The organism is Parafrankia colletiae (genome assembly GCF_001854655.1).
Classification (GTDB): Bacteria; Actinomycetota; Actinomycetes; order Frankiales; family Frankiaceae; genus Parafrankia; species Parafrankia colletiae.
In genome coordinates this window covers 1-57,671 of sequence record NZ_MBLM01000148.1, presented here as the reverse complement: position 1 = coordinate 57,671, position 57,671 = coordinate 1, and the positions used below count along the sequence as shown (strand labels likewise).

The 57,671-nt window shown below is 70.9% G+C and carries 46 protein-coding genes and 1 pseudogene (1 of these 47 running past the window's edge); 32 read left to right on the top strand and 15 right to left on the bottom strand.

Annotated features, from left to right (window positions below):
- Together CC117_RS26560 and CC117_RS26555 are read right to left on the bottom strand one after the other, a co-directional pair.
- On the bottom strand, window positions 1-624 hold the 5' portion of the coding sequence (locus tag CC117_RS26560) for an intradiol ring-cleavage dioxygenase (RefSeq protein ID WP_071088852.1). It extends 393 nt beyond the left edge of the window; only the first 624 of its 1,017 coding nucleotides appear in the window; it begins with the start codon at window positions 622-624; its stop codon lies beyond the left edge, outside the window.
- Window positions 625-832: 208 nt separating this feature from the next.
- Window positions 833-1,618: a hypothetical protein gene (locus CC117_RS26555; RefSeq protein WP_321572645.1), complete on the bottom strand. Its 786-nt coding sequence runs from the start codon at window positions 1,616-1,618 to the stop codon at window positions 833-835.
- Window positions 1,619-2,088: 470 nt separating this feature from the next.
- Between CC117_RS26555 and CC117_RS26550 the strand changes: the two genes are divergently transcribed.
- On the top strand, window positions 2,089-2,520 hold the full coding sequence (locus tag CC117_RS26550; RefSeq protein WP_241830449.1) for a hypothetical protein: 432 nt from the start codon (window positions 2,089-2,091) through the stop codon (window positions 2,518-2,520).
- Window positions 2,521-2,617: 97 nt separating this feature from the next.
- Here CC117_RS26550 and CC117_RS26545 read toward each other — a convergent pair whose 3' ends face one another.
- Window positions 2,618-2,947 (bottom strand): winged helix-turn-helix transcriptional regulator, encoded by a 330-nt coding sequence (locus tag CC117_RS26545; protein WP_084132843.1) that lies wholly within the window; start codon window positions 2,945-2,947, stop codon window positions 2,618-2,620.
- A 342-nt stretch (window positions 2,948-3,289) separates the two neighbouring features.
- On the opposite strand from CC117_RS26545, the gene CC117_RS26540 reads away from it, so the two are divergent.
- The 3 genes from CC117_RS26540 to CC117_RS26525 all read left to right on the top strand — a co-directional run bounded on the left by CC117_RS26540 (window position 3,290) and on the right by CC117_RS26525 (window position 6,511).
- Complete coding sequence (locus CC117_RS26540) at window positions 3,290-4,384, top strand: LLM class flavin-dependent oxidoreductase (RefSeq protein WP_071088846.1); 1,095 nt, start codon at window positions 3,290-3,292, stop codon at window positions 4,382-4,384.
- 693 nt (window positions 4,385-5,077) lie between these two features.
- Window positions 5,078-5,740, top strand: a complete 663-nt coding sequence (locus CC117_RS26530) for an alpha/beta hydrolase (protein ID WP_071088842.1) — start codon at window positions 5,078-5,080, stop codon at window positions 5,738-5,740.
- A gap of 141 nt (window positions 5,741-5,881) precedes the next feature.
- On the top strand, window positions 5,882-6,511 hold the full coding sequence (locus CC117_RS26525) for a lactate utilization protein (RefSeq protein ID WP_071088840.1): 630 nt from the start codon (window positions 5,882-5,884) through the stop codon (window positions 6,509-6,511).
- A gap of 290 nt (window positions 6,512-6,801) precedes the next feature.
- Here the strand turns inward: CC117_RS26525 and CC117_RS26520 are convergent, their stop codons facing one another.
- Window positions 6,802-8,292 (bottom strand): MFS transporter, encoded by a 1,491-nt coding sequence (locus CC117_RS26520; RefSeq protein WP_071088838.1) that lies wholly within the window; start codon window positions 8,290-8,292, stop codon window positions 6,802-6,804.
- A gap of 507 nt (window positions 8,293-8,799) precedes the next feature.
- Here CC117_RS26520 and CC117_RS26515 point away from each other — a divergent pair.
- Window positions 8,800-10,698: a TerD family protein gene (locus CC117_RS26515; RefSeq protein ID WP_071088878.1), complete on the top strand. Its 1,899-nt coding sequence runs from the start codon at window positions 8,800-8,802 to the stop codon at window positions 10,696-10,698.
- Window positions 10,699-10,825: 127 nt separating this feature from the next.
- Window positions 10,826-11,827 (top strand): aldo/keto reductase, encoded by a 1,002-nt coding sequence (locus CC117_RS26510; RefSeq protein ID WP_071088836.1) that lies wholly within the window; start codon window positions 10,826-10,828, stop codon window positions 11,825-11,827.
- 26 nt (window positions 11,828-11,853) lie between these two features.
- Here CC117_RS26510 and CC117_RS26505 read toward each other — a convergent pair whose 3' ends face one another.
- On the bottom strand, window positions 11,854-12,513 hold the full coding sequence (locus tag CC117_RS26505; RefSeq protein WP_071088876.1) for a TetR/AcrR family transcriptional regulator: 660 nt from the start codon (window positions 12,511-12,513) through the stop codon (window positions 11,854-11,856).
- A gap of 97 nt (window positions 12,514-12,610) precedes the next feature.
- Here CC117_RS26505 and CC117_RS26500 point away from each other — a divergent pair, with 97 nt between their 5' ends.
- Window positions 12,611-13,630 (top strand): NAD-dependent epimerase/dehydratase family protein, encoded by a 1,020-nt coding sequence (locus tag CC117_RS26500; RefSeq protein ID WP_071088834.1) that lies wholly within the window; start codon window positions 12,611-12,613, stop codon window positions 13,628-13,630.
- 104 nt (window positions 13,631-13,734) lie between these two features.
- Here the strand turns inward: CC117_RS26500 and CC117_RS26495 are convergent, their stop codons facing one another.
- Genes CC117_RS26495 through CC117_RS26485 form a run of 3 tightly spaced genes read right to left on the bottom strand, consistent with a single transcriptional unit; the run spans window position 13,735 to window position 17,640 of the window.
- Window positions 13,735-14,310, bottom strand: coding sequence for a hypothetical protein (locus CC117_RS26495; protein ID WP_071088833.1), 576 nt, complete (start codon window positions 14,308-14,310; stop codon window positions 13,735-13,737).
- Between the two features lie 17 nt (window positions 14,311-14,327).
- A complete protein-coding gene (locus CC117_RS26490) occupies window positions 14,328-16,901 on the bottom strand; it encodes a hypothetical protein (RefSeq protein ID WP_241830448.1) in 2,574 nt (857 codons plus the stop codon).
- A gap of 19 nt (window positions 16,902-16,920) precedes the next feature.
- Complete coding sequence (locus tag CC117_RS26485) at window positions 16,921-17,640, bottom strand: HAD family hydrolase (RefSeq protein ID WP_084132834.1); 720 nt, start codon at window positions 17,638-17,640, stop codon at window positions 16,921-16,923.
- A 176-nt stretch (window positions 17,641-17,816) separates the two neighbouring features.
- On the opposite strand from CC117_RS26485, the gene CC117_RS26480 reads away from it, so the two are divergent.
- Complete coding sequence (locus tag CC117_RS26480) at window positions 17,817-18,155, top strand: hypothetical protein (RefSeq protein ID WP_071088829.1); 339 nt, start codon at window positions 17,817-17,819, stop codon at window positions 18,153-18,155.
- 62 nt (window positions 18,156-18,217) lie between these two features.
- On the opposite strand, the gene CC117_RS26475 is transcribed toward CC117_RS26480, so the two are convergent.
- Window positions 18,218-18,838 carry a TetR family transcriptional regulator gene (locus CC117_RS26475; RefSeq protein ID WP_241830447.1) on the bottom strand — a complete coding sequence of 207 codons (621 nt, stop codon included), beginning with the start codon at window positions 18,836-18,838 and terminating at the stop codon, window positions 18,218-18,220.
- Between the two features lie 891 nt (window positions 18,839-19,729).
- Here CC117_RS26475 and CC117_RS26470 point away from each other — a divergent pair.
- From CC117_RS26470 to CC117_RS26435, 8 genes are all read left to right on the top strand, one after another.
- Window positions 19,730-21,319, top strand: a complete 1,590-nt coding sequence (locus CC117_RS26470; protein ID WP_084132833.1) for an ABC transporter substrate-binding protein — start codon at window positions 19,730-19,732, stop codon at window positions 21,317-21,319.
- Window positions 21,316-22,425 (top strand): ABC transporter ATP-binding protein, encoded by a 1,110-nt coding sequence (locus tag CC117_RS26465; protein WP_071088826.1) that lies wholly within the window; start codon window positions 21,316-21,318, stop codon window positions 22,423-22,425. The genes CC117_RS26470 and CC117_RS26465 overlap by 4 nt, the downstream gene beginning before the upstream one ends.
- Window positions 22,426-23,493: an ATP-binding cassette domain-containing protein gene (locus CC117_RS26460; RefSeq protein WP_071088825.1), complete on the top strand. Its 1,068-nt coding sequence runs from the start codon at window positions 22,426-22,428 to the stop codon at window positions 23,491-23,493.
- The gene (locus tag CC117_RS26455; protein WP_071088823.1) at window positions 23,490-24,446 is read left to right on the top strand and encodes an ABC transporter permease; all 957 of its coding nucleotides are present in this window, start codon (window positions 23,490-23,492) and stop codon (window positions 24,444-24,446) included. Before CC117_RS26460 ends, CC117_RS26455 begins: the two co-directional genes overlap by 4 nt.
- The gene (locus CC117_RS26450) at window positions 24,433-25,575 is read left to right on the top strand and encodes an ABC transporter permease (RefSeq protein ID WP_084132831.1); all 1,143 of its coding nucleotides are present in this window, start codon (window positions 24,433-24,435) and stop codon (window positions 25,573-25,575) included. The genes CC117_RS26455 and CC117_RS26450 overlap by 14 nt, the downstream gene beginning before the upstream one ends.
- 78 nt (window positions 25,576-25,653) lie before the next feature.
- Window positions 25,654-26,964: an LLM class flavin-dependent oxidoreductase gene (locus tag CC117_RS26445; protein WP_071088821.1), complete on the top strand. Its 1,311-nt coding sequence runs from the start codon at window positions 25,654-25,656 to the stop codon at window positions 26,962-26,964.
- Window positions 26,961-28,112 carry an LLM class flavin-dependent oxidoreductase gene (locus tag CC117_RS26440; RefSeq protein ID WP_071088819.1) on the top strand — a complete coding sequence of 384 codons (1,152 nt, stop codon included), beginning with the start codon at window positions 26,961-26,963 and terminating at the stop codon, window positions 28,110-28,112. The genes CC117_RS26445 and CC117_RS26440 overlap by 4 nt, the downstream gene beginning before the upstream one ends.
- A complete protein-coding gene (locus CC117_RS26435) occupies window positions 28,105-29,130 on the top strand; it encodes a sulfurtransferase (RefSeq protein WP_084132829.1) in 1,026 nt (341 codons plus the stop codon). Before CC117_RS26440 ends, CC117_RS26435 begins: the two co-directional genes overlap by 8 nt.
- 38 nt (window positions 29,131-29,168) lie before the next feature.
- On the opposite strand, the gene CC117_RS26430 is transcribed toward CC117_RS26435, so the two are convergent.
- A complete protein-coding gene (locus tag CC117_RS26430; RefSeq protein WP_084132827.1) occupies window positions 29,169-29,762 on the bottom strand; it encodes a GNAT family N-acetyltransferase in 594 nt (197 codons plus the stop codon).
- A gap of 120 nt (window positions 29,763-29,882) precedes the next feature.
- On the opposite strand from CC117_RS26430, the gene CC117_RS26425 reads away from it, so the two are divergent.
- From CC117_RS26425 to CC117_RS26415, 3 genes are all read left to right on the top strand, one after another.
- On the top strand, window positions 29,883-30,350 hold the full coding sequence (locus CC117_RS26425) for a helix-turn-helix transcriptional regulator (RefSeq protein WP_071088817.1): 468 nt from the start codon (window positions 29,883-29,885) through the stop codon (window positions 30,348-30,350).
- Between the two features lie 5 nt (window positions 30,351-30,355).
- Window positions 30,356-30,766, top strand: coding sequence for a VOC family protein (locus CC117_RS26420; RefSeq protein ID WP_026311247.1), 411 nt, complete (start codon window positions 30,356-30,358; stop codon window positions 30,764-30,766).
- A 118-nt stretch (window positions 30,767-30,884) separates the two neighbouring features.
- Window positions 30,885-33,302, top strand: coding sequence for an ATP-binding cassette domain-containing protein (locus CC117_RS26415; RefSeq protein WP_071088814.1), 2,418 nt, complete (start codon window positions 30,885-30,887; stop codon window positions 33,300-33,302).
- Between the two features lie 45 nt (window positions 33,303-33,347).
- Here CC117_RS26415 and CC117_RS26410 read toward each other — a convergent pair.
- Together CC117_RS26410 and CC117_RS26405 are read right to left on the bottom strand one after the other, a co-directional pair.
- Window positions 33,348-33,946: pseudogene (locus CC117_RS26410) on the bottom strand (class I SAM-dependent DNA methyltransferase).
- Window positions 33,947-34,073: 127 nt separating this feature from the next.
- Window positions 34,074-34,685, bottom strand: a complete 612-nt coding sequence (locus CC117_RS26405; RefSeq protein ID WP_131803139.1) for a hypothetical protein — start codon at window positions 34,683-34,685, stop codon at window positions 34,074-34,076.
- A 251-nt stretch (window positions 34,686-34,936) separates the two neighbouring features.
- Between CC117_RS26405 and CC117_RS26400 the strand changes: the two genes are divergently transcribed.
- Window positions 34,937-37,483, top strand: a complete 2,547-nt coding sequence (locus tag CC117_RS26400; RefSeq protein ID WP_071088810.1) for a sensor histidine kinase — start codon at window positions 34,937-34,939, stop codon at window positions 37,481-37,483.
- 19 nt (window positions 37,484-37,502) lie between these two features.
- On the opposite strand, the gene CC117_RS26395 is transcribed toward CC117_RS26400, so the two are convergent.
- Window positions 37,503-38,708, bottom strand: coding sequence for an amidohydrolase family protein (locus CC117_RS26395; RefSeq protein WP_084132825.1), 1,206 nt, complete (start codon window positions 38,706-38,708; stop codon window positions 37,503-37,505).
- Between the two features lie 861 nt (window positions 38,709-39,569).
- Here CC117_RS26395 and CC117_RS26390 point away from each other — a divergent pair.
- Window positions 39,570-40,340, top strand: a complete 771-nt coding sequence (locus CC117_RS26390) for a thioesterase II family protein (protein WP_071088808.1) — start codon at window positions 39,570-39,572, stop codon at window positions 40,338-40,340.
- Between the two features lie 96 nt (window positions 40,341-40,436).
- Here CC117_RS26390 and CC117_RS26385 read toward each other — a convergent pair whose 3' ends face one another.
- On the bottom strand, window positions 40,437-42,356 hold the full coding sequence (locus CC117_RS26385) for an NAD-binding protein (protein ID WP_071088806.1): 1,920 nt from the start codon (window positions 42,354-42,356) through the stop codon (window positions 40,437-40,439).
- Between the two features lie 249 nt (window positions 42,357-42,605).
- Here CC117_RS26385 and CC117_RS26380 point away from each other — a divergent pair, with 249 nt between their 5' ends.
- From CC117_RS26380 to CC117_RS26370, 3 genes are all read left to right on the top strand, one after another.
- Window positions 42,606-43,517 (top strand): oxygenase MpaB family protein, encoded by a 912-nt coding sequence (locus tag CC117_RS26380; protein ID WP_071088804.1) that lies wholly within the window; start codon window positions 42,606-42,608, stop codon window positions 43,515-43,517.
- 310 nt (window positions 43,518-43,827) lie between these two features.
- On the top strand, window positions 43,828-44,079 hold the full coding sequence (locus tag CC117_RS26375) for a hypothetical protein (protein ID WP_018638348.1): 252 nt from the start codon (window positions 43,828-43,830) through the stop codon (window positions 44,077-44,079).
- Between the two features lie 253 nt (window positions 44,080-44,332).
- Window positions 44,333-44,770, top strand: coding sequence for an SsgA family sporulation/cell division regulator (locus CC117_RS26370; protein WP_071088802.1), 438 nt, complete (start codon window positions 44,333-44,335; stop codon window positions 44,768-44,770).
- Between the two features lie 985 nt (window positions 44,771-45,755).
- Here the strand turns inward: CC117_RS26370 and CC117_RS26365 are convergent.
- Window positions 45,756-47,297: a helix-turn-helix domain-containing protein gene (locus CC117_RS26365; protein WP_071088800.1), complete on the bottom strand. Its 1,542-nt coding sequence runs from the start codon at window positions 47,295-47,297 to the stop codon at window positions 45,756-45,758.
- Between the two features lie 2 nt (window positions 47,298-47,299).
- Here CC117_RS26365 and CC117_RS26360 point away from each other — a divergent pair, with 2 nt between their 5' ends.
- From CC117_RS26360 to CC117_RS26330, 8 genes are all read left to right on the top strand, one after another.
- Complete coding sequence (locus CC117_RS26360) at window positions 47,300-49,330, top strand: siderophore-interacting protein (protein ID WP_241830444.1); 2,031 nt, start codon at window positions 47,300-47,302, stop codon at window positions 49,328-49,330.
- A 123-nt stretch (window positions 49,331-49,453) separates the two neighbouring features.
- Window positions 49,454-49,615 (top strand): hypothetical protein, encoded by a 162-nt coding sequence (locus tag CC117_RS37615; RefSeq protein ID WP_157905458.1) that lies wholly within the window; start codon window positions 49,454-49,456, stop codon window positions 49,613-49,615.
- Between the two features lie 212 nt (window positions 49,616-49,827).
- Window positions 49,828-50,682, top strand: a complete 855-nt coding sequence (locus CC117_RS26355; RefSeq protein ID WP_241830443.1) for an ABC transporter substrate-binding protein — start codon at window positions 49,828-49,830, stop codon at window positions 50,680-50,682.
- Window positions 50,679-51,722 (top strand): FecCD family ABC transporter permease, encoded by a 1,044-nt coding sequence (locus tag CC117_RS26350; RefSeq protein ID WP_084132823.1) that lies wholly within the window; start codon window positions 50,679-50,681, stop codon window positions 51,720-51,722. The genes CC117_RS26355 and CC117_RS26350 overlap by 4 nt, the downstream gene beginning before the upstream one ends.
- A 68-nt stretch (window positions 51,723-51,790) precedes the next feature.
- Entirely contained in the window at window positions 51,791-52,828 is a 1,038-nt protein-coding gene (locus CC117_RS26345) for a FecCD family ABC transporter permease (RefSeq protein WP_241830441.1), read from the top strand.
- Window positions 52,829-52,848: 20 nt separating this feature from the next.
- A complete protein-coding gene (locus CC117_RS26340) occupies window positions 52,849-53,709 on the top strand; it encodes an ABC transporter ATP-binding protein (RefSeq protein ID WP_071088859.1) in 861 nt (286 codons plus the stop codon).
- On the top strand, window positions 53,709-55,463 hold the full coding sequence (locus CC117_RS26335; RefSeq protein ID WP_071088793.1) for an ABC transporter transmembrane domain-containing protein: 1,755 nt from the start codon (window positions 53,709-53,711) through the stop codon (window positions 55,461-55,463). The genes CC117_RS26340 and CC117_RS26335 overlap by 1 nt, the downstream gene beginning before the upstream one ends.
- Window positions 55,460-57,199, top strand: a complete 1,740-nt coding sequence (locus CC117_RS26330; RefSeq protein ID WP_071088791.1) for an ABC transporter ATP-binding protein — start codon at window positions 55,460-55,462, stop codon at window positions 57,197-57,199. The genes CC117_RS26335 and CC117_RS26330 overlap by 4 nt, the downstream gene beginning before the upstream one ends.
- The last annotated feature ends 472 nt before the right edge of the window (window positions 57,200-57,671 follow it).

The following is a 57,671-nucleotide window of genomic DNA, read 5'->3' as shown; positions in this document are numbered from 1 at the left end:
GATGTGCGGCCAGCGTCCGGAGTAGCAGGCCGGGAAGATGCTGGTGAACCGGACCGTGCCGGCGCCGTCGGAGACCTGGACACCGCGCAGGTAGTTCTGGTCGGCGACGCCCTCGGAGTACATCGAGTAACGGCCCTCGCGGTCGCAGTGCCACACGTACACGGCCACCCCGGCGAAGGGGACACCGGCGTTGGCGAGGTCGGTGACCGTCAGTTCCAGCGTCATGGGTACGCCCTCGGCGGTGCCGGTAGCGCCGCCGAAGCTGGAGCGGATGTCGCTGCGGACGACACCGCTCTGTTCGAGGACGTCCGGCCCGTTCGACCCGTCACCGGGGTAGGGGCCGGCGGTCTCCTCCGGGATCTCCCCGGCAGCCGTACCCGCCGTTGTACCGGCCGATGCGGAGGCCGTGGCGCCGGAGGATCCCGAGGATTCGGCCTGGCCCGGCGTGCAGGCGGCGAGGCCTGCCGCCGCGGCACCCACGCCGAAGAAGGCGAGCATGCGCCGCCGGCTCACCATCGTTCCGACGTCGAAGGCCAGCCCCTGGTCGACGATCTCCTCCTCGGGGCGGGCCAGCGAACGGCCCTCGTAGGTCGGTGTCCGGCTCGACCGGTGACGGTTCGCCATGTCTTCTCCCTCGGCGCGCGGCTGATCCTGCACCGCCACACTGCTCGAGCCGCCCCTGCGGGTGCTGTGCTTCACCTGTGTTCTAGCTGTGAGAGCAGGTCCTGGCCGCCCATGTCGTGTTCGGACCACCCCACCATGCCCAAGATCACTGCCATCGATCGTTCTGGTGCCCGTTCCTGGATGAGGCGGAGTCCGGCGGAGGACGTCATTACTGGTTGGTCAGTTTGTCCGCGATCTGGTCGATGAGGCCCTGCTCGACGGCCGGCGGCGGAACGTCCTGGATGTTGTGGACCTCGAGCTCGACAGYGACCTGGCCGACGTAGAAGTAGACGGMGTCGAAGACGTAGCCGTAGGTGCCGTAATCGTCCGTGATGCCCATCGAGGTGCGGACGAGCGCGGTGGCTCCCGGCGGCGGGGACGGTGTCTCGACCGCGACGATCTCGTAGGTGAAACCGCTCGCGTCCTCGCCTGCCAGCTGCTCCTCCAGCGCGCCGCGGTAGCAGTCGGCGAAACGAGGGCTCGTCACGATCTCGGCGTTCTCGCTGATCTGCTCCGCCGGTAGGATCTTGGCCCGGCTGATCGCCTGGAAGTCGGATTCCTCGATGTTGGTGAACGTGTCACCCGTCGTCTCGTCCGACGGCGGGGGCGGGTCGTAGCCGGGGACGCCGACGCACGCCGCGATCTCGGCGCGCATCGCGCTGCTGCCGCTGTCCGGGTCGTCGGCGCCGCCCGAGCTCTCGAAGCCCGCCGTCTCCGGACCGGCCGTGAGCACGTAGTCTCCCGCGCGCAGGTCTCTCGCCGGAGTGTCGATGGCCTGGGCGGGGGCGCCGGTGGGCGTGGTTGCGGCCAGCGGTGTCGCCACTGGTGTCGCTACCGGTGTCGTGGCCGAGACGACTGCGAGACTGCCCTCCTGGCATCCCGCGGCCATGACCGCCAACACCGACGCGACGATGCCCCCGGACACCGCCCGGAGCACGCTCCGGTCTCGCCGCATGCCGCCCATTCCTACCTCCGCAAGATTCACCCAGGCCGTTCCGTGAACGGTCGTGAAATTTGTTGCCGACGAGCAAAACGATGCCGGAGAAAAACGGATCAGCGTTCATTCTCGGATGTCGTTCGTGGGACACGTGGGAGCACGAAGAGCCCTGACCATAATTCGGCGGGCTGCCTTCCGATAAATCTTCGCGTTGCCCCCCTTGACAGGTGGGTGTCCGTGTCGTGGTGCGGCTGGCTCGGGTTGGTCGGTGCACTCGCGTTGATGGCGGAGGGGTGGGGGCGCCGTGATCGACGAGGGCGGACGGCCTGCTTCGCTCCCGTGGTGTCGCGCAGCGAGGCGAGCGCATCACTTTCGGTATGTCGCCGGTCTGGACTGGCGCTGTTCGTTAGGTGACACGTACGCGTGCACATCCGGCGAACGGTGCAATCTGTGTCGACCCCTCCTCAGGAAAGGCAAGGATGAAGATCATGGCCAGGCGGCGGCAGGTACCTTTCGTCAACGGAGCACTCGCGGTCGTGCTCACCTCGGTCGCGGTGGCCGGCCTCTCGGCCTGCGGCTCCAAAAGCGACGCGGACAGGTTCGCGGAGAGGCTGAGCTCCCACGGCTACGGCACGGTCGACGTCTCGGCGGACCGGGAGAAGAAGAACGGGAAGACCCGTCTCGTCGCCTACGACGCGCACATCATCGTGAACACCGACGCGGACCCGCAGACCTGCGACGTCGAGCTCGAGAACGACGTGCGTTCCTCCGGCAAGGGACTCGTCGACTACTTCGACGTCGACGAGATACGCGACGCCCGCGGCGCCCAGCACGAGGTCGAGAACGACCGCACCTGGCCGGACAGCCCGACGCTCACCACGCTGCGGGCCGAACTGGCCGAGCACGCCGTCGACTGCTGACGCCACACCCGGACCGGTCCGCCGCCGCCGCGTCCTGCCCGCTGCGGACCAGGGCGGGCGGGACCAGGCGCGGCGAGTGCGGCGGGTCCGGGGCTGCTCAGAGCTGTGACTGCGGCCGGGTCCGGGCGTCGTAGCGGCGGCGGGCCTCGTCGATGTCGTCGGCGTTGCTGGCCGCCCAGGCGATCAGCGAGGAGACAGTGGCGAGCAGGGTGCGGCCCAGGCCGGTCAGCTCGTAGTCGACCCGGGGCGGGATCTGCGCGTAGACAGTGCGGCTGACCAGCCCGTCGCGCTCCAGGGTGCGCAGGGTGGAGGTGAGCATCCGCTGGTTGATGCCTGGTACCGCGCGCCGGACCTCGGAGAAGCGCCGCGGGCCCGCGCTCAGCTCGGAGACGACCGCCAGGGACCACTTGTCACCCACCCGGTCCATGATCGTTCGGACCCGGCAGTCGGTTTCGCCCTGTGGTTCCCAGGCACGGGCGGGCTCCTCGTCGGACTCCGGAAGCTGCTGCAGTGCCCTCGGTTCCAGCACGTGTTCGGTCACGACGACCTCCGTTCAGTGGTTGACGGCGGTCCTGCTCCCGCAAATACTACTTTTCGTGTCGGTGAAGTGGAGATTCAGCCGGCGGCTCGCCGTCGACCTGTCGCGGGGCAGCAGTGCGCTCTGTTCGTGACCGGTGACCCGGCCCGGTTCCCGAGCGGCGACCTGGCCTGCCCGGGGTGACCCGGCCCGCCCAGAAGGATTCGCCTCGAGCCCCGCGGAGCCACAGCTGTGTCCCTCACCTTCCACTGGTTCCTGCCCACCTCCGGAGACGCGCGTGACGTGGTCGCCGGCGGGCACGGCGCGCCGGCCGTCGCCACCACCCGGGGGCGGCCGCCGACACTGGAGTACCTCGGGCAGATCGCCCGTGCGGCCGAGCAGCTCGGCTTCGTCGGCGCGCTGACCCCCACCGGTTCGTGGTGCGAGGACGCCTGGCTCACCACCGCGATGCTGGTCGAGACCACGCGGCGGCTGAAGTTTCTGGTCGCGGTGCGGCCCGGGTTCGTCTCGCCGACGCTCACGGCACAGATGGCCTCCACCTACCAGCGGCTCTCGGGCGGGCGGCTGCTGCTCAACGTCGTCACCGGCGGCGAGGCGGACGAGCAGGAGTCCTACGGCGACTTCCTGAACAAGGAGGAGCGTTACGCTCGCTGCGACGAGTACCTGACCGTTCTGTCGGAGCTGTGGCAGGGCCGGACGGTGGACCGCGACGGGCGTTTCGTGCGGCTGCGCGGGGCGAAGCTGTCGCGGCTGCCGGACCCGCCGCCCGAGATCTACTTCGGCGGCTCGTCGCCGCCCGCGATCGCCGTCGCCGCCCGCCACGCCGACGTCTACCTCACCTGGGGGGAGCCGCCGGACGCGGTGGCGGCGAAGTTCGCCGAGGTACGCGCGGCGGCCGAAGTGCTGGGACGTCGACCGCGGTTCGGCCTGCGCGCCCACGTCATCAGCCGCGACAGCGCCGACGAGGCCTGGGCAGCCGCCGACCGGCTGATTTCCGGGCTCGACCCGGCGGCCATCGCGACGGCGCAGGCGCGGCTCGCCCACAGCGACTCCGAAGGACAGCGCCGGATGCTGGCGCTGCACAACGGCTCGGCCGAGAAGCTGGAGATCCACCCGAACCTGTGGGCGGGCGTCGGGCTGATTCGCGGCGGTGCCGGAACGGCCTTCGTCGGCAGCCACGAGGAGGTGGCGGACCTGATCGGGACCTACCGGCAGGCCGGCGTCAGCGAGTTCGTGCTGTCCGGCTATCCGCATCTGGAGGAGGCGTACTGGTTCGGAGAGGGCGTGCTCCCGATCCTGCGCGCCCGCGGGCAGTGGGAACCGTGAGAGGGCTGTTGCCGCGGTGTTACCGGCACGCAGGCCGCAGTGCTGTAAGCAGGCCAGCGCCGCTTTTCGGTCATTGTGACAAAGCGAATTTCCGGGACTCGCGAACCTGTGCCTTCGGAACTGTTGACATCGGCTCCGGCGGAGACGAAAGTCTTGGTATGCCGTGGCTGGGTTCGGCGACATTCAGGATTATGCGTGCGACGCGCCTCGTGACCCGCTGTCACATCGATTTCCTGCTGGTTTCCTCGGCGGCCTGTACGCGCTCACCCACGGGCTGAGAGCTCCGCTCGCCCGTCGAGGTGCGCTCGGCGCACCCGGTCTCCTTCCTCGTGTTCCGGCCGTCGTTGCCGGGCGAACCGTGAGGGCCGGCCCGGTCGGTCTGGTCGGCGCTGCCGTGCGTGCCGTCAGTGCGGCTGCCGGCCGGTCCGGGGTGTGTCGCCCTGTTCGCCGGCGCTCCCGCTGTCGCCGGCGCTCCCACTGACGTTGGCGCTTTCGCTGACGTTGGCGGTCTCAGCGCCGCCGTCGGTCGTGTCGCCGCTGCCGGCAGTGCCATCGCTGCCGGCCTCACTGTCGTTGCCGGACTGTCGTTGCCGGTCCCGGCACAGCCGTCCTGCTGTCAGCCCCCGCAACAGCACCTTCCCCACTGAACGCCGCGTGCCTGAACGTCGGCGTTCCCGTCCTCAGGAGCAGCAGATGCCCCCTCTGACCCACACCCGCCCCACACCTCTCAGCCCCCATCGCCAGGTGCGGGCCTACATCGGCCGCGCCGCCACCCGGTTCTGGCCGGCCGCGGACGGGGCCGCAGCGCCCCGGGCATCGATCGTGATGATGCCCGGCCGCGGTGAGGACGCCGCGGTCTTCGAGCGGACCGCCGTCCGCCTGGCGGTCGACGGCTACGACGTCACCTACCTCGCGGCGGGACTTGCCACGGGGGAACATGTCACCGTCGCGCTCGCCGAGGCGCGGCGRCCGGACGTGCCTTTCGTCCTGTTCGGTTCGGACACCGGAGCGCTGCGGGCGCTGTCGCTGGCAGGATCGCCCGCCCTGCGGCCGGATGCCCTCGTCCTGCTCGGTCTGCCGCTGCTGCACCGTCCGTTCGCCGGCGAGATGCCGGCGGAGCTGCCGCCGAGGGCGTTGCCCGACCTGCCCACCCTGCTCATCCACGGCGAGCGGGACGAGGTGAGCCCGCACCACATGGCGCGGATGATCACCAGGACGGTGCGGACCGCGCAGCTGGAGACGGTGCCGGGTGGGCACGGGGTGCTGGACGGGCCGGGGGTGCGCCTGGTCGCGGCCCTCACCGTCCTGTTCGTCGAGTCGCTGCGCCAGGGTGGCGTCGCACCGAAATCGCGCTGACCGCGTTGGTTACCTCCAGTTAACCAGGGCAGAAAAAGGTGCCTCCTTCCGTGGCTCCCGGGCCGCGGCAAGAATCCTGGATGAGCCCGCCGACCGAGGAGGACTGCCCCTTCGGAAGGCGCTTATCCGGAAAGGACGGAAATGACAGTCGAAGCGCTTCCGCTTGACGAGACCTTTGGTAACGCGGCCGGGGAGGCCAGCATCGAGCGCGCCGTCACCGCGCTGCGGGGGAATGGTTTCGAGGTCCACGTGGTGGACACTGCGGAGCAGGCCCGCGAGCTGGTGGGCAGGCTGGTGCCGACCGACCAGCCGGTCTTCACCGCGTCCAGCGAGACCCTGCGCCTGTCCGGCATCACCGCCGACATCGACGAATCCGGGAAGTACCAGTCGGTGCGGGCCGCTGCGCCGCCCCCGAGCGCCGATGTCTACGCCACGATCCGCCTCGGCGCGACGCCGGACGTCGTCCTCGGCAGCGTCCACGCGGTGACGGAGGCTGGCCACCTCGTCATCGGTTCCGCCAGCGGCAGCCAGTTCGCGCCGTACGCCTCCGGCGCACGTCGCGCGATCTGGGTGGTGGGTGCCCAGAAGGTCGTTCCCGACCTGGACACGGCGCTGCGCCGCGTCCGCACCTACAGCCTGCCCCGTGAGAACCAGCGACTGTCCGACCTCTACGGCCAGTCGTCGTTCATCGGCCGGTTCCTGATCCTCGAGCGTGAGGCGTTCCCGGACCGCGGGGTCGTCGTCCTCGTCCGGGAGTCCATCGGCTTCTGACCCGGCCGCGGGAGCACCAGCCGCCGGGCATCACCACGCAGCACAACGCCCAGAAAGGTCATTCGACGGGTAGTGCCCGTCGATGGCTGAAACACCGGATGGTACCCGGCCGAGTCGGCTGTCGGGCCGGGTACCACCGGGGCGTTCTCCGTCGCCACCCCCCGGATCCTCCGAGTACCGTGAGGGTCACAGCAGCCTCGGGGGATCGGGATGGGAATGCCGGCCTGGAGGGTTTTCCTCAGTCATACCAGCGAGCTGCGGGAACTCCCCGCCGACCGGTCGGACCGGCCCTAGACCGCCCCGGCCTTGACCTCCGCTGCGGCCGGCGCCGTCACGGCGGCCGGGACGGGTGCGCCGGTGGCGGCCAGGGCTGTCAGCGAAGCCGGCGACGTCTCCGCGTCCGCACGCCGGGGGAGGACGAGGGAGCCGAGGAAGGCGACACCGACCGAGGCCAGGCCCACGAGGACCGTGGCGAGCAGGCCGGCGTCCGGCCCGTTCCGGGCGCTCTCGGCGAAGAACAGGGCACCGACGCCGGAGACACCCAGCGCGGAGGCGAACTGCTGGGTCGTGGTGAGAACACCGCTCACCGTGCCGCTGATATCGGGCGGCGCGGCCGCCATGACACTCGCCGCCAGCGCGGGAATCACCAGCCCGTTGCCGGCACCCGCGAGCATCAGCAGTGGAGTCAGCTCGTAGGCGGAGATGTTGACACCCTCCACCGCGGTCACCGCGGCCATGCCGCACAGCGACAGTGCGGTGACCAGTGTGCCTGCGGTCAGCACCCGTGGTCCGTGCACGGCGACGAGCCGGCGGGCCCCCAGCGACGAGAGCGCGAACACCACGCCGAGCGGCGCGAACATCAGCCCGGCGTTCAGCGGCGAGCGGTGCTGCCCCACCTGCAGGAAGATCGTCAGCGCCAGCAGGAAACCGCCGAAGAAGAGGAAGTAGCCCGCGCTCATCACCATGCCTCCGAGCACCGGCCGGGAGCGCACCACCGCCGGCGGGATGATCGGGTGCCCGCCGCGGCGGGCCAGCCGCGCCTCCCAGCCGGCGAACCCGCCCAGCACGAGGACGCCGCCGGTGAGCGCCAGCCAGGTCCACAGCGGCCAGCCCTCGTCCCGGCCGAGGGTGAGCGGGATCAGCACCAGCCCGATACCCAGCGTCAGGGCGCCGAGACCGACCAGGTCGAGCCGCTCCGGGCGCGCCGCCCGCGACTCGGCGACCAGACGCCGCGCGCCGATCAGCGCCACCAGCCCGACCGGAACGTTGACCAGGAAGATCGGGCGCCAGCCGAGGCCGAAGACGTCCAGGTCGAGCAGCACCCCGCCGAGGACCTGCCCACAGACCCCGCCGAGCCCGATCGTGACACCGAAGAACGCGAAGGCCCGCGGTCGCTCGGCGGGCGGGAACGTCACGCTGATCAGCGCGAGGACCTGGGGGACCATCGCCGCCGCACCCGCGCCCTGCAACAGGCGGCCGGCGATCAGCACCCCCTCGTTCGGCGCGAGTCCACACAGCGCTGACGCGGCGGTGAACAGGGTCATGCCGACGAGGTACATCCGGCGGCGGCCGAAACGGTCACCCAGCCGCCCCGCGGTGACCAGCCCGGCGGCGTAGGTGAACGAGTAGCCTCCGACGATCAGTTCGAGGCCGGCGTTGGATGCCCCCAGGTCCGTCCCGATGCTCGGCGCCGCCACGTTGACGACGAACACATCGAACAGGCTCATGAAGCTGGCGATCAGAATCACCGGCAGCGCCCGCCACCGTCGTGGATCAGGCATTGTCGGGTCGGCTGGTGGCGTCACCGGGCCCCTTCCCCTGAGAGCTCGCCGGCCCGGCAACCCCGCTGGCTGACAGCCGTCGGGGACGCTCGCTGTCTGCCAGCTTGGAAGTCATCGGTCACAGCGAAGTCCGAACAGGGGGCCGGCATTCCCGCACCTGGTCCCACCGCCCCGGATACTGGTGCGCGGGTGGGCTCCGGGATCTTGCGGCCTGGGATAGCTGGCCGGTCTGGGTCCGCGTTGATGCAGGTCAGCAGCCTTCGGCGCATCCGCGAACGGGCTGGGGCAGGCACRGATCCCACCTCGGGTGACCCCGGCCACACAGGTACACTGCGGGCGATTTGTGTGATCCGTGTGGTAGTCATGTGAACTGTGACGGGTTGTATCCCTCACAGTTGTGACGTGTGCCCGCTGCCCGTCCCGCCCGCATCGAACCTCAGCAGCTCGGACCTCACCAGTACAGGTCGGCACTCCGCCCGCTTTGCGGCCCCCTTCGCGGTCGTGGACGTGGAGACGTCCGGGCTCGCGGCGGCGCGGGATCGAATCCTGTCGATCGCCGTCATCCAGGTCGGTGCGGACGGTGCTRTGGAGGCGGAGTGGTCGACGCTGCTCGACCCGGGATGCGATCCCGGTCCGGTGCACATCCACGGCCTCACCCGGGAGCGGCTCGCGGGAAACCCACGTTTCCCGGACATCGTTGACCGGCTGCATGCCCAGCTGGCGGGACGGGTGCTGGTCGCGCACAACGCGTCCTTCGACTGGCAGTTCCTGGCGGCGGAGGCCGCTCGGGCTGCCTGGGACCTACCGGTCGAGCGGCGGATGTGTTCCTGTGTGCTGGCCCGCCGTCTCGACCTGCCACTGCCCGACTTCCGGCTGGCGACGGTCGCCGACTTCTGGTCGGTCCCCTTCGAACGGCAGCATGACGCGCTGTGTGACKCCCGGGTCGTCGCGAAGATCCTGCCGCACATGCTGGCTCTCGCCGTCGAGCAGGACGTGGAGCTGCCCATCGCGACCGGCGGCCGGGTGCCGGTGCTCCGTTCGGCCCAGGCGCCCAGGGCCCGTTGTGCGTTCCTGAACCCGGGCCAGCTCACCGCCGCCGGACTCGTACAGGGAATGCGCGTGGCTCTCACCGGCGAGACAGGCACCCCGCGGGCCACCCTGGAACGGCTCCTCACCGAGGCCGGACTGGCCGTCGCGGATGCTGTCAGCCGCCGCACCAGCGTCCTGGTTGCCAACGACAGCGCCGCTGGCAGCGGCAAGGCCAAGGCCGCCGCCGACCACGGCATCCCGGTGATCGACGAGGCGACCCTCCTCCGCCTGCTCGCAGGTGTCACGGCGGGAACGCCCCGCGATACCGGCGGGGCTGGCACCGGTTCGCCGGTGCCAGCGCCTGCAGTGCCAGCGCCTGCAGTGCCAGCGCCTGCAGTGCCAGCGCCTGCAGTGCCAGCGCCTGCAGTGCCAGCGTCCCAGGAGGCTGCTGCTGACGGATCGGCGCGCTTCGCGCAAGCGCCAGGCAGCGGGTCCCAGGACGCGCGAGGCTCGGTGAGTTCGCCGGTTCGTGTGGCCTCGGGCGGCCGGAAGGCAACCCATTCGGCGGCACGACCGCTCGGTGTCCGGCGTGTGCTGGTCCTGGGCGGGCCGCATGCGGACGCCGCCGCCGTCCGGGAACGCGTCATCGAGTCCGGCGGTCTCGCCGCGGTGAACCTGACCGCGAGCGTGACGGACGTGGTGTGCCTGCCCGGCGGTGAGACCGACCGCCGGATGACCCGCATCCGGAGTCGGGGGCTCCCCGTGACCACGGCGGACACCTTCCTCCGCCTCCTGTCGAACCTGGCCGCCGCCGGGCCTCGGCCACCCGGAGGCACCACGGCCTCAGAGGCTCGCGCACTCGTCCGCGGAGCGGTCGTCGATCTTCCGACGGCGACGGCCGGCACGCGGTGGACGATCGCCGCGAACTGGGCCTGGGACAGCACCGTGGAGATCGACCTGGTCGCCTTCCTGGTCGGCGCCGACGAGCTGGTCAGCGACGACGACGATGTCGTGTTCTTCAACCAGCCCCGCACCGACGACGACGCTGCCACGCTCAGCGTCGACGGACCGTCCGAGCAGGCCATCGCCCTCGATCTCGCCGTGTTGCCGAGCTCGGTGCACCGGGTCGTCGTCGCCGCCGCGCTCGGCGACGGCCGGACCTTCGGGGAGATCGGTCCGGTCAGCGTGATGGCCCGTACACCGGACGGTCAGCCATGGCTGACCGCGACGCTGGATGCCGCGACCACCGAGCAGACCCTCATCCTGGCCGAGGTGTACCGCCGCAACGGACTGTGGCGGTTCCGTGCGGTGGGGCAGGGCCACGACCACGGACTGGCTGCGCTGGCGCGTTCCTACGGGGTGGACGCCGAGGACTGACCGGCAGCGCGGAGCCATCGGAACGACCGGGTGCGCGGCAGGCAGCCGGCCCGTCCTGTCAGCAGCTCGTGRCAGAGTGATGGCCGGGTCCCTGCCATGCCGTCGTCGCGGAGAGGACGCTGATCTCGTGGAGTACGTGAAGCTGGGGTCGACCGGTCTGGAAGTCTCCCGGATCTGCCTGGGTTGCATGAGCTACGGAACGCCCGGGAAGGGGACGCACCCGTGGTCCCTGGACGAGGAGGCATCCCGCCCTTTCTTCCAACGGGCCGTCGAGGCAGGCGTCACCTTCTTCGATACCGCGAACGTCTATTCTCTGGGCCGCAGTGAGGAGATCACCGGCCGGGCGCTGAAGGATCTCGCGCGGCGTGACGAGGTTGTCATCGCCACGAAGGTCCAGGGGCGGATGCGTTCCGGTGCCAATGGCGGCGGCCTTTCGCGCAAGGTCATCATGACGGAGATCGATGCGAGCCTGCGCCGCCTCGGCACCGACTACGTCGACCTCTACCAGATCCACCGCTGGGACGACTCGACGCCGCTGGAGGAGACTCTGGAGGCCCTGCACGACGTCGTCCGTGCCGGAAAGGCCCGGTACATCGGCGCCTCGTCGATGCACGCGTGGCAGTTCGCGAAGGCGTTGTTCACCGCCGAGCGCCACGGGTGGACACGTTTCGTCTCCATGCAGAACCACTACAACCTGGTGTATCGGGAGGAAGAGCGGGAGATGCTCCCGCTGTGCGCCGACCAGGGCATCGGAGTGATTCCCTGGAGCCCGCTGGCGCGTGGCCTTCTCACCCGCGACTGGGACACCGCCACCACCCGCACCGAGACCGACAACTTCGCCAGGGCGCTCTATCAGGATGACGACCGGCACATCGTCGACGAGGTCGCGAAGATCGCCGCCGAGCGCGGTGTGAGCCGGGCCCAGGTGGCACTGGCCTGGGTTGCGCGCAACCCCGTCGTCGTCGCACCGATCGTCGGCGCGACGAAGCCCCACCATCTTGACGAGGCCGTCGCCGCGCTCGACCTCCTGCTCACCGACGAGGAGGTCGCCCGCCTGGAGGCGCCGTACCGTACCCGCCCCGTCGCGGGGATCTCGGTGCCGCCCCGGCGCCGTCCGGCCCAGAACTGATCAGTGCCGATGCCGTGACCGCGGTACTAGGCAGGCGGTCGTCGCAGCAGTTCCTCGACGGCCGACGCAACGCGGCGGATCATCTCGTCGGGCGTCGTGCCGAGAACAGCGCAGCGGGCCTCGACCGGACCGTCGAGCCACAGCGTCACGTAGCCGACCGCCAGCGACCAGAACATGTGCAGCACGGGCTCCGGGTCGCCGGGAGGAACGGCGCCTTCGTCCTGTGCGGCCAGAACAGCCGACCGTAGCAACTCGATCGGACGCACTCCTGCCGCCGTCACCTCCGGATGCGCGGCCGGTTCGGCGAGTTCGGGGCGCAGCATCACGCGCATGTGCGCTGGATGATCGGCGGCGAAACCGGAGTAGGCCACGAGCAGTTCACGCAGGGTGGCGACGGCGTCGGAGCTGCCGGCCCGCGCGGCGTCGAGCCGAGTGAACAGCAGGTCGTGCCCGTCCACGACAATCGCCGCGAACAGCGCCGCCCGGTCGGGAAAATGATGGTACGGAGCGCCCGAGCTGACTCCGGCCTCCCGTGCGAGCCTGCGCAGGCTCAGTGCCCCGACACCTTCCGCCGCCACCAGGTCCAGACCGGCGGCGAGGAGTCGCGCGCGTAACGCGCCGTGGTGGTAGGGCCGCCCGCCGGGGTCGACGCCCGAGTCGGCGTGCTGATCAACGCCTTGGCGCATCGTCACAGTGTAACGCTTGACCTGRCTATCTAAGCAGTGCTTAGGTGCTCGGACTGAGCACTGCTTAGATACCCCTGGTCAACCACCGGAGCAGCCGATGTCCCGACCCCTCGCCCTTGTCACCGGCGTGACTGGCTTCGTCGCCGGCCACTGCGCGATCGACCTGCTCGACCACGGCTTCGACGTCCGCGGCACGGTCCGCGACCTGTCACGGGCACCCGTCGACCACCTGCGTGCCGCCGCGCAGCGAACCGGAGGGCGGCTCGAGCTCGTCCCGGCCTCGCTGCTCGAGGACCCCGGCTGGGACGCCGCCGTCGACGGCGTCGAGGTCGTCGAGCACGTCGCGTCGCCGGCACCGAAGTACCGTCCCCGCGACGAGGAGGAACTGATCCGTCCCGCGGTCGACGGCACCCTGCGTGTGCTCCGGGCCGCGGGCCGGGCCGGAGTGCGGCGGGTCGCGCTGACCTCGTCGGTCGAGGCCGTTCGCAGCGGGCACGACATGTCCGACGGGCGGGAGTGCACCGAGGACGACTGGTCGGTCGTCGAACGCTGCGAGCCGTACGCCAGGAGCAAGACGCTGGCCGAACGGGCCGCCTGGGCCGAGGCCGAACGACTCGGGCTGGAACTCGTCGTACTCAACCCGGGCCTGATCCTCGGCCCGGTCCACGGCCCGGAGGTCAACGTCTCGGTCGACGTCGTGCGGCAACTGCTCACTCGGCAACTGCCGGCTCTGCCTCGACTCGGCTTCGCCCCCGTGGACGTGCGCGACGTGGCCGCCGCACACCGACTGGCGCTTCAGACGCCGGAGGCCGCCGGCCGCCGGTACATCCTGGCGACCGAGGCCATCTGGCTCGCGGACATCGCGCGGACACTCGCCCGGGAGTACAACCCCCGCGGCTTCCGCGTCCCGCAGCGGCCGATCCCCAGCTGGACCGTCCGGCTCGGCTCGCGGATCAACCCCGCCCTGCGACTCGCGCTACCGCTCCTCGACACACCGGCCCGCACCTCGTCCGCCCGTGCTCGCGCCGAACTGGGCTGGAACACCCGCGACGTGCGGACCACCATCGTCGAGACCGCCGAGTCACTCATCGCGAGCGGCGCAGTCCCCGGGCGCTGAGCGTGTGGGCGGCCGATCTAGCCGGCGCAGGCGTCCTGCCGGGTGCGGTGGCCAGGCGTGGTGGCCGGGCGTGGCGGCAGCAGCCCCGTCCGCGAGACCCTGTCTCAGATCACCGTGTCCGGGTCACCGGCGAGATCGTCCGGGTACGCCTGGACGTCGTGGTAGGCGTCATGGACGGCCGCGTGGTCGTGGTCAGATCCGAACTCACGGTCGTTCTCCGTCGGGTCGTCGAACCCGGGATAGCCATCATCGGTGGCGGCGGGGTCGTCGCGCCCGAGGCCCGGGTCTGCCTGGTCATCGCGGTTCTTGCCCCCGTCAGGAGTGCCGTCGCCGCCGTGCCTGACGCTGTGCTCGTGATCGTCGGCGGCCTTCGTCCCGTCCGACTCCCGGTGCTTCTCGTGGTCGCCGGCGCCATCGTGGTCGCCGGCGTCGGTAGCGCTCGCGGCGTGGCCGTCCGAGACCATGGCCGCATCGGCGTTCGACTCGTGCGCCGGGCCGGTGTGCGGGTCGCCGTCCCAGCCGCCGTCCCAGCCCTCACCCCACCCGTGATGGGCGTCGGTGTGGTCGGCGGCCGGGTCGTCGGCGTGCCGGGCCGGGGGCAGCCCGGGGTCGTCGTGCGGCCCGGCGTAGGTGTCGACGTGCGGGCGGGCCCGGTCGAACTGACTGCTGAAAATCGACATGTCCGCTGCCTCCGCGGTCAGAAGTCGGCGAACCGGGGAGTGCTGACGGCGTCCCGGGCGGCGCGCACATGGTCGGCGATCGCGCCTCGGCCCACCCGGATCCCGGCGTTCGCCGGGTAGCGCCGCAGGACGTCCAGCCGCGCGAGCCGCCGCGCGACGCCCCGCAGAACCGCCTCCCGACTGTCGGCGGGTGCGCCGCGCAGCTCCTGGGCGAGCCGGCGCGCCGTCTCCCACCGCAGCGCGAACAGGTTCTCGGTGAGGACGTAACCCAGCACCGGCAGCGTGGTCGTCACCAGGGTGTTCCACCGGTCGAGCACCGTGGCCCAGCCGCGCGCCGACTGTGCCCCGACCGCGGCAGTGCGCTTCTCGCCCTGCGCGTAACGGGTGTAGACCTGGCTGGCGCCCGAAACCAGGAACACCGGGTTCAGCAGGGCGGCGACGCCGAGCGACACCGCTGCGCTGGTGTAGTCGGGCCGTGGAAGCGCCGCCGGGTCGAGGTCGAACAGTCGCGCGACCTGCGCCGCCAGCTGACCGGTTTCGGCGGCGGCCCGCTGCGCCGGAGCCAGCGCGGAGCGCAGCCGGGTCTCCTGCGCCTTCAACCAGGCCGGCTCCCGCCCGCCGGTCAGCGGCTCCAACAGCCGGGCGTCCCGGTGCCGGACGAACGCAGGCAGGACGGATCCGACCTGGTCGAGGTGCCGCTGCAGCTCGACCAGGCCCTCGGCGAGCATCACGGCCGTCCGTGCCCGGCTCTCGTCATCCGCCGGCAGTGGCACCCGCCCACCCAGCCCCGCGCCGGCACCACCACCACCGCCACCACTGCCACTGCCACTGCCGACATCCACGCCCACGCCGGCGCTGCCGAGCAGGGCGGCGTGTAGCTCGTAGAAGGGCCCGAAGATCGTGTAGAGGAAGTAGTCCTCCTCCAGCCCGACCGCTGCGCGCAGCATGTCGGGGATGTCGCGCGGGTCTGCCAGCGCGTGCCGGCCGGCGACGATCTCGGTGTGGACCGCCCGTACGAGTTCCAGCTGCCCCACGATCGTCGTCTCCGCCGCCGCGGTGGCCACCCGCAGCTCCGCGCGCGACTCGGTGGACGTCCCGTCGACCAGCCGCAGGTCGGTGTGCGGCAGCAGCAGGTCCACGCCGGGGCCGCGGACCCGTAGAGCGTCCGCCGCCACCGCGCAGGCGACCGGGCGCCCGTCCGCCAGCTCGGCCGGGTAGGGGCCCTCGGCCAGCGTCAGCTCCGCGGCGGTGCGCAGAGCCGGATGCTGGTGCAGGCGCCGGCCGAACACCACCGACTCGCTCTGCACCGTCACCGGGCCCTGGTCCGGGTCGAAGATCACGAACCGCTCGGCGGAGCCGGCGACCCGAAGCCGCGGGTCCACCAGGTCGAAGCGGGCCACCACCTGGGAGCTGTGCAGCTCCTGCAGCTCCAGGGTGGTGTCGTGGAGCACGCAGTCGAGCCGGGCCGTCTCGGCGCTGCCCGCCACGCCCCGCGCGGAGACCGGCGCGGACGTCCCGACGGTGGAGGTTCCGCCGGCTGAGGTTCCGGATGTGCCGGCGCCGGCGATACCGGCCGTGGCCACCACCGCGCCGGTGGTGCCAGCAACGCCGGTCGGGCTGCTGCTGGCGGCGTCGGCGGTCGGCGACGGTGCCGTGGCCCCGGCGTCACCGGGCTTCGTCGGAGCCACCGGTCCGCCCCCGGAAACCACTGTGGACCCGGGCGCCGTCCCGCCGACGGAGACCGAGGTGGCGGCCCCGGGAGTGGGCGCCGTCGCGCTCAGGAAGGCGTGCAGCACCTGCGGGGTGACCAGGTGCAGAATCGCGCCGGTCAGGAAACGGCCGTCGAGGACGGCCCCGCCCCGCAGCTGCGCGGCCGCCGGGCCGGCGGCGCTCAGCTCGATCCGGTTCCGGGGCCACTCGACCAGCGTCCGCCCGCGGGACCGCAGCTCCAGCCGCCCACCGCGCACCACGACGTACGCCGTCAGCTCCGGCGCCGCGGCGGTCATGGCAGTGGTGGTGGCGACCGGCCCGGGCCCGGGCGGTGCGGTAACAGGGTCATCCTCGAACAGCGGCGTCACCGACACCGCGCACGGGCTGACGAACGTCGTCGACGCGGCATCCGGCAACAGCCGGCCGTGCAGGCCGGTGAGGGTGGCAAGCGCCTCAGGCGGCAGCGGACCGGGCGTGGACGCGCTCAGCGTCCGCCCAGCGGGAAGCCGCAGGTCGACGACGAGGCGGCTGCTGTACGCGACGAGCTCGACGGTCACGTCCGGGTCGACGGCTGGTTCGAGCGCGCAGACGGCACCCGCGCCGAGCACGCTCGTCTCGTGGACGTACACCGCCGGATGGTCGGTGATCAGGACCCGGCGGCTTCCCATCAGGGAGAAACCGCTGGAGGCGTGCTCCCGCAGCGGGAACCAGGCGCTGTCGAACACGATCCGGCCCTGGACCGGCGGCGGTGGCGCCGGCGCGGCCGGCGAACCGATCGGAAGCCGACCGGTCAGCCGCGCGGCCCGACCCGCGCCCGGCCCCTGGCCAGGCAGCCCCTGGCCAGGCAGCCCCTGGCCAGGTGGGCCCTGGAATCCCTGCATCTGCCCCGTCCCGTCTCCACTACACCGGCAGGCCGTCTGTCCCGACGGTGCCGAACGCCGCCCGTGCCAGCGCGGCGACATCGGTCAGATCCGGCAGGACCGCGTCGGCGCCGGCGGCAGCGAGCTCGGCCACGGTGGTCCCACCCGTCGCCACCGCGACCGACCGGACCCCCGCGTCGCGGGCGCCCTGCACGTCGTACGGCGTATCCCCGATGACGACGACCCGGGCCGGCGCGAACACCTGCCCGTAGGCGGCCTCGGCCCGCGTGACCGCCCGCCGGACGAGCTCCGCCCGGTCGAGGCTGTCGTTGCCGTAGCCGCCGACCGCCAGGTCGAGATGGTCGGTCAGCCCCAGCGCGCGCAGCTTGGACTCGGTGACCGATCGGATGTTACCGGTCACCACTGACTGGACTGCCCCGTCGGCCGCGAAGCTCGCGACCGCGGCCGCCGCACCCGGCATCGGCCGCCCGACCTCCCGCATCCGCCCCTCGATCGACCGGGCCACCCGCCCCATCGCGTCGTACAGCGCGGCAAGGGTCGCCTCGTCGGCCGGGACGTCGTTGAGCCGCAGCGTCTCGAGGAGGATGGCCCGCTCAGTCCGGCCGGTGGTGCCCGCCCGCTCGCGCAGTGGACGCCCGACCGTCTCGGCGAAGGCCACGGCATGGATCTCCTGGCCCAGCGGGCGGACAGTCAGCAGAGTCGCGTCTATGTCCCACAGAATCAGCGCAGGTTCGGCCACCGCGCCATGATTCCACGCCGAGGCGGGCACGTCCGGCACGGATCCGCGCCGCAGGCCGGCAGGCCCGCGGTCGGTTCGGCCAGCTCAGGTGGTTCGGGCGCAGACAGCAGGCCGCCGCTGGCCGCCTTCGTCGGAAACGCGGAGCAGCCCATGCTCATGGTCGTCAAAATGGGCGAATGGCTGGCGGCGGGGCGAACGGGGCGGGCCCGGTGCTGGTGGCGGAGCTGACCGTGGCTCTGGACGCGACTCCCGGGGCGTGGGACGGCTGGGACGCCGCCGACGACCGGACCCGCGAGCTCTTCGCAGCCTGGGTAGCCGAGCCTCGGAGGGGGAGTGTCCGCCAGGCACGGGCCGACTGGACCGCCTACTACGCCGCGCACGGATACCTGCGGCACGCGGTTGTCCGGAGCGGCCTGTCCGACCTCGGGGAGGAGGCCGCCGGTGAGGTCGCGGAGTCTGTGGCCGTGAGCCTGGCCGGCCGCCTGGTCCGCCTCGTCGGACACCTGATCAACTGACGTCGTTGCCGCTCGCGATCCGGATCGTGCTACGGCCAGGCGCCGTACGGAGACCGCGTATCTCATGACGGCAGGGTGCGGGCCTGGGACTGGGGGCGGGGCGCGAGCGCGGCGAAGGCCTCGTCGAGGAGATCGCCAAGGTCACGGCGGCCGCTCGTGTCCGCCCAGTGCTCGGAGGCGATGTTGAGGCAGTCGATCGCCGCCGCCGCGCGCACCGTCGCTGCGAGTCCGCTGGCCGCGGGCCGCCGCGAGGTGGCGCGCCCGGTGAGGGTGTGGGCCAGCGCGGGGCGCCATCCGGCCTGGCGCACCTGGCACCCGGCGTGCAGCGCAGGTGTCTGGTAGATCAGCTGGGTGCGGGCGAGCGCGTTGGCGGGATCGCGGTGGTAGTCCTCCAGCAGGGCGTCCATCGCCCGTCGCAGCGCCGTCCAGTCGACTTCGGCCGCGGGCCGTGCGCGCAGGGCGGTCACGAACCGTTGCCCCTGCATGTTGAGCCCGCCGAGGACGGCGTCCTCCTTGCTGGGGAAGTAGCGCAGGAACGTGCTCCGCGAGACGCCGGCCTCAGCCGCGACGTCGTTGAGTGTGACCCGGTCGAACCCGTCGCGGCGGAACACCTCGAAGGCCACCTGTGCCAGCTCGGCGCGCACCGCGGCGCGGGCGATGTCACGGGTCGGACCGCTTGTCACCGCGCTCACCTCGTCGTCAGCTCTGGGCGTGGGCCCGGTCACGATCCTAGTGCCGTGGATGTCCGGCGTCGCCCCGCTCCTGCAACCGGTGCCCGTTCCTGGCTTCTGGCGTCCATAGCTGACACCGAGTTCCAAAAGAAAATCTGAGTTTCATTCGCCACGGAAAGGAGTCCCGGGCTGTGCTCGGATGTCGATTCTGACGGCGAGTAGTCGTGACGTCTTCATTTTGAAGATCGTTTGGACGCCTGGTGTCCGTCTGGCGTCCTACCGTAAACGCACCTTCCGGTGATGCTGCTTTTCGTGTGCACTCTGCCGAGAAATGGTGACGGGATGCTCCGATATCCTGTGATCTGTGTCACGGACGTTCTCTACTTGACCGGTGAACTTCCGCATGATTAATTGCACGCATGTCGCCAGAGATGCCACTTGTTTCCCAGGGGTTTAGCCGACCCAGGGTGGCGTTCGTGACCTGTGTGGCCTGTGATCGGCATCGCGTGGCCCCGGGTGTCTGTAGGTCCGGCGGCAGGGATGTCGTCGTGATTTCCTCGGTATAGAGATCTGAGGGGCGCCGTTCGGCCCCTTTCGGCCTTCCTTCGCGGCAGTCCCTCCGCATGGCCTGGCTTTCTTTCGGTCGCGTGCTCGGCGTGTTACCCTCGCGCGGCGTCCCTGGTCGGCCTCGTTGTTCCGTGTTTCGGTCGGGGATTCCGGAAAAGACGAAGTGCGGCCGCGGTCCGGAGATTCGCCGAGCCCGCGGTGACCGGGCACCTGCCTGCGGCCGGCCTCTTACGGCTTCTCCATCACCACTCGATTCATTCAGCCCTGCCGCAGCGAGCCCGGAAGGGCGATGCCAGGGCAGCGCAGCAGAAAACCAGCCACGAGCATGGACGGAAAATGAGACCAAGACCAGTCGCCGTTGCCCTCGCRCTCGCCCTCGCGGTGTCGGTACCCGCGCTCGCGGCCTGCGGTAACGGGTCCGACACCCCCGGCGGGGAACCTGCCGCGGCGAGTGCCGACACCGGTGCGCCGCAGTCCGGCGGAAGCATCACCTTCGGCGTGGCCAACGAGACGTCCGGTCTGGACCCGACGGTCTCCGCGGCCGTCGGCGCCGCGGGGGCCAGCGAACTGGCCGCCATCTACGACGTGGTGCTGCGCTACGACCCGGAAAAGAAGACCTACGAGAACGGCACCGCGCAGGAACTGACGCACAACGCGGACTACACCGAGTGGACCCTCAGGCTGAAGCCGGGTATCACGTTCTCCGACGGCACAGCCTACGATGCCGACGCGGTGCGGCAGAGTATCGAGCGGCACCGCGCTCCGAAATCACGATCGCTGGCCCGTGACTATGTGCAGATGATCGACCAGATGACGGTCGTCGATCCGCTGACGCTCAGGTTCTCCCTTGTCTCGGCGTGGACCGGATTTCCGTACCTGCTGACGACCCAGGCCGGTTTCATCACCTCGCCGACCGCGGTGCAGAAGCTCGGGGAGAAGCTGAACACGAATCCCGCCGGTGCCGGTGCCGGGCCGTTCGTCCTGGATTCCTACACCCCCAAGGACTCCATCGTCCTGACCCGCAATCCCAACTACTGGGACGGCCCGGTCTATCTTGAGTCGCTGAAGTTCGTGCACTTCCAGGGCGGTGCGCTGACCTACGAGGCGTTCCGGTCGGGCCAGATCCAGGCGGGCTTCCTGCGGGAGGCGGCGGCGTCCCACGACGCCGGAGAGGCCGAGGAGCCGGGGTACGTCGCGACGCTCGGTGCGGGGGATCTGCTCGCGATCAACAGTGCCGAGGGGCATCCCGGCCATGACCGGCGGGTCCGGCAGGCCCTCGCCGCGGCGATCGACCCGAAGGTCCTCAGCACCCGGGTCTACGACGGCAAGGCGGTCCCGAGCTCCTCGCCGTTCCCCGGCGGCTTCCCCTGGGGGCCAGGCGTTCCCGGCACGACCTACGACCTGGCGAAGGCGACCTCGCTGGTCGCAGCGGCGAAGGCGGACGGCTGGGACGGCCGCATCGAGCTTCTGGCGTCCTCGGCCCCGCTGGCGGTCAAGTGGGCCCTGACCGTCGAGGCTCTCCTTGAGCAGGCCGGCTTCCAGGTCGACGTGCGGCAGGTGGACCCGTCCGCTCTCACCACCGCCATCTTCGTCAACCGCGAGTTCGACATCGCCCAGTCCGCGTTCGGCATCCCGTCCTCGGACGGCGCGTTCGTCCAGCTCCAGGAGAACATCGGCCACGACGACAACCGCTTCGGCTTCCACGACGACGCGTTCAGCGCCGCGCTGGCCGAGGTCCAGGTGGCCGAGACGGACGCGGAACGCACCGCGGCCTACAGGAAGCTCGCCACCGCCTGGAACGACAGTGTTCCCGGAGTCGCCACCGCCTCGATCAACAGCCGTGTCATCTGGGTGTCGAACCTGCACGATGTGCGGCCGACATCCCAGGTGGCGGTGCTGTTCGGGAAGGCCTGGCTGTCTCGGTGAGCGTGGAGCCCGCGGCTCCCGCCCCGGCTGTGAGTCCGGGGCGGGAGGTCGTTCTTGACATCGACGCGCTCAGCGCCCGCCTGCCCACCGCGCAGGGGTTCGTGACCGTCGTCGACGGCGTCTCGCTGCGGCTCACCGCCGGGGAGACACTCGGCGTCGTCGGCGAGTCGGGCTCGGGTAAATCCATGCTCGTCCGCACGGTGATGGACGTCCTGCCACCAGGCAGCCGGACCGCCGGCACCGTCCGCCTCGCCGGGACGAACCTCGGCCACGGGTCGTGGAACAAGGGCCGTCACCTGCGGGGCAGCCGCCTGACCATGGTCTTCCAGGACTCGTTGTCCAACCTCAATCCCGTGCGGACGATTGGCGCCCAACTTACTGATCCGCTACGCCACCACCTGGGCCTGTCGCGCCGGGCGGCCCGCGTTCGGGCGCGGGAACTGCTGGAGCTGGTCCAGCTCACCGAACCGGCCCGGCGGCTGCGCGAGTACCCGCACGAGCTTTCCGGTGGCATGCGTCAGCGGGTCATGCTCGCCACGGCTCTCGCCTGCCGACCCGACGTGCTCATCGCGGACGAGCCGACCACCGCGCTCGACGTCACGGTGCAACGACAGATCCTTGATCTGCTCACCCGGCTGCGCCGCGAGCTCGACATGGCCGTCCTGCTGATCAGCCACGATCTGTCGGTCGTGCGCGGCAGGACCGACCGGGTGGCCGTCATGTACGCCGGCGAGATCGTCGAGAGCGCGCCGACCGAGATGCTGTTCACTCACCCGCGCCACCCGTACACCAGGGCCCTGCTCCAGGCCCGGCTGCGGCTCGACCTGCCGCGCGACACCCCGCTGGCCACCATCGCGGGTGTCCCGGCCAGCCTGGCGGACCCACCTGCCGGCTGCCGCTTCGCACCGCGCTGCCCGTCCGCCCGCCCGCGCTGTGCCGAACGGCCGCGCCTCACCGCCATGCCCGGGGACGCCGCCACGCCGCATCTGGCCGCCTGCTGGTTCCCGGACGAGGCAGCCGGCGACCTTCCGGCCGGGCCGGCGTGGGACGGCGACGTCCCGGCCGGGGCTGGGCGTGCCTGCGACGCCACGAGCGGAGTGACGTAGATGGCCGGCAGCGGCCATGCCCACCTGCGCGAAGGCGCCGACCCTCTGCTGGCGGTCCGCGACCTCGTGGTCTCCTACCCGGCCCGGCGGGGACGCCGGTTCGAAGCGGTGTCGTCCGTGTCGTTCGACGTCGCCCGGGGCGAGACCCTGGGCGTCGTCGGCGAGTCGGGCTCCGGGAAGTCGTCCGTGGCCCGCGCGATCCTCCAGCTGCCGCGGCCGACCGCCGGCACGGTGCATTTCGAAGGCACCGAGCTGGGCCGGCTGCGCGGCGAGGGACTTCGTCGGGCGAGGCCTCGCCTGCAGCCGATCGCCCAGGATCCGCGGTCCGCGCTCAACCCGCGGCGGACAGCCCGCCAGCTGGTGGCCGACGGTCTCGACATCTGGGGCCGCGGTACGGGACACGACACCCAGGTCGACGCCGTGCTGGAAGCGGTCGGCTTCGACCCGGCGGCCATCGGCGGGCGCCGGCCGGCCCAGCTGTCCGGTGGCCAGTGCCAGCGGCTCTGCATCGCCCGTGCGCTGGCCCTGGAACCGGCACTGCTGCTGTGTGACGAGCCGGTGTCGTCCCTCGACGTCTCCGCGCAGGCGCAGGTGCTCACCCTGCTGCGGGAGTCCCGGCGCCGCTATGGCCTGACGATGGTCTTCATCTCCCATGACCTGGCGGTCGTGCGCGTCGTCGCGGACCGGGTGCTGGTGATGTACCGGGGCAAGGTGTGTGAGGTCGCCGAGACCGACCGGGTCTTCGCGGCGCCCGCGCACCCGTACACCGCGCTGCTGCTGGCGTCCCACCCGGAGGCGGCCGCACCTCCTGCCCCGGAACCTGGCCCARCCGACCGGACGGCGCCCGGCCGCGACACACCCGCGCCCGGTGCCGTCACGGCAGAGGACACGGGAGGCACCGCCGAGGCCGCAGCGGGGTGCCGGTTCCGTGCGCTGTGCCCGCGGGCGACGGCGCTCTGCGCGTCCGAGGAACCAGCTGTCCGCCCGACCGGGCCGGGGCAGTGGGTGGCGTGCCACCACCCCCTGGATCCGCCGGGCGCCCCGGCGAGCCGGGAGGGGGAGCCGTGACCCCCCGTCTGGGCAGCCGGGTGCTGCGGTTGCTGGTCGTCCTGTTCGTGGTCAGTTTCTTCTCGTTCATCATGGTCGACCTCGTGCCCGGGGACGCCGCCGTGCAGGTCCTCGGTGAGAACGGGACCCCGGAGGACTACCACCGGGTGCGGGACGAGCTCGGCCTGGACCAGCCGGTGCTGACCCGCTACGTCACCTGGCTCGGCGCGGTGCTGCACGGCGACTTCGGCCAGAACCTGGTCGCGCCGGTCCGGGACGTCCGCGAGACCATCGCCGACGCGCTCCCGGTCAACATCGAGCTGGCGCTGCTCGCACTGCTGCTCGCCCTGCTCATCGCGATCCCCGCGGCGCTGCTGTCGGTCCGCCGTCCCGGCGGCCGGGCTGACCGCTGGGTCTCCGCGGCCTGCGTCGCGATCATCTCCGTTCCCGGTTTCATCGTCGGGCTGCTCCTGCTGCTGCTGTTCGCCATCAACTGGCAGGTGCTGCCGGTCGGGCAGTGGGCCGGCCTGTCCGACACAGGGCTGCTCACCAACCTCAGGTTCGCGGTACTGCCCGCGCTGACCCTCGCGCTCCCCGAAGCCGCCGTGTTCATCCGCCTGCTGCGCCGGGATCTCCTTGCCACGATGGGCGAGGACTTCATCACGGTGGCCCGGGCCAAGGGAATGCCGACCCGGCACATCCTCCTGCGGGAGGCGCTGCGGCCGTCGTCGTTCTCGCTGGTCACCCTGGTCGGCGTCAACATCGGCCATCTGATCGCCGGCTCGGTCATCGTCGAGCAGGTGTACTCGCTGCCCGGGATGGGGAGCGTGATCGTCCGGGCGGCCCAGACCAGTGACTATCCCGTGGTCCAGATGGGGGTGCTCGTGCTCGCGGCGCTCTACGTCGTGGTCAACTTCGCTGTGGACGTCCTCTACGGCGTCCTCGATCCCAGGGTGCGCCGTGCCCACGCGTGAGGCGGTGCCCTCCGGGCAGCCGGTGGCCGCCAGGCAGCCGGCGGCTGGCACCACCGCGACGGGAACGGGCGGGGTCGCCGGCCCGGGCGGGGCGGCGGTGCCGCCCAGGCCCACCGGCGGCCGTGGCGCGGCCGGGTGGGCGCGGGCCGCGGCGTACCTCGCCGCCGGCCTGGTGACCGGGTGGTGCGCGCTGTACCTGCGGGAGCCTCCCGGCGTGGTGCGGGTCTGCCTCGCGCTCGCCGCGCCCGCACTCCTGTACGCCGCGGTCCGCGCTGGTGCGAGGGCCGCCCGGGGCCCGTCAGTCCGGCCCGGGCCGTGGCTGGCACTGCTCTGGCTCGGTCTGCTGACCGCCGCGGCGGCCCTCGCCGACATCCTCCCGCTCGCCGATTACCACGATCCGGCCCGCACACTCGCCGTGCCGGCCTACGCGGGTCCCGATCTGTTCTCGGCGCACCCGCTCGGCACCGACTCGTTCTCCCTCGACGTGCTGGCCCGCTGCGTCCACGGCGCCCGCGTCAGTCTGCTGACCGCCGTGCTCGCCGTCTCGATCAGCGTCGTCGTCGGCGGCTCCCTCGGGATTCTCGCCGGGTACTTCCGGAGACTGGACACGCCGGTCGGTGTGCTGACGGACTCCTTCCTGGCATTCCCGGGAATTCTGCTGCTCATCAGCGTCTCGACGATTCTCGGCCAACCCACGACGGTGACCCAGGCCATTCTCAAGACAGGCCTGGGTCTGGCCGTCGTGGGCACCCCGATCGTCGTGCGCCTGGCGCGGGCGCACACAGTCCGGGTGGCGCAGCGCGATCACGTGTTCGCCAGCCGCGCGATGGGGAGCCCGCACGCCCGGATCATCCGCCACGACATCGCGCCGATGGTCGCCCCGCCGGTGCTCGCCTACTCGTTCGTCCTGCTCGCGCYGCTGATCGTCGCCGAGGGTGCGCTGTCGTACGTGGGGCTCGGCCTCAGCCAGCCGGAGCCGACCTGGGGCAACATGATCGCGCAGGGAGGGCTGGACGAACTCCGTTCCCACCCCTCGCTCGCGCTGGTTCCCGGGATCTTCATGTTTCTTACGGTGTTCAGCCTGAACACCGTCGGCGAAACGCTCCAGAGACGGCACCGACAAACCTAGCGCAGATCGAGATCCCGACCGCGCGGACGATTCCGGAGCCGCCCGCACGGCACGACCCACAAGGAGCAGGAAAGAGCTGTGACCGAACAACCGCGTCAGCTCCATCTCAATCTCTTCGGCGTCGGCACCGGTCGCCATGAGGCGGCCTGGCGGCACCCGGACGCCGACCCGATCGGGGCCCTCGGCATCGAGACCCTGCAACGGAACGCCCAGATCGCGGAGCGCGGGAAGTTCGACGCGGTCTTCGTCGCCGACTCGCCGTGGATCGGCCCGATGTCGCCCCACGGCGTCCGGGCGACCCTCGACCCGATCGTCACGATGACCGCCCTCGCCGGCGTCACCAGCCGGATCGGGCTGATCGCGACCCTGTCGACCACGTACAGCGAGCCCTACACGGTCGCGCGCGCGCTCGCCTCCCTCGACCAGGTCAGCGGCGGTCGGTCGGGCTGGAACGTCGTGACCACGTCCGAGGCGGCGGTCGCCGCGAACTTCGGCGACGCGCCGTTCCCCAGCCACGAGGAGCGCTACGCGCGTGGCGAGGAGTTCGTCGACGTGGTCCTCGCGCTCTGGGACAGCTGGGAGCACGGCGCGATCGTGGCGGACAAGGCCAACGGCATCCACGCCGACCTGGACAAGATCCGTCCGATCGACTTCGTCGGAAAGTACTTCACGGTGCGCGGCCCGCTCAATGTCGTGCGGTCACCGCAGGAGAAGCCGCTGATCGTCCAGGCCGGCTCGTCGCCGGTCGGTCGCGCCTTCGGGGCGAAGTACGCCGACGCCATCTTCACCGCCCAGCCCCTGCTGGACGGCGCCCAGCAGGCCTACGCCGACATCAAGGCACACGCGGCCGCCTTCGGCCGCGACCCGGACGCGGTCAAGGTGCTGCCCGGGCTGTGCCCCGTGATCGGTGACACCGAGCAGGCGGCCCAGGATCTGCTCGACGAGCTCAACGAGCTGGTGATCCCCGCGTTCGGCATCGCGTCGCTGCACACCATGACCGGGATCGACCTGAGTGGTGTGCCCCTGGACGAGCCGCTGCCCGACCGGCTCGGCGACAGCGAGGGCTTCCAGGGCCTCACCAGCCGGCTCAAGGTTGTGCTCTCCCTGGCCGAGGGCAGGCAGCTCACCGCCCGTCAGCTGCTGAACACCTTCGCCGCGGGCTTCGGGCACAAGATGGTCGTCGGCACCCCCGAGCAGGTGGCCGACGAGATGCAGTTCCTGTTCGAGAACCGGGCCGCCGACGGCTTCAACGTCATGCCGCCGGTCGTCCCGCGCGGCCTGGAGGACTTCGTCGACCAGGTCGTTCCGCTCCTGCAGCGCCGGGGCATCTTCCGGCGCGACTACACCGGCCGGACCCTGCGCTCCCACTACGACGCGGAGCTGGGATGACCGCCCCGACCCGGCCGGAGCCCGCGCCCGGAGAGGAGCCGCGCCCGCGCCCGCAGTTCAAGCTCGGCTTCATGACACACGTGACGGGCAGCGGCGGCTCCGCCACCGCCTACCATCACCTGACCGAGCTGTTCGTCGCCGCCGACGCCCTCGGTGTCGACGGCGGCTTCATCGCCGAGCACCATCTCGCGGGCCCCCAGGCCGGCCAGGTGCCGTCGCCGATGGTCGCGCTGGCCGCCATCGCCGCGCAGACCCGCCAGATCGAGCTCGGTGTCTCCGCCGTCGTGCTGCCGCTGACGGACCCCGTGCGGGTGGCCGAGGACGCCGCCGTCCTGGACACGCTCAGCGGTGGCCGCGTCCAGCTGGGGCTCGGTACCGGCGGCGCCAACCTCGCCCGCTACCCGGCCTTCGGCCGCGACCCCGCGGTGGCGGGCGAGGAGTACTTCGCGAAGGCGGCCGAGCTGCAGACCATCCTCGCCGGAGAGCCGGTGCGCGGCACGGACAGTGTGCTGACCCCGTCGGCGAAAGGGCTCCTGGCGCGGATGTGGGGAGCGCACGGCACCGAGGCGAGCGTCCGGCGGGCCGCCCGGCTCGGCCTGGGCGTCATGTACGGGACGGCCACGCTGGACGCCAAAGCCGTGCAACGACCGCTGGTCGACGCCTACCTGGACGAGTGGGCCGCCCGCGGGGCGGTCGACGCGCCACCGACCGTGCGAGCGGACCTGCGCCCGCGGCTCGCCGCAATCCGGATGCTGTTCGCCGCCCGGAACAGGGAGAGCGCCAAGCACGAGCTCGCCGGGCTCCTGCGAGCCCAGGCCGGACGGGTGGCGGAGGCCAGGGGTGTACCGGTCTCGGACCTGACCGACGACGACATCGTCGCCGGTCTGAACATGCACATCGGCAGTCCCGACGACATCGCCGAGAGTCTGCGTGCGGACCCGGCGCTGCTCGATCACGCCGGGTATCTGATGCCGGTGGTCAACGCCCTGCCCACCGACAGCGGCTCCACCGCCGAACTGGACCGGACCATCCGCTGGATCGAGACGATCGCCACCGAGGTCGCGCCCCGGCTCGGCTGGCGTCCCGCGGCGGGCGCCACGGCAGGGGGGCCACGACGGGGGCCACAAGAAAGGAACCACGGTGACTGACAGCCCGCACCCTGCGCAGACCGCGCCTTCGGCCCCCACTGGGAACCCGGAGGCGTCGACCCAGGCCGTGAGCCCGGCTCCGGAGCAGCGCCCGGACCCCACCCCCACCCCCGGACCCGTCGGTGGCGCGCAGCAGCGCCATCTCGTCGACGCCGACTGGCTGCACGTCCGGCTCGGCAACCCGGATCTGGTCCTGGTCGACGCGACCAGTCACATCAGCCCGAACGACCAGGGCACTTATGGCAACAGGGGCCGGGCCGTCTACACCGCCGGGCACATCCCGGGCGCGGTCTACGCCGATCTCCTCGACGACCTCAACGATCCGTCGCCGTACATGTTCATGCTCCCCTCCGCGGAGAAGTTCGCGGCGGCGGCCGGCCGGCTCGGTATCGGGCCATCCCGCCAGGTCGTGATCTACGACCAGGGCGGCACCGCGGAGACTCCCGAGGCCAGTGTCTGGGCCGCCCGGCTGTGGTGGCAGTTGCGTTACGAGGGATACGACGAGGTGGCGGTCCTGGCCGGCGGCTACCGGAACTGGGTGGCACGCGGGCTGCCAGTGAGAGCGGGCAGCGAGCAGAACGCATCCCGCACGTTCCCCTCGGCTCGCCGCCCCCGCCTGGCGGCCGATCGCCACGAGGTGCTCGCGGCGATCGGCGACCCGGCCACACTGCTGGTCGACAGCCGGAGTGAGGCCGCCTACCGCGGCTCGATCGACCGGCCCTACCGCGCGGGACACGTCCCGGGCGCCCGCAACCTCGACGCGCGGACGCTGGTGGACGCCCACAGCGGCGAGCCGCTTCCCACCGCCCGGATCCAGACCGCAATGCGGAAGGTCGGTGCCCTCGACGACAGCGCCGGACGCCGGACGATCTTCTACTGCGGTGGCGGCGTGAGCGCCACGTGGAACGCGTTGTCGCTGGCCGCGGCCGGCGGCCCGGACGCCGCCGTGTACGACGGTTCGATGCTGGAGTGGGCGACACAGCCGGCTCTGCCACTCACACTCGGACCCGAGGCCTGACACCTCCGGGGGCGGTGCAGGTCCGACGGGGACGGTGATCAGATCGTGGACGCCCAGTCGCGCGGTTCGACCGGGGACTGCGGCGGGTTGGGTGGCGACTGGACGTACCAGCCGACGTCGTGCCAGCGGCCGAACTTGTGGCCGGTGTTCGGGTGGATGCCGATGAGCTGGAAGCCCAGCGCGGTGTGCAGAGCCACGCTTGCGGGGTTCGGCTGGGTGATCCCGGCGAACAGGCTGACGTAACCGAGAGCGCGGACCTCGGGGATCAGCCGTTCGTACAGCACCCTGCCCAGCCCCCGCCCGCGATGCTCTGCCTTCAGGTAGACCGAGACGTCGGCTGACCAGCGGTAGGCCGTCCGCGGGGCGTGCCTGCTGGCGTACGCATAGCCGGCTGCCTCGCGATCAACCTCGACGATCAGCCACGGCAGCCGTGGCCGGGTCTCCATACGGGCCAGGATGTCCTCGACGCTCGGCGTGACCTCCTCGAACGAGGCCGCTGTCCGCTCGACCCACGGCCTGTAGATCGACTGGATGATGGCGGCGTCCGCCCGCCCCGAAGCGGACCTGACCGCGATCTCGGCCGACGTCGCCGTGCCCGTGGTCCTGTCGCCGACCAGCTGTTCGCGTTCCATGAATCCATTGTCGACGTCGGCCGTTCTGGTACTGGTGGCAAGGCTGCTTCGACGGGCAGGCCGGCCGCGCCGGCCTGCCGGCCGGCTGTGACCGTGGTGGGGCGTGGCACGATTGCGCAGGTGACGAGCAGCAACGCCGCCGAGCGGCATCTGCGTGACCTCGCCCGCCTGCGCCGCGTTCGGGACCGGATCGACCGGGAGTACGCCCGTCCGCTGGACGTCGAGGCGCTCGCCCGCGGCGTGCACATGTCGGCGGGGCACCTCAGCCGGGAGTTCCGGCGCGCCTATGGCGAGTCGCCCTACGGCTACCTGATGACCCGGCGGATCGAACGGGCGATGACGTTGCTGCGCCGCGGCGATCTCAGTGTGACCGAGGTCTGCTTCGAGGTGGGCTGCTCGTCGCTCGGAACGTTCAGTACCCGGTTCACCGAGCTGGTCGGTGTGCCGCCGAGTGTCTACCGGCGGGAGGCGGCCCGCGCCACCGCGGGAATGCCGCCGTGCGTGGCGAAGCAGGTCACCAGGCCGGTCCGGGGCGCCAGACCGGTCAGGAATCGAGAAGCGGCGGTGACGGGGCCGCACGTAGCGTGACGGCCATGGACATCGCCATTCACTCGACCTTCCTCCCGCACGACGACCCCGAGGCCTCCCTCGCCTTCTACCGGGATGTTCTCGGTTTCGAGGTCCGCAACGACGTCGGCTACTCGGGCCTGCGCTGGATCACCGTCGGCCCCGCCGGGAAGCCGGGGACGTCCATCGTGCTGCACCCGCCGGCCGTGGACCCCGGCATCACCGAGGACGAGCGCCGCACCATCACGGAGATGATGGCCAAGGGCACCTACGCCAGCATCCTGCTGGCCACCGCCGACCTGGACAAGGCGTTCGACCAGCTGCAGTCCGGCGGCGCCGAGATCGTCCAGGAGCCGGCCGAGCAGCCGTACGGGGTGCGTGACTGCGCTGTCCGCGACCCCGCGGGTAACCTGATCCGCCTCCAGGAACTGCGCTGACCGGGGAACCACACCGACCGGGAACCGCGTTGGTCCAGGAACCGCGTTGACCTGCCCGCCTGCCTGCCTGACCCCGCCCGACGGAACGCCCCGCCTGACGGACCCAGCTGGAGACACGATGAGCACGGCCACGAAGACCGATCCGCAGCCGACGGAGCAGCAGCCGCCGCACCCCCGCGAACCGTCGCGGTCGCACGCCGCCGACAGCCACGACCTGATCCGCGTGCAGGGCGCGTGTGAGAACAACCTGAAGGATGTCAGCGTCGAGCTGCCGAAGCGGCGGCTGACGGTGTTCACCGGCGTCTCCGGCTCGGGCAAGAGCTCGCTGGTGTTCGGCACGATCGCCGCCGAGTCCCAGCGGATGATCAACGAGACGTACAGTGCCTTCGTCCAGGGGTTCATGCCGACGCTGTCGCGGCCCGAGGTCGACGTCCTGGAGGGGCTGACGACCGCGATCATCGTCGACCAGCAGCGGATGGGTGCCGACCCCCGTTCGACGGTCGGTACCGCCACCGACGCGAACGCGATGCTGCGCATCCTGTTCAGTCGGCTCGGGCAGCCGCACATCGGCTCGCCGAACGCGTACTCGTTCAACGTGCCGTCGGTGCGGGCGAGCGGCGCGCTCACGGTCGAACGCGGTTCCAGTAAGACCGTGAAGACGACCTTCACCCGGACCGGCGGCATGTGCCCGCGCTGCGAGGGCAGGGGTTCGGTCTCCGACATCGACCTCACCCAGATCTTCGACGAGTCGCTGTCGCTCACCGGAGGGGCGATCACAGTCCCCGGGTACAGCGCCGACGGCTGGTTCGGGCGCATCTTCGCCGCGGTCGTGCCGGGCGACGTGCCCATCTCGGCGTTCACGAAGAAGCAGCGCCAGGAGTTCCTGTACGGCGAGGCCCGCAAGATCAAGGTCGACGGCATCAACCTGACCTACGAGGGCCTCATCCCGCGGATCCAGAAGTCGTTCCTGTCGAAGGACGTCGACGCGCTGCAGCCGCACGTCCGCGCGTTCGTGGAGCGGGCGGTGACGTTCACGACCTGCCCCGAGTGCGCGGGGACCAGGCTCTCCGAGGCGGCCCGCTCGTCGCGCATCGGCGGGGCCAACATCGCCGATCTCTGCGCGATGCAGATCAGTGACCTGGCTGGCTGGGTACGCGGGCTCGACGAGGCGTCGGTCGCACCGCTGCTCGCCGCGCTCGCGCACACCCTCGACTCGTTCGTGGAGATCGGGCTGGGCTACCTCTCACTGGACCGGCCGTCGGGCACGCTGTCCGGCGGCGAGGCGCAGCGGGTCAAGATGATCCGCCACCTCGGCTCGTCACTGACCGACGTCACCTACGTGTTCGACGAGCCGACGACCGGTCTGCACCCGCATGACATCGCGCGGATGAACGACCTGTTGCTGCGGCTGCGGGACAAGGGCAACACCGTCCTCGTCGTCGAGCACAAGCCGGAGACGATCGCGATCGCGGACCACGTCGTCGACCTCGGCCCCGGCGCCGGGACGGCCGGCGGCACCGTCTGCTTCGAGGGCACCGTCGACGGACTGCGGGCGAGCGACACCCTCACCGGCCGTCACCTCGATGACCGGGCCGCCCTCAAGGCGAGTGTCCGTGCTCCCACCGGGCAGCTGCCGATCCGCGGGGCGTCGGCGCACAACCTGCGCGCGGTGGACGTCGACATCCCCCTCGGGGTGCTGGTCGTGATCACCGGCGTGGCCGGTTCCGGCAAGAGCTCGCTGGTGCACGGGTCGATTCCGGCCGGCGCGGGTGTGGTGTCGGTCGACCAGAGCGCGATCCGCGGCTCCCGGCGCAGCAACCCGGCCACGTACACGGGCCTGCTCGACCCGATCCGCAAGGCGTTCGCGAAGGCCAACGGCGTGAAGCCGGCGCTGTTCAGCGCCAACTCGGCGGGCGCCTGCCCGGCCTGCAACGGCGCCGGCGTCATCTACACCGATCTGGGGATGATGGCCGGCGTGTCCTCCACCTGCGAGGAGTGCGAGGGCAAGCGGTTCGAGGCATCCGTCCTCGACCATCATTTCGGCGGGCGTGACATCAGTGAGGTCCTCGCGATGTCGGTGGCCGAGGCCGAGGAGTTCTTCGGTGCGGGGGAGGCCCGCACCCCGGCCGCGCACGCCGTCCTGCGCCGGCTCGCGGACGTCGGGCTCGGCTACCTCAGCCTCGGCCAGCCGCTGACCACGCTGTCCGGCGGCGAGCGGCAGCGGCTCAAACTCGCCACCCACATGGCCGCCAAGGGCGGGATCTACGTCCTGGACGAGCCGACCACCGGCCTGCACCTCGCCGACGTCGAGCAGCTGCTCGGCCTGCTCGACCGGCTGGTGGACGCCGGCACGTCGGTCATCGTGGTCGAGCACCACCAGGCGGTCATGGCGCACGCCGACTGGATCATCGACCTCGGCCCCGGCGCCGGGCACGACGGCGGCCGGATCGTGTTCGAGGGCACCCCGGCCGACCTCGTCGCCGCCCGCTCCACTCTCACCGGCCAGCACCTCGCCGACTACGTCGGCACGCAGTGACCGGCGTGCGGTGACCGGCATAGGCAGATCGGCGGCCGGGGGCCGTCACCCGCCCGGCGCGGCCGGTTTCCGCCAGACGGAGACGTGGAAGCCGCTGGCCGCGGTGAACGGCTGCCGCGACCAGTCGCCCCAGCGTTCGGCGAGCTCCAGCCCGGCGATGYGGCCCATCAGGTCCAGCTCCGCCGGCCAGGCGTAGCGCAGACCCCGCCGGGCCGCAGCGCGGCGGCGACGTTGCGGAAACACCGCACCTGGGTTTCCTRCTCGGTCAGCATGAAGAAGGTGTTGAAGACGACGAACACCATCTCGAAGGGCCCGCCGGGCGCCGCGACGTCCGCGAAGTCACCGTTGGCCACGGGGATCTCCCGCCCGCCGGGTTTCTCCTGCAGCCGGGCGACCATGCGCCCCGACGCCTCGATACCGGCGACCGTGACGCCCCGGGCGGCCAGCGGCAACGCGACCCGGCCGGTGCCGATTCCCAGCTCCAGCACCGGCCCGTCGCCCGCGTGCGCCTGCAGGAAATCAACTGCCGGCGTTTCCGTCGTGCTTTTCTCCGGGTCGGAGTACCAGTCGTCATAGACGTCGGCGACCCCATCGCCATAGGACGTCAGATCGTCGTGGGAATGCTGCGCTCTCGTCGCGGCCATGCACCTGTTCTGGCGGCCGTGCCGATTTCGCGCACCCGGTTTTTCCGTGCTCCCGGCGCTCCTCGTGGAAGCCTTCGGTGCTGTTGCTCCGCACCGCCGACCGTGGCGAACCGGCGAGCGGGCACGGTCAGGGCGCTGGGGGAGTGGTCCTGGCGGATGCCCGCGCGAGATGGCGGCGGACCAGCGCCTCGTCCCTCTCGCTGGAGGTGATGATCGTCCACAGCGGCCCCGTGATCAGATGCCGTGGGCCGGCAGCGGTCTCGCGTTGCCAGCGTTCCCGGTCCTGGACGTCCGCGTACACGTCGATGGACACCCGGCCCTCGGCGGTGCCGCCCTCGGTGGTGCTGCTGTCGGTGGCGCGAAGCCAGATCCGTGAAGCCCACCGCCCGTATCCGTTCGGCCTGGCCCCGGGGTCGCCCGTGGCCTCCTGGCCGCCACCGGCCAGCACAATGACCGTCAGCCAGGTGGTGAGCCGCCGGCCGGCGGCCTCGTCGAGCGTGCCCTGTCGTGGTCCGAGTGCGACGAACGAGCTGCTTGTGGACGGGGTTGTCGCGGCGGGAGGCGTGGTGCCCGGCGCGTCGGAGCCGCGCGCGGCGGGCACGACTCTCCCGCAGGCCGCGAACGCGCAGAGAACGAGCGCGGCGGCTGTGGCAGCGCGGACAACGGCGAAGGCGGCCATGGTCCGCCATGGTGGCGGGCAGCTGACCAGGGGCCGGCGCGGCGCGCGGATCACCGCCATGCCAGTGACGCTGTGCGGCAAGCCGACGGTTATGGGCGCTCACCCACCCGAGATGACCGGACGGGTTCCCACCGCGGAACCTCGCACAGTTCCAGTCGGCACCGACACTTCCTGGGCTCCAACATCTCGTTTAAAAAGGTAGAGAATTACGGACTGCTGACGGGCGCGCATCATCGACGATCAGCGCGGGTGAATGGAGGCTTCCGGGCCACCCGCTCTCCGAGAGACCTCGGCCATGGCAGGGTGAACGCATGGGGACGCGCGACAGGGACACGGCGGTGCCGACGGCGCCGGTGGGTGTTCTGTCGTCCGTGGGGGCGCTGGAGCCGGTAGGGGTTCCTGCCCGGGCCGCGTCCGCGGTTCCGGTGCCGTTTCCGTGGCGGGACGGCGGCCGCGACCTGGAGCGTCCGGGTGACGATGCTCCGGCCGGGTCGACGAGGGCCGGGGCGGCGCTGGAACGGTCGGTGGTCCGTTCGTTCGCGGGGCTGCGGGCGGCAGTGTGTCTCATCACCGTGATCTACCTGTTCCTGTGGCGGTCGTGGTACGAGGAGAAGCCCGCTGCGGTGCTGGTGATCGTGGGCACCGCGGCCTGGGGCGCGTTCTTCGTCATGCGGAGCCTGCGCCACGGTGTCGGTGAGCGGATGGCGGCCGCGACGGTGGCGGTAGCCGCGGTTCCGATGCTGCTCAGCCCGTTCTGTCTGCCACCGCCATCGATCGGCGATACCGGGAACTGGGTACTGCTCGCCGTTCTGCACGCCGGGCTGACCGCGGGGTGGGCGCTGTCCCCGCGCCGGTTCGCGGTGGCTGAGGCATGCCTGGTCGTCGCGGTGGCCGTGGGTGGGCATGAGGGGCGCCCGCAGGTGTTCACCGCTGTCACGTTCACGATCGTGGTGCCGGTGCTGTTCGCGTGTGCCGCGGTACGGCTGCGGGCTTCGGGTCGCCGCGCCGACGACCGTCTGACCTCGGCGATGCTGGGCCATCGCGCCCGGCTGCTCGTGCTCACGCTGGACCATGACCGCCGCGAGCGCCAGCGGGTTCTGCACGACACCGTGCTGAACACGCTCACCGGCCTTGCCTGGGGCGGCGGCGACGATGTCGCTCTGGCCCGCCGCCGGTGCGGGGCGAGTGCGGATGCCATCCGGCAGCTGCTCGCCTACGACTTCGGGCCGCCGCCGGTCGGGCTCGACGCGGCGCTCACCGCGGCCGTCGCGAGCGCCGGCGACCGTGGTCTTGTCGTGCACCTGCAGGGGACCTCGCCGCTCGAGCGGTCCGTGCTGGCGCCGTCGGACGAGCCGCCGGCGGCGGTCGTCGCCGCGCTGGCCGGGGCGACCGGCGAGGCGCTCGCGAACGTGGCGCGGCACGCGGGGACGGGCGAGGCCTGGGTGCGGGTGGAGCGGGCACCCGGGCGGCTGACGATCCGGGTACGTGACCAGGGTGCCGGCTTCCAACCGGGCCGGGCTGCCCCCGACCGGCTCGGGGTGCGCCAGTCGGTGCTCGCCCGGGTCCGCGACGCCGGCGGCCTGGCCACCGTCGACTCGGCGCCCGGGCAGGGCACCGTCGTCACGATGCGCTGGCCGGCCGGTCCGTCGGTGCCGGCGGCACCGACGCCGGAAGCGGCGGCCGAGGCGGGGTACGAGGCGGGGTACGGCGAGCGGGCCGGCGCGGAGCTGGTGCGGGAGATGACCGCCGCGGCCCTGCGCCAGGACTACGGCTCCGGCCTGCGGGCCGTGGTCGCCGGTGTCGCACTCGCCTGGCATGTGCTGATGCTGGTGCCGCTGTTCAGCACCCTCGGGCGCGTGCACTCCCCGCTCGCCGCCCTCGGGATCTGGTGCGCGCTGGGGCTGGGGACGGTCGCCGTGGCGACGGTGTCCCGGCCCCGGCCGCTGTCGGGCGCGGAGGCTGCCGGCCTGACCGCGCTGTCGGTCGGCGCGGTGCTGGCCAGCGTCAACGTCGACAACACCGAGCTGCTGCGCATCACGAACTGGCCGCTCATCGTGGTGGCGCTGCTGCTGGCCTTCGTGACCGCCTCCCGGACGGCCGCGCAGGCGATCGCCGCCGCCGCCGTCGCCCTGGCAGCGGTTGTGGTGACGGTGCTCGTACGCGGCGCGACCGACCCGCTGACGCTCTCGCGTCTGCTGTCCCTCGTCTACGGCATCCTCGGGCTGCAGCTCATGGTGGCGATGATCGGGCCGCTGCTGCGCCGGACCGCCGACACCACCGCGCTGGCCGTCCGGACCGAGGCGGAGACGCTCGCCGGGCAGGACTCGGACGCGATGATCCGCGCGGAGCGGGCCCGCTGGCTGGGCGCCATCCGCGGCGAGGTCCTTCCCATGCTGGACGCCCTCGCCGGCGGTGACGCCGATCCGCGGGACCCGCGGTGGCGCCGGCTGTGCGCACGACAGGCGGCGGGCATCCGGCGGATGCTCGCGCGGGACGGTGCCGGCGCCACCCTGGCCACGCTCGCCGAGGACATCGAGGCCGTGGTGGCCGCCGCGGAGGGGCGAGGGATGACGGTCGAGGTCCAGATCGCCGGCGAGCCGGGCGCGGTGCCGCTCGCCGTCCCGCTCGACCTGCGGGCTGGGCTGGTGGACCTGCTCGACCGCACCCTGGCGATCCTGCCGGAGAACCGGGCGATGCTCACCATGTGGAGCGGCACCGACGGTGGCAGCGTGTTCGTCTCCGCCGCCTGGCCCGGCGGCCGCGAACCGCCGGCCCTCACCGGCGCCGTCCAGGCCCTCGTGGACGTCGACGACGGACGCCTCACCGTCGAACTGCGGTGGCAGTCAGCGCAGCTCTGACCTGATCTACGCTGGCCGCTCAGCGCAGCCGGCTGGCGAGGGCGGGGAACAGCCGCAGGGCGTTGCCGCGCGCGATCGCGGCGCGGGCCTGCCAGTCCAGCGCCGGATCTGCGCGCAACGCGGCCACGCCGTCGCCGAGTGTGGCCGCGGGGATCGCGTTGTAGTCCGACCCAAAGAGGATCTTGTCCGTGCCGGCGGCGGCGATCAGGCTCGGCGTCGAGTACGGCGACATGGGGCCGGCGGTGTCGTACCAGAACCGGCGCAGCGCCGACCGGACGACCGCCGGGTCGGCCCCGTACCCCAGCGCACGACCCAGCGAGAGCCGGCCGGCCAGGTAGGGGAACGCCCCGCCACCGTGCGCGAGGATCCAGCGGATCCGCGGATGGCGGTCGAGCGCGCCGGACACGATGAGCTGCACGGCGGCCCGTCCGGTGTCCGCCGCGTAGTCCATCAGGAAGGCCGGTACCGCGATCGGAGACGCACCGGGCAGGTCGTAGGGGTGCACCAGCGCCACGCCGTCCCGCGCGTTCAGCGCCGCCAGCACCGGTTCCAGCGTCGGGTCGCCGAGGTAGCGGGTGCCGGCGTGGGTGGTGAGCAGCACCCCGTCGGCTCCGAGCTCGTCGTAGGACCGGTTGATCTCCCGGACGGCGTCCGCCGCGTCCAGCAACGGGATCGTGGCGAGCCAGCCGAAGCGGTCCGGGCGTGCGGCCGAGATGGCGCTCAGGCTGTCGTTGACGATCGTCGACAGTTCGACGGCCAGCGCCGGAGTGGGGGTGAACGCGGCGGGGACGGCCGCGGAGACGAGCGCCAGTTGAATGCCGTACTGGTCCATGGTGGCGATGGCGGTGTCGATGTCCCACTGGGTGTTGAGGGGGCCGCCGGAGGGGGGGATCACCCCGTGCGCGATCAGCCAGTCCCGGACGGGCACCGGCATCATCGCGTGGTGGTGCACGTCGATGCGCAGCGGCATCTCCCGGCGGGATCCGGCCGGCTCGCCCGGCTGGCCGGGCAGCAGCGACGACGACGGGGCCGGCGCCGGGGAGGTCGTGGCGGCGGCTGTCCCGCCGGCCGCCACCGTGGCCCCGGCCACCACGCCGGTCGCGGTCAGCAGCAGGCTCCGGCGGGAGGCGCGGCCCGCCCGGTTATCCACGCCTGACCGGCCGGGGGAGAGGCTGTGCTCCGCCTGCGTCGGGTCGGAGGCCTGATCTGCGTCGCGATCAAACATCACCGTGTGCTCCTCTCCGAATTCTTACTGTTACCGACATGCTGTCCCTGGAAGGTGCCTGAGGGCGTGATCGCCGGGCCGCGTGTCGGTGCGGGGGCGTGGACGCGCGCACGGACGGGTTCGGCGGAGTCCGGGCCGCACGAAGGCGCCGGCGAACTGCCGGGCACGCTCGTGCCGCGGTCGCTGACCTGGGCCGAAAGAGCGTGCCGACGGCAGAATGGAACGAAGGCGAACGGGCATGCGCACGGGAACGTGCGGGGGTGCGGGTTCGGGGCGGCGGCGGGAACCCGGAAGGCGAAACGGCCGACCAAACGCTCCGGCATGGCGTGAAAATTCCATCACGCCGAATGTCTGGATGGGCAGGGTGTGGATCCGGATGGATGCCCGCACGCACTCTGGAAACCCGCCGCCCGGTTCAGCTGGGCGGTGCCGGAACGGGTCTTCGCCGAATACACCCGGCAGGCGGCAGCCGACCCCGTAATTCCATGTCAAACCCCCCGAATGGCACACCGTTCGATGGTGCTGCCGCCTCCCCCGGGCAGCCGACGGCCGGGCCCCACATTGTTGCCGGCTGTCGCCCGTCTCCGAAAATCATAGGACTTTGATCGGGGCAGAGGAAGTATCGTTGTGTTTTCTGTCATAGGTCGACCTGAATGTGCGTCACCGCGACTTCGGTTCTGGTGCCGGGCCGGGTCACCGCGGACCCACGGCGCCCCCCGGGCAGCCGCGGGACGCCTGGACGCCGGAGGCGGGCGCGCGTCGGCCGGCCCCGCGGAGGCGTCGGATGACCGGTGGCCGGAATGCGTGATGTGATGGCGATGTCCGCAGGTGAGCCGCGTGCCTGCGCTGTCCCCTCTCCCGATGGTGGTGACCGTGACCGGCGACGTCGACCGGTGGATCCGGCAGTTCAGACCGGCCAACGAGTCCGGCCCGCGGCTGGTGTGCTTTCCGCACGCGGGTGGCGCGGCGACCTTCTTCCACCCGCTGTCACAGGCACTTGCCGACGTTGCCCAGGTCGTCGCGGTGCAGTACCCCGGCCGTCAGGATCGGCTCGCCGAGCAGCCGCTGACCAGCATCGAGGCGCTCGCCGACGTGGTCGCCGCGAACCTGATGCCCTTCGGGGACCGCCCGCTCGCCCTGTTCGGGCACAGCATGGGGTCGATCGTCGCCTTCGAGGTGATCCGGCGGCTGGAGAACACCCCGGGTGCTCCCGAGCCGCTGATCCTGTTTCCGTCCGCCCGGCCGGCGCCGTCGCGGGGGCGTCCCAGCTCGGTGCACAGCCGGGACGACGACGCCGTCCTCGCGTCGATCGCGCGGCTCGGCGGCACCGATCCGCGCATCCTGGACGATCCCGAGTTCAGGCAGATGATCCTGCCGGCGGCGCGCGCCGACTACCAGGCGATCGAGACCTACCGCAGCGAGCCCGGCTCCGTCATCAACGCGCCGATGCGGGTGATGATCGGCGACAGTGACCCGGCGGTGACCCGGGACGAGGCACTGGCCTGGCGCCCGCACACCACCGGCGACTTCGATCTGACCGGCTTCCCCGGTGGGCACTTCTACCTCAGCACACAGCTCACCGCGGTCGCCGACCGCATTCGCACGGGCCTGCTCGGCGTCGCCACCCGTTGACCCCGTTCGCCCCGAGGCTCGCCCGCCGGGCCCTGGGCCCGGAACGCCCGCCGGTGCGGACCACAGCCGGCGCCGTCCGGCGGCCCGGGCAGGCACTCAACGCGGGGCGGCGGGAGGAGGGGGACGCTGGTCGCGGCGCCCCAGGCTGATGACCTTGCTCGCGGGCCCCACGACGAGCATCTCGGCCGCGTCACCGGCGCCCGCCCTGCTCACCCCGAGGACACGGACCCCGGCGCTCGCGCCGTCGACTGATCCGATCGGGTCGCCGTCGCCGTCGCCGTCGCCGTCACGCTTCGTCATGCGCACGACCAGAAACGGCGTCTGCTCGGCGTAGAAGGAGCTGACCACGTCCTGGCCGACGGCCGCGGCGAGGAAGTACGGGACGGCCAGGGCGATGGCGCTGCGTGCGGTGCGGATGCCGAACCGGTGCTCGATGTCGTCCGCCAGCGCCGTGTCGAGGACCCGGGCGACGACGCGCAGCGGCAGGCCGCCGGGGCCGGAAACTCGCGCCTGCCGGGCGGACAGGACGGTCTCCAGGTTCGCGTGGCCGTCGCCGGTCATGGCCGCGATGGTGGTCGCGCGTTCCAGACCGGCCTCCACCAGCGTCGAGCCCACCGTCGCGTCGCCGATCACCACCGGGACGCCGCGTTCCCGGGCGACGGGGAGGTAGCGGTTGTTCTCGTCCCGTTCGACGACCACGACCGGCCGGCCGGCGCGCAGCAGTCCATCCATGGCCGCCACGCCGACCGGGCCGAGCCCGCAGATGATCGCGTGGTCATGCACGGTGCGCGCCTGGCCGATGCCGAGTATCCGCTCCAGCCGGCGGCTGACGATGACATTGGTGATGAAGGCATAGACGACGGCCACCGCCAGCGCCCCGAACAGCATCAGGCAGATGCCGAAGACCTGGAGCCAGGTGTCGGCCGTGCCGAAGTTGTAGTCGCCGTAGCCGACCGTGACCATCGTCCCGACGGTGAGGTAGAGCGCGTCCAGAGTGTCGAAGTCGGCCGGCGCGGCCGGGTTGTTGTTCCGGTAGGTCAGGGCGAGCACGACGGTGCTCACGGCCGTCACGGCGGTCACGACTGCGAGGGCCCGCCGGAAGGGTGCGTCGAGCTCCGCATGCATCACGGCGGCGAGCGCCCGCAGGCGCCTGCCACGGGGCTGGCGGGCACCTCGCCGCCCGGCGCCCCTGCCTGCCGCCACCCCGGCCGTGGCCGCATCGGCGCCGCCGTCGGCAGTCGGAGCGCCGGAGCCGGCCGCCTCGGTGGCGGCCGTGGCGGCGGGGGCGGCAGGGGCGAGCGCGGCGAACACGCGGGCGTGGCGCAGGTCGTCCGACGACAGTCCGCGGGCGCGCAGGTCCGAGAGCCGGCCCAGGACGACCAGCCGGTCGCCGGGCGCGACCGGGACGTCCCGCGGCGGGCAGATGTCGGCACGCCGCTCGCCGGCACGCCGCAGCGAGATCGGCGTGAGGTCGCCGTACAGCTCGTGGAACGCGGCCCGTCGGGGGACGTCCTCGTCGACCACGGCGAGGATCTCCGCATCGTCGGACGTCCCGGCGGGGGCGAAGGCGTGGATCACCGACGACTGCAGGCACGCCTCGACGAAGCCCGGCCCGGCGAGCCCGCCGACGCTGAGCACCCGGACCTCGGCGATGCTGTCCTGGAGCTGGCGACCGAGCTGCGGATTGTCGATGTTGGCGACGATCCTGATGCCCGGGGCCGCCTCGGCGGCGACGAGACAGGTCCGCAGGTTCTCCAGATCGGTGCCGCCGCAGGCCACCAGCGCCAGCGCCCGGTCAAGGCCCGCCTCCCGCAGGGATTCCGCGTGCTCGGCCCCCTCCGGGACGAGGGTGACCCCGAGCCGTTCCAGCCGGCGGCGCAGACCGGGCGCACCACGGTCGTCGACGACGACGACGCGGACCCCGGCGGCGTCCAGGTGCTCGGTGATGCTCATGCCGAGTGAGTTCAGCCCACACACGATCACGTGATCAGTGCCCGACGGTCCGGCGCCCCCCATGGCCGTCACTGAACCATGCCGAAGTCGCGTCACCCGGCTTCCGCCCCGCCCCGCCGGGCCGCGCCGTCCCGCGACGCGGCCGGCGGACCGGGAGTTCCGCGATCTCCGCGGAGGCCTGTCGGACCCGTAGGACCTGTAGGACCCGTGGGGTGCTGTGGGGTGCCGCGGGTGCACCGCGCGGGTACAGGCCGGGACGAGATGATTCCGGTCGGTTGTTCCCGCGGCCTTGCTCGGGAGCATGATGGAGGAGTGGTGCTGCTGAGGTTGCGGATCGACACGGAACCCCTGAGGGCCAGACTGGCCAGTGAGGTGTTCACCAGGGTCGCGGGTACCCAGGGGCCGGAGCGCCGGGAACGCATTCACGAGGCCGCCGGCGAGCGGTGGTTCGGCCCGGACCGGCCCATCCGGCGGGTGCACCGCGACTCGGCGATGTTCGTCGGTGGGCTGCGGGCGCTTCTCCTCCAGTCGCTGCACCCGCTCGCGATGGCGGGAGTGGCGGATCATTCGGACTACCAGCATGACCCGTGGGGCCGGCTGCAGCGGACCAGTTACTTCCTGGCTGTCACGACGTTCGGCCCGGCCGGCGACGCCGAGGAGGCGGTCGCCCGGGTGCAGGCCGTGCACCGGCACATCCACGGCGTGGCATCGGACGGGCGGCCCTACTCGGCGGCCGACCCGCACCTGCTGCACTGGGTTCACGTCGCCGAGGTCGACAGTTTCCTCGCCGCGCACCAGCGTTACGGCGCACGGCCGCTGAGCCCGCGGGAGTGCGACGGCTACGTTCTCGACACGAGTGTCGTCGCGAAGCGGCTCGGCGTGCCCGACCCGCCGCGCACCCGGGCCGAGCTCGCCCGCCAGCTCGCCGCCTTCCGCCCGGAGCTGGAAGGCACCCCGCACGCCCGGGAGGCAGCCCGATATCTGCTGCTGCGGGCGCCGCTGCCGGCGCTCGCCCGGGTTCCCTACAGTGCACTCGCCGCCGCAGCTGTCGGGCTCATGCCGGCCTGGACCCGCTGGCCGCTGCGCCTGCCGTACCTGCCCGTCGTCGAGGGCACCTGGTGGCGGCTCGCCGGGCAGGGCGCCGTGTCGAGTATCCGTTGGGCCACCGAACCGCGCGACCAGCGACAGCCACCGCGCCCGGCGGGGCGCGGTCAGGGCGGGTGAGCGGCAGGGTGGTCAGGGCGGCCGACTGGACGAACGGGTGGGCGGTCAGGGCGACCGGCCTGGGAACGGGCGCGTCCCCCTCACAAGACGCGCCTGCTCACCAGACCGGCTGCCTGGTGGCCGTCCTCCGGTGGGAACCTTCCGGCACCGGGGCGGCCGGGCGGGAGCAGCCGGTGACCCCGCGGCCCGGGCGGACGGGGGTCCGGTTACCGGGGCCGGTGGTCGGCGGCGGCTCCTGTGAGAAGTACGCCGCCCGGCGTCCGGACCCGCGCCCGGATACGGCGGGAGTCGGCTGGGTAGGTGATCCATCATGCTGAAGTGGCTGCGCCGGAAGGCGTCCGGGACGCCCGACCCGGATCAGGTGGACAGCTCGTCGTGGAATCCGTCCGGATGGTGGTGGTGCATGGAGCACAACCGGGTCGAGAACCCGCCGGACTCGCCGGGCCACCGGCGCCTCGGCCCCTACCCGACCGCGGCGGACGCCGAGAACTGGCGCGACGACGTCGACCGCCGCAACGACAAGTGGGACGAGGAGGACCGCCGCTGGGCCGGCGACCGCTGAGCGGACAGCCGCTGAGCGGGCGCTGCCTGGTGCCGGTCGCCGACGGTTGAGCGTGATCGCCGGCCGCCGGCCGCTGACCCGGGAGGGTGGCGGCCGGCGGGCGGCGTCCCGCCGAGCCGGGTCGTTCGTACTCCACCCCGACGACAAAGGCCGGATGATGACGGCTTTCCTGGATGACACCGTTCTGTAACGACACCAGTCGTGTGACAAGGGTGTCTCCACAGCACCAGCCGCCAGGGGTGGGAGGGGCCTGATGAGCCGCCGTCCGATCGTGTCAGACACCGTGACATGGGAGTTCAACGCCACGTACCTGGCTGCGAGCGGCGAGCGGGTACCGCTGCCGACGAGCCTGCGCTACGACCCGGTAGATCCCGTCGCGATCACCATGAGTATGTGGGTCACCGACCAGAGAGCCGTTGTGTGGACGTTCGCCCGCCGGCTCTTCGTCGACGGCTCCCGGCGCTGCGCCGGGCTGGGCGACGTGCGGATCCGCCCGCTGGTGCGGGACCGCCGCCGGGTGCTGCTGGTCGAGCTGACCAGCCCCGGTGGGCACGCGCTGATCGAACTGCCTGCGAACCGGGTCAACGACTTCATCGCCCACACCTACGATCTGCTCCCGGCCTCGGCGGAGGACGCCGTGGTCGAGCGCGATCTGGAGCTACGTGTCCTGAAGGGCCACACCCGCAGCTGACCGGCCGGCGGACCGCGGTAGACGCACCAGCCTGCCAGCGGATACGCCGGCCGACCGTCGGAGGACGTCGGCGGGCCCGCCATCTGATCGGTGCTGTGGCATCCGGACGTCCGGGCAGCCCAGCTCGGGACGTCCGGCCCTGCGCCGGCAGCCCACGGCCGCCGGCGCCGGTCCTCCAGGATGTCCGCCCGACGCGGCGCCCCAGGTGTAGGGGAGATCCGCGTGGCGCCGTTCGTCCTCCGGGCCGCCTGCCTGAAAAGCGGAAGGTCGGCGGTTCGACCCCGCCCCTGCCCACCCTTTTGACCTGCGGAAATAACAGGATTTGTCGATCATTGGTTGATCGTTATATGGCAACGAGTGTGGCAACGGCGTCACACGATCTCGGTGATGGCCTGTCACGGACCCCAGTTGATGCGATGAAGGGGCGGGGCCTCCGCTCCTGGTGACTCCCCGGGGTCGGGGTAGGTCCCTCGGGGTTGCTCACGTCTACCGACGAAGGAGGCCCCTGTGGATCCATCGTATGAGGGTCGCCAGATTGTGGGAATCGATCTCCATCGGCGGCGGTGGACCGTCCGCTTGTGCGGCGGACGGTCCACGAGGCGCTCTCCCCGTGGTGGCGCTTGCGCGGTTCCACGTTCGGCGCCGGGTTTCGAGGACTCCGACGAGCCGATCAATGGCAACCAGGCCCCGCTGTCCCCTCGCCGATCAGGTTCCCGGGCCATGCTTGTCGTTCCTGCGCRGGTGGTCGGGAGAGCTGGGAGAGTAACCAGGCTCAGATAGCGGCGGCGGCGAGCACTGTGTTTGTCAGCCCAGTCAGAAGGCGCCCGGGCCCGACGGCGTCGGCGCCCTTGGCAGAGGCTCGTTCCACGAGCCTGGCGGTCAGCTACTGGTGATTGATCGGGGTCGGCATGAGTCAAGCGTCCCGCTCATGATCGTCTCTTCGCGCCGAGCCAGCCTCGGCGGCACGGGCCATCCATGGCGTTGATCAAGCGGTGCCGATCTCACGCTCTTGGTATTCGCGCGGTGAGAGTCCGTGGAAGCGTGTGAAGGCGGCGCTGAAGGTCGGCAGGTGAGCGTAGCCAACGCGGCGGGCGACGGCGCTGGGCTTGGCGCCGCCGACGAGCAGGTCGCGAGCCATGCGCATGCGGGCCGCGTAGCGCCAGCGGGCGAAGGTCATTCCGGTCTGTTCGTGGAACGCTCGGTGGACGTCGGCGGGCAGGTCGAAGTCGGTCGATCCAGCAGAGACCCCGATGCGGCGCAGGTAGTCCATGGCAGCTTCGCGCCCACGCGGGTCGGTGGGCATCGGCACCGATAGTGCCCGCTGCGCGGCGACCTGCTCGGCGAACAGGTCGATGATGCGGGTCGGGTCATAGTCGACCGGACGCAGCGAGGTTCGGGCGCTGATGGAGGAGAACATCAGGTAGTCGTCCCACGCTCGCGGGAACTGCACCTGGATCGGTTCGATCAGTTGGAGATCGGCGGTGCTGGCGTTTCCGAGCGGCAGCGAGATGGAGTCCTGGCGAAGCCCAGTAATGTGCTCGACTTCCGCCGGTATCCAAGTCGCGACGCCACGCAGTCGCTCATAGCGCCTAAGGCCGATGTCGAGGTAACCGCTGCCGCGATACATCCAACTGAGCACGTGACTGTCCATGGCGTGCGAGGGCGTGCGGGCTGCGGGCAGCAGATCGGGCGCATGGGCAGCAGCACCGTCTCTCCGCATCAAGCGCACGAAGTTATCAGCCTGGCGTGCCGCGCTGGCGCGCCTGGTCAGGCCACCGGCAGGAGCGCGGGCGGCGAGATCCCTGGCGAACTCGTGAGGGGTCGGCCCGAACTGCTGCTGGAACGCGCGCCGGAAACCGCCGCAGCTGGCGAAGCCCACTCGCGCTGCCACCTGATCGACGTCGTACCCGGCGGCCAGAAACTCGACGGCGGCGGTCAGTCGGCAGCGCAGTCGCCACTGCTCGAAGGTGAGCCCGGTATCGGCGAGGAACTCGCGCAGCAGGGTGCGCGGACTAGAGGGCACCCGTGTCGCCCATTCCTTGACGGTGAGGTCGAGCGCGGGGTCGCGGATCAGCTCCTCGGCCACTGCTCTCGCCCCTGCAGCCTTCGGCATGGTGGGGGGATCGAGCAGTGCCGAAGGAGCGGTGGCCCCGCCGCGCGGAGGTGAGGTTGGGCGTGTGCCGAGACCACGAAGGAGGTCGGCTACCCCGTCAGGCGAATACCCGTGACCGGTGAACGGTGTGACCTGAAGATTGAAGTACTGGATCAGCCAGTCCTGCCAGCCATCGGGGACGTCGAACCGCGTCGGCTCGGTCAGCGCCCAGGCCCCGACGCTGGCGTCGGGCCAGTACGGGAAAGCGACCGTGCCGGGCTCGGTGATCGTCAGGGTGCGGTTTCGGTAGCCCTGAGGCATCCAGATGCCTTCGCCGCCGGCGAGGGAGAACTCCGTTCCGCCGTCCAGAAGCACCTGCGCGCGACCGGTGCGGACCCAGATCAGCAGGTGACTGGGACGCTCCACCGGAACCATCCGTGCTCCCGGTATCGGCGGCGGAGACGAGTCAATCATGTCATAACTATATGGCGACCTGCGTACCCAAGTGTGGGTTAGGTTTACCGTACCTTACCGGTAGCCCGCTGCCGTTGGTAGCGCGCGGCCTTCTCACCCTAGACGCGATCGGAAGGGGCTTCCTCAGCATGCCGAAGACCTCGCGTGGGCTCACAGTGCACCCGCTGACCCTGCGAGAGGTCGAGGTGGTGCGGGTGGTGGACCTGACGCCGGGGATGCGCCGGATCACGTTGGGTGGCGACCAACTTCGTGCGTTCACCTCGGCGAACGGCTTCCCGCAGCCGGCGTTCGACTCGACGGGCTTCGACGATGACATTCGGTTGGTGTTCTGCTACCCAGATCAGGCCGAGCCGGTGCTGCCAGTACAGAAGGAGAAGGGCCTCGAGCTGCCGAGGGACCCCCGGCCGTTGTCAAGGAGCTACACAGTCCGTCGCTGGAACCCCGCGGCCGGAGAACTGGACGTGGACTTCGTCAAGCACGGTATCGGTGTCGGCAGCACCTGGGCGTACCGCACCCAACCCGGCGACCGCATCCACTTCCACGGCCCGAGCGCATCGCGGGCGCTGCCGCAGGACGCGGACTGGCTTCTTGTCGCCGGCGACGACACAGCGATCCCCGCGATCGCCCGCCTGCTTGATGAGTTGCCCGATGACGCGCGGGCGCAGGTGTTCGTCGAGGTCGCCGAGGACGCTCATCGGCTGGAGCTGAGGGCTCTGCCGCGGGTTGAGGTGACCTGGTTGGTGCGCGGCGGCGCCGAGGCGGGCACGACCATGCTTCTGGTGGACGCGGTCAAGAACAGTGGCTGGTGGGAAGGTCGACTGTTCGCGTGGTTTGYGGGAGAGCGCTCGGCGGTGCGGGATCTGCGTCGCCATCTGGTCGAGGACCGGGGTGTGCCCAAGGAGGACATCGAGTTCACCGGGTACTGGCGTCGTGGCGAGGTCATTGCCCTGGAGGCCGACGGAGCGGTGCCCGACCCCGAGAAGTCGATCACACCCTTCGAGAAGCTCCATCAACTGACCGAACTGGTCTCGCCGATCGCGATCCGCACCGCCGTCGAGCTGGGCATTCCCGAGCTGATCTCGCGTGGTGTCAGCAGCGTGGCGGACTTGGCCATCAGGGCGGATGCCGACGAGCGGGCGTTGGGCAAGCTGCTGCGCTACCTGCATGCCCTGGACGTGCTGACCGAGACCGAACCGGGCCGCTACGGTCTGACGCCGGTGGGTGAAGTCCTGACCGTCGAATTCGTCGCGGACTCCTTGCACCCGTCCGGGGTGGGAGGCCGGGAGATGCTCGGCCTCTACGGACTCACCGAGTCGATCCGCACTGGCCGGTCGTCTTACGCCTCCGTCACGGGTCAGACCTTTGCTGAGGTGCGCGCCGAGCAGGACTACGAGGACCGCTACCTGGAACGTCTGGCCGAGTTCCAGCACGCGCTGGCTATGTCGATCGCCAAGTCCGACCTGCTTGCTGGCATCCGGCACCTGGTGATCCACTCCGGTGGCGCGGGCGTGCAGGCCCGCGAGTTCGTCGCCGCTCATCCTGAGCTGCGGGTGACGATCTGCGCGCTGCCCGCCCAGGCCGACTGGCTACGCCGCGACCTGCCCGTCACGATCCCCGACGAGCAGCAGCGGGCACGGGTCAGCGTGGTCGAGCAGTCGGTATTCGAGCCCAGCCCCGGATCGGATGTCGTGTTCATCAGCCGCGCTTTCAAGGCGCTACCCGACGCCGACGCCGCCCACGCTCTCCGCCGAGCGTCCGAGAACCTCCTCCCGGGTGGGCGGGTGCTGCTGGTCGAGGAGGTCCTCGACACCGACGACCTCGATGGACATGACGGCGAAGCCGACCTGATCGGACTCGCGGTACATGGCTCCGGTCTACGCACCGCCGAGGAACTGGACACCGTGATCACCCGGTCAGGGCTCACCCGCACAGAGGCGCACACCGTCGGCTGGGGCACCGCCGTCCACGAACTCGTCCGCAACGGCACCCACTGACCCTGAGGTGCCACCTTCCTTCCGGGCAACTGCCCCCACCAGAATTAGGGGCAGCACGGAAAGAGTAATAGTTGACACAGAGTCCTGCAGTACGACTTTACCGCCGACGCCCCGAGTACCAAGATGGTTGGTGGCGCCGTCACCATCGCCGCCCGCAACCACCGGTTCACTGACGGGGCGATGAGCGAACTCCGCTACAACACGATGCGGCGCCATTTGGCACTCGGCTACCGCACCCCGTGCCAGGTCCACGACGAATACCTGAAAATTCAGTCCGCCGCTTAGGTCATCCTCATGGTGGCTGTCTGGATTTAACGGGGCACACCACCCCCACTCGAACGAAGAACAGAAGGAAGAACGCATCCATGATTTTTACCAGGTCGCGACGCCGCGGCGCGGCCCTTGTCGCCGCGTTGCTGAGCACCGCGATCCTCCTTGCGGGGTGCGGCAGCGACGACAAAAGCGATCAAGGTGACGCGGTAGGAGCGACCCGCACCGTGGAGGCCGACAACGGCGCGGTCGAGATCCCGGCGCACCCGCAGCGGGTTGCAACGCTCGGGAGACTCACCGTGTCGTTCCTCGACCTCGGCGGCAAGCCGGTGGGCGTCACGGAGGTGGACGCCTCCGTGCTCGACGCACTGCCCGAGGAGCAGCAGGCCGCATACAAGGCGGCCAAGCTCCTCGGTTCCRGCGCCAGCGAAGCCGACCTCGAGCTGCTGGCCACCCTCAAGCCCGACCTCATCTTGTTCTCCGCACCCGACTCCGACTTCGAGCAGATGAAGTCGGAACTGGAATCGATCGCACCGACGATCTACTTCGGATTCAGCTCGGACTGGAAGAACCGCCTGTCCGTGACCGCGGATGCCACTGAGCTGACGGATGCTCTCAACGAGCAGAAGGCCGAGTACGAGGAGAAGCTCGCCGAGTTCCAGGGCAAGTACTCGGAGATCATCGAGACCACCAAGTTCGGCGAAGTCAACAGAGGTTCCTGGCAGGACCCGGGAATGTTCGCCCTCAACGGCTCACAGTGTTCGGAGATAGCGCGAGCGGACATTCCCCTCAGCATATCCGATCTGGGTGAAGGGGGCGAGGAGCGATCGTTCGAGCAGATCGGCAGCCTGTCCGAGTACGACGTGCTCCTGTACCCCGTGGACGCTGAGGGAAAGGTCGCGGAAGGCTTCGTCCCCGTGGCGGAATCGAACGGATGGAAGGCCCTTCCCGCCGTGACCTCCGGCAAGGCCCTGGGTGTCTACTGCTTCGGCGATGTCAGCTTCACCAGATCCTATCGGACCTACTCCCAGTACCTGGATTCGCTCGGCCAGGCACTGGCGAAGCTCGCGACGGCGGGATGACGGCACAGACCAGTGACGTCGAGGTCCGGGTGCCCGCGGCGGCATCCGGACCTCGACTGCGCGCCGTCGGTCTGCTCGCAGCCCTGGTGGCACTGCTCGTGCTGCTGGTGCTGAGCCTGTTGGTCGGCTCGACGGTGATTGCGCCGTCGGTGATATGGGATGCGCTGTTTCATCCGTCGGCCGACATCGATCAGTTCTCGATCCGCGACTACCGTCTGCCGCGCACGATCGTCGGGCTCGTCGTAGGCATGGCGTTGGGGGCCGCGGGGGCGTTGATCCAGGCATTGACGCGCAATCCGCTGGCCGACACCGGTATCCTCGGCCTGAACGCGGGCTCCTCCTTCGCGGTGACCGTGGCCGTCGGCGTGCTCGGAATCCGCGATATCAGTGGCTACATGTGGTTCGCGTTCGGCGGGGCGCTGATCGTCACGATCATGGTCCTGCTCCTGGGATCGACCCGACGCGGCCAGTCGCCGGCAGTCATGGTGCTCGCCGGGGTCTGTGTCGGCGCGGTGCTCGGTGGTGCCGGGTCGGCACTTCAGCTGACCAACCCGGATGCGTTCGATGCGATGCGGTCGTGGGCTGCCGGTTCGATCCTGGGGCGCCCCCTCGACGTGGTGTGGCCGGTCCTGCCGCTCTTCGCCGTGGCACTCGTTCTGGCCTTTGCGGTGTCGGGTCCACTCAACGCGATGGCTCTCGGCGACGAGATCGCCGCCGCCCAGGGCGTCCGTCTGGCCCGTACCCGCGTCCTCGCAATCATCGCGATCACGCTGCTGGCCGGAGGCGCGACCGCCATCGCGGGCCCCATCGGATTCGTCGGGCTCATGGTGCCGCACATGGCCCGCTGGTTCGTCGGCCCGCACCAGCGCTGGATCTTCGCCTACAGCATCCTCCTCGCCCCGAGCCTGCTGCTGGCCTCCGACATTCTCGGGCGAATCGTCATCCGGCCCAGCGAGATCCCCGTGGGTATCGTCACCGCCTTCATCGGCGCCCCCGTTCTCATCGCACTGGTGCGGCGGAAGAAGGCCAGCGGACTATGAGCATCGGCGTTACTTCTCGGTCCGGACCAACGCGCCTTCGCTCAACAGGTGGGGCTCCCGGGGGGCGGGTGGACTTCGGGCGGCGGGTGCTGGTGCTGCGGCGATGGAGGATCGCGGTCCGGCTCGAGTGGCGCTCGGTCATCGTCTGTGGGGCGCTCGCGGTCGCGGTCGCCTGCATGGCGGTGCTCGCGCTGATGACGGGCTCGTACCAGCTCAGCCCTGGGCAGGTGGTCTCCGCGCTGGTCGGCGGGGAGACCGGGCTGGTCCACGACATCGTGGTCGAGTGGCGGTTGCCCCGGGTGGTTGCGGCGCTGGTGTTCGGTGCCGCGTTGGGGGTGAGCGGGGCGGTCTTCCAGTCGATGCTGCGCAATCCGCTCGCCGACCCCGGCATCATCGGATTCTCCCAGGGCTCCTACACCGGCGCGTTGATCGTGATCCTCGTCATCAACGGCAGCTACGTGCAGTTGATAGGCGGGGCGTTGCTGGGGGGGATGGCCACCGCCATCGCCGTGTACGTGCTCGCCTACCGGCGAGGGGTGCAGGGGTTCCGGCTGATCATTGTCGGCATCGGCGTCTCGGCGATGCTCGACTCGCTCAACACCTGGTTGATTCTCAAAGCCGACCTGGAACAGGCGATCGCAGCCGCCGCGTGGGGCGCCGGATCACTCAACGGGGTGTCCTGGGATCAGGTGGCCATCGGCGGTGTGTGCATCGCTGTGCTTCTGCTGCTGGCTGCGATGTCGAGCCGGCCGATGCGGCAGATGGAGCTGGGTGACGATACCGCCGTCTCCCAGGGGGTGCGGGTCTCGCCCGCCCGCCTCGGCATGGTCGTGGTGGGGGTGGCGCTGACGGCGGTTGTCACGGCCGCATCGGGGCCGATCGCGTTCATCTCCCTGGTCGCGCCGCAGATCGGACGCCGCCTCGTCCGCACTGCGGGGATAACCCTCGCACCCACCGCCCTCGTCGGCGCGCTGCTGTGTCTGGCGGCGGACTACCTCGCCCAGCACGTCGCCCCGACTCCCCTGCCGGTGGGGATCATCACCGTCATGCTCGGCGGTGGGTACCTCGGGTATCTGCTGTTCACCGAAGCCAGGAGACGCCTGTGAGCACTCACGCCGACACCACCATCGATCTTGCGGAGGCGAGAGACGTATCCTCGCCTGCTCCGCGGCCCGACGGCTCACGCCTCCGCGTGGAGTCGGCGACGATCGGTTACGACAGGCGCATCATCAGCGAGGGCTTGTCGGTGTCCATTCCGGACGAGTCGTTCACAGTCATCGTGGGCCCGAACGCCTGCGGGAAGTCCACTCTGCTGCGCGGCCTGTCGCGGCTGTTGAAGCCGTCCGCGGGTCAGGTGCTCCTCGACGGTGCGGCCATCCAGTCGTACAGGACGAAGGAGGTGGCGCGGCGGGTCGGCTTGCTGCCGCAGACCTCGATCGCCCCGGACGGGATCACCGTAGCCGACCTGGTGGCTCGGGGCCGGTATCCGTATCAGGGGTTCATCCGGCTGTGGACCGAGGCCGACGAGCGGGCCGTGGCCAGGGCGATGGACCAGACCGCGGTCACCGACCTGTCCGGCCGCCTGGTGGACGAGTTGTCGGGAGGCCAGCGACAGCGGGTGTGGGTGGCGATGGCGCTCGCGCAGCACACCAGCATCCTGCTGCTGGACGAGCCGACCACCTTCCTCGACATTGCCCATCAGATCGAACTGATGGAGCTGTTCACCGACCTGCACCACGTGGGCCACACCCTGGTCGCCGTGCTGCACGACCTGAATCATGCCGCTCGCTACGCCACGCACCTGATCGCCATGAAGGACGGCGCCGTGGTCGCCGAGGGGCCACCGTCGGAGATCGTGACGGCCGAGCTGGTCGACGAGGTGTTCGGTCTGCGCGCTCTGGTGGTGCCCGATCCGGTGGCGGGCACTCCTCAGGTGGTGCCGCTGGGCCGTGACCGCGGTGGCGAAGGCGTGCGGAGGGACCGTTGATGCGCACCGATCCGATGGGGCTGGGGCGAGGACCGCTGACGCGGTGGCTACCGGTCCTGGGGCAGGCTGCGCCCGAGCCTCCTGACGTCCGGTCATTCGAGGTCAGGGCGGGTGATCGTCCCGGACAGTTCGTGGCGCGCGTCATCTTCTCGCTGCCACGCGTCACGATCCCCGCGATGCTGTTGGCGATCGTGTGGCAGGTGGGCGAGTCGGCCGTCCCGGTGGTGATGGGGCTCGCGATCGACCGGGCGCTCGTGACCAGGGATGCCGGGCAACTGGTGCTTTGGCTCGGTGTGCTGGTGGCCTTGTACGTCGCGCTGACAATGGCGGCCAGGATCACGAATCGGCTCAGCACGTATGCGATCCAGCTGTTCCAGCACCGACTGCGCGCGACGCTCTCGACCAGAGTGCTGCATGCCGACGGCAGCGCGGTACGGGCGCCGGCGGACAGTGTTGTCTCGGCCATGACGAATGACGTCGCCCGCCTGGCCAACGGCGGGCTGCTCGTGGTTCTGCCCATCGCGAGGATCGCCGCCATAGCGTTCATCGCTGTCTCGTTGTTGGTGGCRCACTGGCTGCTTGGGGTCGTGGTGCTGCTCGGCGCGCCCGTGGCGGTCTGGTTGATGGGCCTCCTGAGCGAACGTCTCTCCCGCGACACCCGCGAGTACCAGGATCTCCTCGCTGACACCGTTGGACGGGCCACCGATCTGGTCGCCGGGTACCGGGTGATCAAGGGCGTGCGCGCCGAGGCCGAAGCGACCAGGCGATACCGGCAGGCCAGCCGGGGGACCCTGGTCGGTGCCAGCCGCAACGCCGGGCTGCTCGGCAGGTTTCTTGTGGGCTCCGGTGCTGTGAACGGTGTGTTCGTCGCCGCGGTGACGGGGCTGGCGGGCTGGTTCGCGGTGAAGGGGCAGCTGAGCATCGGCGAGTTGATCGCCGCGGTTGGCCTCACCCAGGCGCTGCTGCCACAGATGCAGGCGATCGCGATCCATTCCATCCCCAATCTCGCGGGCTCCCGCGCCTCGGCCGCGCGAATCGTGGACGTGCTCAGGAACGCAGGCGCCGCCGCATCCGGACACGATGACGCGATACGACAGCGGTACACGCCGCCGCCTGTGCAGGACGTGTCCGCACTGTTTGTCGGCGTACTGGATGTCGGCGTGCCCAGTGCCTCAATCCGGGTAGAGCCCGGTGAGCTGGTGGGGGTGCACGCCGATGATCGGATTGCCGCCCGCATCGCTGACGCGTTGCTGAACCCGTGGGCCGCCAACGACATTGAGGTGCGTCTCGACGGCCGGCCGGCGCACGAACTGACCCCAGCGGAGTACCGCTCCCTGGTCACCGTCGCACCCCATCGGACAACGTTGTTCACCGGCACCATCCGCGACAACCTCGCCGCCACCGCCTGCCTGCCCGAGCGAATGGACAGTGCGGTGTGGGCGGCCGCCTGTGAGGACTTCGCAGCCGATCTCGACACCCCCGTCGGTGAGAACGGCAACCGCCTGTCCGGTGGCCAGCGTCAACGGGTTGCGCTCGCTCGAGCCTTCGCGACCGATAGTCCGGTGCTGGTGCTGCACGACCCAACCACCGCCGTCGACTCGGTGACCGAGCAGACCATCGCCGAGCGGCTGGTCGGTATCCGCACAGATCGCTCAACCCTGCTGATCGCCTCGTCCCCGGCCCTGCTTGGCTGCTGCGACCGTGTCGTCGACCTTCTCGACAACGTGCTGGTGCTTGGAAAGGCGGCGCCGTGACCGGGGGATCCGCGACGACAGAGCACGCGCTGCCGGTCGCGGGCGGACGTGAGAYCGCTCAGGAGGCGTGGCGGCTCAGCCGTGGGCATCGACTCCGTCTGGCCGCCCTCGTGATGCTGGGAATCGCAAGCACCGCCATCGATCTGATCGGACCCGTCGCGATCGGGTTCCTCATCGATCGGGTCCAGGCAGGTACCGCCGATCTCAGCACCGTGCTGACCGTCACCGCGATCATGGCGGTCTCAGCCATTCTCGGTGCCGCTGGCACGGCGGCGACGATCGTCTTGGCTACTCAGACATACCACACCATCCTCGCCGGGCTGCGGGAGGAGCTGGTCTCCCGTGCCCTGACACTGCCGCAGCATGTCGTCGAGCGGGCCGGCACCGGGGATCTGATCTCGCGGTCCAGCGACGACGTCACCACGGTTGCCGATGCGGCCCCCGAGGTGATCCCGGTGCTTACCGTTACGTCCTTCACCATCGTCATATCGCTGGGCGGGYTAGCCGCGCTGGAATGGCCCTACGCCGCCGCCCTCGCCGTCGTGCTGCCTGTCTACGTGCTCTCCATGCGGTGGTACCTGCGAACAGGACCGCGGGTATACCGGGCCGAGCGTGCGGCGATGAGCGCGCGTGCCCAACAGATTCTGGAGTCGCAGCGCGGCTACGCCACTGTGCTCGGATTCAGGCTTGCCGAGCAGCGGCACCGCGCCGTGACAACCACCGCCTGGGGCGTAACGGTGCAGGCGATGCGGGCGCGGACCGTGCAGAGCATGCTCAACACCCGCCTGAACCTCGGCGAGTGCCTGAGCCTGGCCGCCGTGCTCGTCGTCGGCTTCGTCCTCATCGACCACGGAGCCTCGACTGTCGGGGGCGCGACCACCGCCATGCTGCTCGTGCTACGCCTGCTGAATCCGGTCAATCAGCTGCTGTTCGTCATCGACACTCTCCAGTCCTCCCTCGCGTCGCTGAACCGCATGGTCGGAGTCACCACCATCCCCGTCGCGGACGCGCCGAGCATCGCAACGAGCAGCGGCGTCCACCTCCGCGAGGCATCCTTCCACTACGGGGCCGGCCCCCGCGTACTCGTCGATGTCACGCTCGACATCCCCACCGGTCAGCGTGTCGCCGTCGTAGGTGCGTCGGGTGCCGGCAAGTCCACGCTGGCCACCGTGATCGCCGGTATTCACCAGCCCGACGCCGGGACCGTGGCCCGACCGGAGCGCACAATGATGATCACCCAGGAAGTACACGTGTTCGCGGGGACATTGCGCGAGAACCTCACCCTCGCCGCACCGGATGCCACCGACGGCCAAGTACGGGCTGCGCTGGAAGTGGCCCAGGCTGTAGGGATGCTCGACCTGCTGCCCGATGGCCTTGACACGGTGCTCGGTGGTGGCGGGTACGAGCTGACCGCCGCACAGGCACAACAGGTGGCGCTCGCTCGCCTGGTGCTGGCCGACCCGGAACTAGCGATCTTCGACGAGGCCACCGCCGAGGCAGGTTCCGCGTACGCCGGAGTGCTCGACCGCGCCGCCGACGCTGCGCTGACCGGACGCACTGGACTGGTGATCGCGCACCGGCTCTCTCAAGCCGCCGCCTGCGATCTGGTCGTGGTGATGGAGCACGGCCGTATCGCCGAGCGAGGAACCCATACAGAGCTGATCGCCGCCGGCGGGGTGTACGCCGCGCTTTGGTCGGCATGGCGGGCCGGGCAGGAAGCTGGAGCGAACGGGTAGGGGTGATCCTGGACGCGGCATGCAACAACCGCACGTGCGAAGTGGCCTCTCGATCTGATGGGCGGAAGCGTAGAGAACCCCCATCCTCCCGGCTCAGAGGGTACTTCCGCGTTCAGGAACCCCAGCGGACAGCCATAAACGGCGGTGCATCCAGGCTTAGGTCAACACCTATCACTCCAGCTCAGCGCGTCAAGCGATCATCGGAGTGGAACTGTCTGATCGCGGGTGCTGGGTGGACATTCCCTGTGGGGTACGCGCTGCTGCTCTCGGGAGTCTCTCGGGAATCTCGCCGACCCGTTGTAAATTTAGGTTAGGTTACCTTACACTGGTTGTATGAATGGTCGCAGCGGTGAGGGTACGCGATGAGTGTGGGCGGGGATCCTCGTGAGGGTACGGGGAGTGCATCGTCTGCGGAAGAAGTGCCTTCTGACCAGGGGGTGAGTGATGGGAAGCGGTTGCCTCTCTCGTTTGC

Bases quoted from the DNA above. Each gene is read 5' to 3' on its own strand.
- CC117_RS26430 (WP_084132827.1), bottom strand. From the start codon at position 29,762: ATGGAACGCGAACAGCTGGTCGGCGACAGGACCACGGGCACGGCGACG.
- CC117_RS26480 (WP_071088829.1), top strand. From the start codon at position 17,817: ATGGCTGGCGGCGGGGCGAACGGGGCGGGCCCGGTGCTGGTGGCGGAG.
- CC117_RS26375 (WP_018638348.1), top strand. From the start codon at position 43,828: ATGCTGAAGTGGCTGCGCCGGAAGGCGTCCGGGACGCCCGACCCGGAT.
- CC117_RS37615 (WP_157905458.1), top strand. From the start codon at position 49,454: ATGGTTGGTGGCGCCGTCACCATCGCCGCCCGCAACCACCGGTTCACT.
- CC117_RS26505 (WP_071088876.1), bottom strand. From the start codon at position 12,513: ATGCGCCAAGGCGTTGATCAGCACGCCGACTCGGGCGTCGACCCCGGC.
- CC117_RS26545 (WP_084132843.1), bottom strand. From the start codon at position 2,947: ATGGACCGGGTGGGTGACAAGTGGTCCCTGGCGGTCGTCTCCGAGCTG.
- CC117_RS26400 (WP_071088810.1), top strand. From the start codon at position 34,937: ATGGGGACGCGCGACAGGGACACGGCGGTGCCGACGGCGCCGGTGGGT.
- CC117_RS26525 (WP_071088840.1), top strand. From the start codon at position 5,882: ATGACAGTCGAAGCGCTTCCGCTTGACGAGACCTTTGGTAACGCGGCC.
- CC117_RS26500 (WP_071088834.1), top strand. From the start codon at position 12,611: ATGTCCCGACCCCTCGCCCTTGTCACCGGCGTGACTGGCTTCGTCGCC.
- CC117_RS26390 (WP_071088808.1), top strand. From the start codon at position 39,570: ATGGTGGTGACCGTGACCGGCGACGTCGACCGGTGGATCCGGCAGTTC.
- CC117_RS26365 (WP_071088800.1), bottom strand. From the start codon at position 47,297: ATGGTTCCGGTGGAGCGTCCCAGTCACCTGCTGATCTGGGTCCGCACC.
- CC117_RS26350 (WP_084132823.1), top strand. From the start codon at position 50,679: ATGACGGCACAGACCAGTGACGTCGAGGTCCGGGTGCCCGCGGCGGCA.
- CC117_RS26385 (WP_071088806.1), bottom strand. From the start codon at position 42,356: ATGGGGGGCGCCGGACCGTCGGGCACTGATCACGTGATCGTGTGTGGG.
- CC117_RS26415 (WP_071088814.1), top strand. From the start codon at position 30,885: ATGAGCACGGCCACGAAGACCGATCCGCAGCCGACGGAGCAGCAGCCG.
- CC117_RS26420 (WP_026311247.1), top strand. From the start codon at position 30,356: ATGGACATCGCCATTCACTCGACCTTCCTCCCGCACGACGACCCCGAG.
- CC117_RS26405 (WP_131803139.1), bottom strand. From the start codon at position 34,685: ATGGCGGTGATCCGCGCGCCGCGCCGGCCCCTGGTCAGCTGCCCGCCA.
- CC117_RS26495 (WP_071088833.1), bottom strand. From the start codon at position 14,310: ATGTCGATTTTCAGCAGTCAGTTCGACCGGGCCCGCCCGCACGTCGAC.
- CC117_RS26440 (WP_071088819.1), top strand. From the start codon at position 26,961: ATGACCGCCCCGACCCGGCCGGAGCCCGCGCCCGGAGAGGAGCCGCGC.
- CC117_RS26370 (WP_071088802.1), top strand. From the start codon at position 44,333: ATGAGCCGCCGTCCGATCGTGTCAGACACCGTGACATGGGAGTTCAAC.
- CC117_RS26550 (WP_241830449.1), top strand. From the start codon at position 2,089: ATGGCCAGGCGGCGGCAGGTACCTTTCGTCAACGGAGCACTCGCGGTC.
- CC117_RS26490 (WP_241830448.1), bottom strand. From the start codon at position 16,901: ATGCAGGGATTCCAGGGCCCACCTGGCCAGGGGCTGCCTGGCCAGGGG.
- CC117_RS26520 (WP_071088838.1), bottom strand. From the start codon at position 8,292: ATGCCTGATCCACGACGGTGGCGGGCGCTGCCGGTGATTCTGATCGCC.
- CC117_RS26395 (WP_084132825.1), bottom strand. From the start codon at position 38,708: ATGTTTGATCGCGACGCAGATCAGGCCTCCGACCCGACGCAGGCGGAG.